Annotated in this window: 58 protein-coding genes and 1 other annotated feature (1 of these 59 running past the window's edge); of the genes, 18 read left to right on the top strand and 40 right to left on the bottom strand. The window is 31.1% G+C overall.

Annotation, left to right across the window (positions count from 1 at the left end; translation table 11 throughout):
* Together BG261_RS01815 and BG261_RS01810 are read left to right on the top strand one after the other, a co-directional pair.
* On the top strand, nt 1–411 hold the final stretch of the coding sequence (locus BG261_RS01815; RefSeq protein ID WP_070791490.1) for an ABC transporter permease. Its footprint begins 546 nt before the window's first position; only the last 411 of its 957 coding nucleotides appear in the window; the start codon falls outside the window, past its left edge; it ends in the stop codon at nt 409–411.
* 94 nt (nt 412–505) lie between these two features.
* A complete protein-coding gene (locus BG261_RS01810; RefSeq protein WP_070791489.1) occupies nt 506–1,285 on the top strand; it encodes an aminoglycoside adenylyltransferase domain-containing protein in 780 nt (259 codons plus the stop codon).
* A gap of 40 nt (nt 1,286–1,325) precedes the next feature.
* Here BG261_RS01810 and BG261_RS01805 read toward each other — a convergent pair whose 3' ends face one another.
* The 3 genes from BG261_RS01805 to BG261_RS01795 all read right to left on the bottom strand — a co-directional run bounded on the left by BG261_RS01805 (nt 1,326) and on the right by BG261_RS01795 (nt 4,551).
* Nucleotides 1,326–2,306 (bottom strand): L-lactate dehydrogenase, encoded by a 981-nt coding sequence (locus BG261_RS01805; RefSeq protein WP_070788491.1) that lies wholly within the window; start codon nt 2,304–2,306, stop codon nt 1,326–1,328.
* Nucleotides 2,307–2,548: 242 nt separating this feature from the next.
* Entirely contained in the window at nt 2,549–4,198 is a 1,650-nt protein-coding gene (locus BG261_RS01800) for an Rqc2 family fibronectin-binding protein (RefSeq protein WP_070791488.1), read from the bottom strand.
* Nucleotides 4,199–4,200: 2 nt separating this feature from the next.
* Nucleotides 4,201–4,551, bottom strand: a complete 351-nt coding sequence (locus BG261_RS01795) for an iron-sulfur cluster biosynthesis family protein (RefSeq protein ID WP_070791487.1) — start codon at nt 4,549–4,551, stop codon at nt 4,201–4,203.
* 128 nt (nt 4,552–4,679) lie between these two features.
* On the opposite strand from BG261_RS01795, the gene BG261_RS01790 reads away from it, so the two are divergent.
* The 11 genes from BG261_RS01790 to trmFO all read left to right on the top strand — a co-directional run bounded on the left by BG261_RS01790 (nt 4,680) and on the right by trmFO (nt 16,258).
* Nucleotides 4,680–5,174: a hypothetical protein gene (locus BG261_RS01790; protein ID WP_070791486.1), complete on the top strand. Its 495-nt coding sequence runs from the start codon at nt 4,680–4,682 to the stop codon at nt 5,172–5,174.
* Nucleotides 5,175–5,177: 3 nt separating this feature from the next.
* Nucleotides 5,178–6,170 (top strand): tryptophan ABC transporter substrate-binding protein, encoded by a 993-nt coding sequence (gene trpX / locus BG261_RS01785; protein ID WP_070791485.1) that lies wholly within the window; start codon nt 5,178–5,180, stop codon nt 6,168–6,170.
* A gap of 71 nt (nt 6,171–6,241) precedes the next feature.
* A complete protein-coding gene (locus tag BG261_RS01780; RefSeq protein ID WP_070791484.1) occupies nt 6,242–7,120 on the top strand; it encodes an ABC transporter permease in 879 nt (292 codons plus the stop codon).
* Complete coding sequence (locus BG261_RS01775) at nt 7,104–7,862, top strand: ABC transporter ATP-binding protein (protein WP_070791483.1); 759 nt, start codon at nt 7,104–7,106, stop codon at nt 7,860–7,862. The genes BG261_RS01780 and BG261_RS01775 overlap by 17 nt, the downstream gene beginning before the upstream one ends.
* Before the next feature lie 402 nt (nt 7,863–8,264).
* Nucleotides 8,265–9,569, top strand: a complete 1,305-nt coding sequence (locus BG261_RS01765; protein WP_070791481.1) for an ATP-binding cassette domain-containing protein — start codon at nt 8,265–8,267, stop codon at nt 9,567–9,569.
* Between the two features lie 125 nt (nt 9,570–9,694).
* A complete protein-coding gene (ylqF, locus tag BG261_RS01760; RefSeq protein ID WP_070791480.1) occupies nt 9,695–10,564 on the top strand; it encodes a ribosome biogenesis GTPase YlqF in 870 nt (289 codons plus the stop codon).
* The gene (gene rnhB, locus BG261_RS01755; protein WP_070791479.1) at nt 10,565–11,344 is read left to right on the top strand and encodes a ribonuclease HII; all 780 of its coding nucleotides are present in this window, start codon (nt 10,565–10,567) and stop codon (nt 11,342–11,344) included.
* A 118-nt stretch (nt 11,345–11,462) separates the two neighbouring features.
* Nucleotides 11,463–11,690 (top strand): CBU_0592 family membrane protein, encoded by a 228-nt coding sequence (locus BG261_RS01750; protein ID WP_070791478.1) that lies wholly within the window; start codon nt 11,463–11,465, stop codon nt 11,688–11,690.
* Between the two features lie 67 nt (nt 11,691–11,757).
* Complete coding sequence (gene dprA, locus BG261_RS01745) at nt 11,758–12,597, top strand: DNA-processing protein DprA (protein ID WP_070791506.1); 840 nt, start codon at nt 11,758–11,760, stop codon at nt 12,595–12,597.
* A gap of 105 nt (nt 12,598–12,702) precedes the next feature.
* Nucleotides 12,703–14,817 (top strand): type I DNA topoisomerase, encoded by a 2,115-nt coding sequence (gene topA, locus BG261_RS01740; RefSeq protein WP_070791477.1) that lies wholly within the window; start codon nt 12,703–12,705, stop codon nt 14,815–14,817.
* A 112-nt stretch (nt 14,818–14,929) separates the two neighbouring features.
* Nucleotides 14,930–16,258: a methylenetetrahydrofolate--tRNA-(uracil(54)-C(5))-methyltransferase (FADH(2)-oxidizing) TrmFO gene (trmFO, locus tag BG261_RS01735; protein WP_070791476.1), complete on the top strand. Its 1,329-nt coding sequence runs from the start codon at nt 14,930–14,932 to the stop codon at nt 16,256–16,258.
* Between the two features lie 75 nt (nt 16,259–16,333).
* Here the strand turns inward: trmFO and xerS are convergent, their stop codons facing one another.
* Nucleotides 16,334–17,404 carry a tyrosine recombinase XerS gene (gene xerS, locus BG261_RS01730; RefSeq protein WP_070791475.1) on the bottom strand — a complete coding sequence of 357 codons (1,071 nt, stop codon included), beginning with the start codon at nt 17,402–17,404 and terminating at the stop codon, nt 16,334–16,336.
* Nucleotides 17,405–17,914: 510 nt separating this feature from the next.
* Here xerS and BG261_RS01725 point away from each other — a divergent pair.
* A complete protein-coding gene (locus BG261_RS01725; protein WP_070791474.1) occupies nt 17,915–19,378 on the top strand; it encodes a catalase in 1,464 nt (487 codons plus the stop codon).
* 210 nt (nt 19,379–19,588) lie between these two features.
* Here BG261_RS01725 and BG261_RS01720 read toward each other — a convergent pair whose 3' ends face one another.
* The 21 genes from BG261_RS01720 to BG261_RS01615 all read right to left on the bottom strand — a co-directional run bounded on the left by BG261_RS01720 (nt 19,589) and on the right by BG261_RS01615 (nt 36,327).
* Nucleotides 19,589–19,990: a glycosyltransferase gene (locus BG261_RS01720; protein WP_070791473.1), complete on the bottom strand. Its 402-nt coding sequence runs from the start codon at nt 19,988–19,990 to the stop codon at nt 19,589–19,591.
* Nucleotides 19,991–20,380: 390 nt separating this feature from the next.
* Nucleotides 20,381–20,638, bottom strand: a complete 258-nt coding sequence (locus tag BG261_RS01715) for a DUF4176 domain-containing protein (RefSeq protein WP_099098626.1) — start codon at nt 20,636–20,638, stop codon at nt 20,381–20,383.
* Between the two features lie 919 nt (nt 20,639–21,557).
* Complete coding sequence (locus BG261_RS01705; RefSeq protein WP_070788474.1) at nt 21,558–21,896, bottom strand: DUF4176 domain-containing protein; 339 nt, start codon at nt 21,894–21,896, stop codon at nt 21,558–21,560.
* 2 nt (nt 21,897–21,898) lie between these two features.
* Nucleotides 21,899–22,585 carry a hypothetical protein gene (locus tag BG261_RS11360; protein ID WP_070791471.1) on the bottom strand — a complete coding sequence of 229 codons (687 nt, stop codon included), beginning with the start codon at nt 22,583–22,585 and terminating at the stop codon, nt 21,899–21,901.
* 34 nt (nt 22,586–22,619) lie between these two features.
* Complete coding sequence (locus BG261_RS01695) at nt 22,620–22,952, bottom strand: hypothetical protein (RefSeq protein ID WP_070791470.1); 333 nt, start codon at nt 22,950–22,952, stop codon at nt 22,620–22,622.
* Entirely contained in the window at nt 22,943–23,575 is a 633-nt protein-coding gene (locus BG261_RS01690) for a hypothetical protein (protein ID WP_070791469.1), read from the bottom strand. Before BG261_RS01690 ends, BG261_RS01695 begins: the two co-directional genes overlap by 10 nt.
* Nucleotides 23,576–23,588: 13 nt before the next feature.
* Nucleotides 23,589–24,275, bottom strand: coding sequence for a DUF443 family protein (locus BG261_RS01685; protein WP_070791468.1), 687 nt, complete (start codon nt 24,273–24,275; stop codon nt 23,589–23,591).
* A 34-nt stretch (nt 24,276–24,309) separates the two neighbouring features.
* Complete coding sequence (locus BG261_RS01680; RefSeq protein ID WP_070791467.1) at nt 24,310–25,290, bottom strand: hypothetical protein; 981 nt, start codon at nt 25,288–25,290, stop codon at nt 24,310–24,312.
* A gap of 136 nt (nt 25,291–25,426) precedes the next feature.
* Nucleotides 25,427–27,232 (bottom strand): heavy metal translocating P-type ATPase, encoded by a 1,806-nt coding sequence (locus BG261_RS01675; RefSeq protein WP_070791466.1) that lies wholly within the window; start codon nt 27,230–27,232, stop codon nt 25,427–25,429.
* Nucleotides 27,233–27,437: 205 nt separating this feature from the next.
* The gene (locus BG261_RS11225; protein WP_233278886.1) at nt 27,438–27,707 is read right to left on the bottom strand and encodes a hypothetical protein; all 270 of its coding nucleotides are present in this window, start codon (nt 27,705–27,707) and stop codon (nt 27,438–27,440) included.
* Between the two features lie 712 nt (nt 27,708–28,419).
* Nucleotides 28,420–29,259: a hypothetical protein gene (locus BG261_RS01665; RefSeq protein WP_070791465.1), complete on the bottom strand. Its 840-nt coding sequence runs from the start codon at nt 29,257–29,259 to the stop codon at nt 28,420–28,422.
* A gap of 199 nt (nt 29,260–29,458) precedes the next feature.
* The gene (locus BG261_RS01660) at nt 29,459–29,911 is read right to left on the bottom strand and encodes a GNAT family N-acetyltransferase (RefSeq protein ID WP_070791464.1); all 453 of its coding nucleotides are present in this window, start codon (nt 29,909–29,911) and stop codon (nt 29,459–29,461) included.
* Between the two features lie 112 nt (nt 29,912–30,023).
* Nucleotides 30,024–30,389 carry a 50S ribosomal protein L7/L12 gene (rplL, locus tag BG261_RS01655; RefSeq protein ID WP_070791463.1) on the bottom strand — a complete coding sequence of 122 codons (366 nt, stop codon included), beginning with the start codon at nt 30,387–30,389 and terminating at the stop codon, nt 30,024–30,026.
* A 65-nt stretch (nt 30,390–30,454) separates the two neighbouring features.
* The gene (gene rplJ, locus BG261_RS01650; protein WP_070791462.1) at nt 30,455–30,955 is read right to left on the bottom strand and encodes a 50S ribosomal protein L10; all 501 of its coding nucleotides are present in this window, start codon (nt 30,953–30,955) and stop codon (nt 30,455–30,457) included.
* 26 nt (nt 30,956–30,981) lie between these two features.
* Nucleotides 30,982–31,113: a sequence feature (ribosomal protein L10 leader region), on the bottom strand.
* A gap of 99 nt (nt 31,114–31,212) precedes the next feature.
* A complete protein-coding gene (locus BG261_RS01645; protein WP_070791461.1) occupies nt 31,213–31,905 on the bottom strand; it encodes a hypothetical protein in 693 nt (230 codons plus the stop codon).
* Nucleotides 31,902–32,639 (bottom strand): hypothetical protein, encoded by a 738-nt coding sequence (locus BG261_RS01640; protein ID WP_070791460.1) that lies wholly within the window; start codon nt 32,637–32,639, stop codon nt 31,902–31,904. The genes BG261_RS01645 and BG261_RS01640 overlap by 4 nt, the downstream gene beginning before the upstream one ends.
* Nucleotides 32,640–32,652: 13 nt before the next feature.
* Nucleotides 32,653–33,156 carry a hypothetical protein gene (locus BG261_RS01635; protein WP_070791459.1) on the bottom strand — a complete coding sequence of 168 codons (504 nt, stop codon included), beginning with the start codon at nt 33,154–33,156 and terminating at the stop codon, nt 32,653–32,655.
* Between the two features lie 164 nt (nt 33,157–33,320).
* Nucleotides 33,321–34,091, bottom strand: coding sequence for an ABC transporter permease subunit (locus tag BG261_RS01630; RefSeq protein WP_070791458.1), 771 nt, complete (start codon nt 34,089–34,091; stop codon nt 33,321–33,323).
* Nucleotides 34,078–34,992: an ABC transporter ATP-binding protein gene (locus tag BG261_RS01625; RefSeq protein ID WP_070791457.1), complete on the bottom strand. Its 915-nt coding sequence runs from the start codon at nt 34,990–34,992 to the stop codon at nt 34,078–34,080. The genes BG261_RS01630 and BG261_RS01625 overlap by 14 nt, the downstream gene beginning before the upstream one ends.
* Nucleotides 34,992–35,201: a PLD nuclease N-terminal domain-containing protein gene (locus BG261_RS01620; RefSeq protein ID WP_414653940.1), complete on the bottom strand. Its 210-nt coding sequence runs from the start codon at nt 35,199–35,201 to the stop codon at nt 34,992–34,994. The genes BG261_RS01625 and BG261_RS01620 overlap by 1 nt, the downstream gene beginning before the upstream one ends.
* Complete coding sequence (locus BG261_RS01615; protein ID WP_070791456.1) at nt 35,179–36,327, bottom strand: helix-turn-helix domain-containing protein; 1,149 nt, start codon at nt 36,325–36,327, stop codon at nt 35,179–35,181. Before BG261_RS01615 ends, BG261_RS01620 begins: the two co-directional genes overlap by 23 nt.
* Before the next feature lie 231 nt (nt 36,328–36,558).
* Between BG261_RS01615 and BG261_RS01610 the strand changes: the two genes are divergently transcribed.
* Nucleotides 36,559–37,605, top strand: coding sequence for a serine hydrolase domain-containing protein (locus BG261_RS01610; RefSeq protein WP_070791455.1), 1,047 nt, complete (start codon nt 36,559–36,561; stop codon nt 37,603–37,605).
* A gap of 31 nt (nt 37,606–37,636) precedes the next feature.
* Here BG261_RS01610 and BG261_RS01605 read toward each other — a convergent pair whose 3' ends face one another.
* The 11 genes from BG261_RS01605 to BG261_RS01550 form a co-directional block, all read right to left on the bottom strand.
* Complete coding sequence (locus BG261_RS01605; RefSeq protein WP_070791454.1) at nt 37,637–38,158, bottom strand: SMI1/KNR4 family protein; 522 nt, start codon at nt 38,156–38,158, stop codon at nt 37,637–37,639.
* A gap of 91 nt (nt 38,159–38,249) precedes the next feature.
* Nucleotides 38,250–38,903, bottom strand: a complete 654-nt coding sequence (locus tag BG261_RS01600) for a FusB/FusC family EF-G-binding protein (RefSeq protein ID WP_070791453.1) — start codon at nt 38,901–38,903, stop codon at nt 38,250–38,252.
* 155 nt (nt 38,904–39,058) lie between these two features.
* Nucleotides 39,059–40,228 (bottom strand): 3-phosphoglycerate dehydrogenase family protein, encoded by a 1,170-nt coding sequence (locus BG261_RS01595; protein ID WP_070791452.1) that lies wholly within the window; start codon nt 40,226–40,228, stop codon nt 39,059–39,061.
* Complete coding sequence (serC, locus tag BG261_RS01590) at nt 40,229–41,314, bottom strand: 3-phosphoserine/phosphohydroxythreonine transaminase (protein WP_070791451.1); 1,086 nt, start codon at nt 41,312–41,314, stop codon at nt 40,229–40,231.
* A gap of 184 nt (nt 41,315–41,498) precedes the next feature.
* Nucleotides 41,499–42,338, bottom strand: a complete 840-nt coding sequence (locus BG261_RS01585; protein ID WP_070791450.1) for an N-formylglutamate amidohydrolase — start codon at nt 42,336–42,338, stop codon at nt 41,499–41,501.
* Nucleotides 42,310–42,939, bottom strand: coding sequence for an NAD(P)-dependent oxidoreductase (locus BG261_RS01580; RefSeq protein WP_070791449.1), 630 nt, complete (start codon nt 42,937–42,939; stop codon nt 42,310–42,312). Before BG261_RS01580 ends, BG261_RS01585 begins: the two co-directional genes overlap by 29 nt.
* A gap of 191 nt (nt 42,940–43,130) precedes the next feature.
* Complete coding sequence (locus BG261_RS01575; protein WP_070791448.1) at nt 43,131–44,996, bottom strand: ABC transporter substrate-binding protein; 1,866 nt, start codon at nt 44,994–44,996, stop codon at nt 43,131–43,133.
* Between the two features lie 268 nt (nt 44,997–45,264).
* Entirely contained in the window at nt 45,265–46,365 is a 1,101-nt protein-coding gene (locus BG261_RS01570) for a lactate oxidase (protein WP_070791447.1), read from the bottom strand.
* 677 nt (nt 46,366–47,042) lie between these two features.
* Nucleotides 47,043–48,608 carry a bifunctional metallophosphatase/5'-nucleotidase gene (locus BG261_RS01565; protein WP_070791446.1) on the bottom strand — a complete coding sequence of 522 codons (1,566 nt, stop codon included), beginning with the start codon at nt 48,606–48,608 and terminating at the stop codon, nt 47,043–47,045.
* A 326-nt stretch (nt 48,609–48,934) separates the two neighbouring features.
* Nucleotides 48,935–49,552, bottom strand: coding sequence for a DUF5052 family protein (locus BG261_RS01555; protein WP_070787446.1), 618 nt, complete (start codon nt 49,550–49,552; stop codon nt 48,935–48,937).
* Nucleotides 49,553–49,583: 31 nt separating this feature from the next.
* Nucleotides 49,584–50,813, bottom strand: a complete 1,230-nt coding sequence (locus BG261_RS01550) for an SIR2 family protein (protein ID WP_070791444.1) — start codon at nt 50,811–50,813, stop codon at nt 49,584–49,586.
* A gap of 185 nt (nt 50,814–50,998) precedes the next feature.
* Between BG261_RS01550 and BG261_RS01545 the strand changes: the two genes are divergently transcribed.
* Together BG261_RS01545 and BG261_RS01540 are read left to right on the top strand one after the other, a co-directional pair.
* Complete coding sequence (locus BG261_RS01545) at nt 50,999–51,868, top strand: hypothetical protein (RefSeq protein ID WP_070791443.1); 870 nt, start codon at nt 50,999–51,001, stop codon at nt 51,866–51,868.
* Nucleotides 51,869–51,883: 15 nt separating this feature from the next.
* Nucleotides 51,884–52,564, top strand: a complete 681-nt coding sequence (locus tag BG261_RS01540; protein ID WP_070791442.1) for a PadR family transcriptional regulator — start codon at nt 51,884–51,886, stop codon at nt 52,562–52,564.
* Between the two features lie 93 nt (nt 52,565–52,657).
* Here the strand turns inward: BG261_RS01540 and BG261_RS11405 are convergent, their stop codons facing one another.
* A complete protein-coding gene (locus tag BG261_RS11405) occupies nt 52,658–52,828 on the bottom strand; it encodes a hypothetical protein (protein WP_158007166.1) in 171 nt (56 codons plus the stop codon).
* A gap of 369 nt (nt 52,829–53,197) precedes the next feature.
* On the opposite strand from BG261_RS11405, the gene BG261_RS01535 reads away from it, so the two are divergent.
* Nucleotides 53,198–54,073: a LexA family transcriptional regulator gene (locus tag BG261_RS01535; protein WP_070791441.1), complete on the top strand. Its 876-nt coding sequence runs from the start codon at nt 53,198–53,200 to the stop codon at nt 54,071–54,073.
* A gap of 107 nt (nt 54,074–54,180) precedes the next feature.
* Here BG261_RS01535 and BG261_RS01530 read toward each other — a convergent pair whose 3' ends face one another.
* The 3 genes from BG261_RS01530 to BG261_RS11400 all read right to left on the bottom strand — a co-directional run.
* Nucleotides 54,181–54,990, bottom strand: a complete 810-nt coding sequence (locus BG261_RS01530) for a hypothetical protein (protein WP_070791440.1) — start codon at nt 54,988–54,990, stop codon at nt 54,181–54,183.
* A 19-nt stretch (nt 54,991–55,009) separates the two neighbouring features.
* Complete coding sequence (locus BG261_RS11215) at nt 55,010–57,448, bottom strand: Mur ligase family protein (protein WP_083318236.1); 2,439 nt, start codon at nt 57,446–57,448, stop codon at nt 55,010–55,012.
* A 28-nt stretch (nt 57,449–57,476) separates the two neighbouring features.
* Nucleotides 57,477–57,671 (bottom strand): hypothetical protein (locus BG261_RS11400; protein ID WP_158007165.1); only part of this gene is annotated, 195 nt, incomplete at its 5' end.

Raw genomic sequence — 57,671 nt, 5'->3', positions numbered from 1 at the left:
AGTGTCGGTGAAAATCCTCAAGCAGCTGATACACTTGGTATCAACGTTTATAAAATGCGTTATGCTGGAGTCATGATTTCAGGTTTCCTTGGAGGCTTAGGTGGAGCAGTATTTGCTCAGTCAATTTCAGTAAACTTTAGTGGAACAACAATTGCAGGTCAAGGTTTCATCGCCATGGCAGCAATGATATTTGGTAAGTGGAATCCGATAGGAGCAATGCTTGCCAGTCTATTCTTTGGATTATCTCAAAGTTTATCAGTAATTGGTGGACAACTTCCATTATTCTCAAATATTCCAATTGTTTACCTACAAATTGCGCCTTATGTATTAACAATAGTAGTACTTGCGCTATTCTTAGGTCGTTCTACTGGACCAAAAGCTAATGGTATCAATTATATCAAATCAAAATAAAAAGATTTTGATAAATATTTTGGCAGTGCGAGCACGCACTGCTTTTTTTCTATCAAAATGTTATAATGGTTAAAAAATATAGAGGAAAGAATATATGAATTTTGATAAAAATACTAATAAATTACTAGAAAATATTATAATTTCATCGAAAAACATATTAAAAGAAAATCTTCTTGGCATATATCTACATGGCTCTACAGTACTTGGTTCTTTTAACCCGTCAATTAGTGATCTTGATTATATAATTGTAGTTAATAAAAAATTATCAACTTCTGTTAAAGAAAAAATAATGCAGGATGTAATTGAAAAACTTTTGCCTTTAGCACCTAGAAAGGGTTTGGAATTTCATATTTTACTTGCTGAAGATTGTAGAAAAGTAATTGAAGAAGAGATGGAATTTGATTTTCATTTTTCTGATTATCATTTAGAAAATTATTTAAGCAATCCTTTGAAATATATTGAAGAAATGCATGGAGTTGACGGTGATTTAGCAGTTCACATTGCAGTGATTAATCAAAGTGGAAAAGCATTATATGGACCGAGTCCAAAAGAAATTTTTTCAATAGTGTCTAAAGATATTTACTGGAATTCAGTTTTAAGTGATATAGCCGAAGCTGAGATTTCAATTATTTCTACACCAACATATACAATTTTAAACCTTTGTCGAAGTTTGGCTTTTAGGAATACTGAAAAAATATTTTCTAAGGTAGATGGTGGTAGATGGATTTTAAATAATATTACTGATATTAGTGAAGAGTTTAAGATATTAATTTTATCAGCCATAAATGAATATGAAGGTCAAGATGCATGCTATAGCGACGGAAGTCTTGTTTTATTTGCAAAATATATGCTAGATCAATTAAATATACAATAAAAAAACTTCCCCAATGGAGAAGTTTTTAGTTTCTTAAAAATTAGTTTTTAACTGCAGAAGCGAATTCTTCCTTGCTAAATGCTTCATCAATAATTGCTTGAAGTTGTTTAGCAGAAGCTTCCATTTTTTGTCTTTCGCTATCGTTAAGTGGGATATTAACTGGACGAACTACACCGTGAGCACCAACTACAGCTGGTTGACCAAGATAAATTCCTTCAACACCGTATTGACCATCTTGGAATACAGAAAGTGGAAGTACTGAGTTTTGGTCTTCAAGGATTGCTTGAGTAATACGAGCTAAGGCAACAGCGATACCGTAGAAAGTAGCACCTTTCTTTTCGATGATTGAATAAGCTGCATCACGAACTGAGATGAATAGATCAACTAAACCTTGTTCGTCGATTCCTTTGTTATCTTGTAACCATTGTTCTAATTTAACACCAGCAACGTTTGCATGAGACCAAACTGCAAATTCTGAATCTCCGTGTTCACCCATGATGTATGCGTGTACGCTACGTGCATCAACACCAACTTTTTCAGCAAGTGCTTGACGGAAACGAGCTGAGTCAAGTGAAGTACCTGAACCGATAACTTTTTCTTTAGGGAATCCAGAGAATTTCCAAGTAGAGTAAGTTAAGATATCAACTGGGTTAGCAGCTACTAAGAAAATACCATCAAATCCACTTTCAACGATTTTTGTAACAACATCTTTGTTGATACGTAGATTTTTTTCAACTAGGTCAAGACGAGTTTCACCTGGTTTTTGAGGAGCACCAGCAGTAAGAACTACTAAGTCAGCGTCATGTGCATCAGAATAATCAGCTGAGTAGATTTTTTTAGGTGAAGTGAAAGCTAATGCGTGGCTTAAGTCTTCAGCATCTCCTTCAGTTCTTTCTTTGAAAATATCAACAATACCAAGTTCTTGAGCAATTCCTTGATTTACAAGAGCAAATGCGTATGATGAACCTACAGCTCCATCACCAACAAGAATTACTTTTTTGTGTTGTTTACCATCAGTCATTTTATAATCTCCTCTATAAATTAATATGTATGGCCAAACGACCATCAAACATGTTAATTATAACACTTCCGACTTTTTTTGTCATTTAAAAATAGCCATATTCTGTGAATATTTTCAGTAACTTTCAATGAAAATTTCACTATTTGTGTTTTTCTGTACTAATCAAATTAAAAAGTATTGCAACAAAAGATCCAGTAATAATTACGAGACCTTTTAATATCCTTTTTATAAATTGTATCCTTTTATTTTGATACTTTCATTTCTTTAATTTTATCCTCATCTGGAGTTACACGGATGGTCTTTTGTCCAGTATAGGTAACAAATCCGGGAGGAGTACCTGTAGGTTTATTTAGTTTTTTGGTTTCAATCATATCAACTTGAACTAAATTAGACATTCGGGCTTTTGAAAAATAAGCTGCAAGCATTGCTGCTTCAGTTATAACATCATCACTTGGGTTATGATTATCTTTTAAGATAACGTGACTACCAGGAATATCTTTAGCATGGAACCATAGATCATCTTTTCGAGCAATTTTAAAGGTCAACTGTTCATTTTGTAGATTATTTTTCCCAACTAAAATAACACTGCCATCACTTGCAATATATTTTTCTGGTTCTTTTAATTTTTGGCGTTTATTATCACGGCGTTTAATTTTAATATAACCAGTTTGGATTAATTCTTCTTTGATTTCCGCTATTTCAGATAAATCTGCTTGTGCAAGTGAATTTTCAACTGACTCTAAATATTGAATTGTCTGTTTGGTCTGTTCAATCAATCCATTTAAATGTTTAACAGCCTGTTTTAATTTTTGATAGCGGTGGAAGTAACGTTGAGCATTTTGATTTGGTGTCAAAGCCTTATTAAGGGGGATAGTTATTTTTTCGTTTGTGTAATAATTATCAAGTTCTACGCTATCTTGATTATTTGGAACATCATGTAAAAACGTAGTTAGCAATTCACCTTTTTGCCTAAAGTCTTCAGCATTATCAGTTGCCGCTAATTCCTTTTCTTGCTTTTTGAGTTTTTGGCGATTCTTTTTAAGTTCGTTATCTACTTTTCGAATTACTTCACTTGCTACTTGTCTAACACGATCACGTTCAGCTTTATCAGAATAGTAACTATCCAGAAGTTCCGAAAGATCATTAAACTCAATATAGTCATCAGATAATTTAACAGCAGAGAAAGTATCAATTTCTGAATAAATAGAAGGAACCTCAGTGCCTAAAAAATTTCTGAAGGATTTGATTTTATTGTTTGATTCAATATTTTCACCCAAAGCTTTAGCAGTGTCTCTAGACAATCCTTGAAAAACTTTTTGTAGATTACTCTCAGTATGGAGAATATCAAATAATTTTTCATCACTTACAGTGAATGGATTAATTTTATTGTCACTTGGTGGCGCAATATAAGTACTACCAGGTAAAATTGTACGATAAGCATTTTGAGAAAAACCGACGTGCTTTATTGATTCTAAAATCTTATTCGAAGTTCTGTCTACTAATAAAATATTAGAATGTTTTCCCATTATTTCACAGATTAATGCAATCTGCATAGCATCCCCAATTTCATTCTTACTTGCAATTTCGAAAATAATTTGGCGATCATTTTCGACTTGCTTAATATCATTAATCAATGCACCACTAAGATATTTACGCAGAATCATGACAAATGTTGTTGGAGTCTGAGGATTCTCAAATATAGTATTTGTTAACTGAACACGTCCAAAAGTCGGATGTGCTGAAAGTAAAAGTTTATGAGATTTTCCGTTATTTCTAACAGAAAGTACAAGTTCCTTATCAAAGGGTTGATTTATTTTTTGAATTCTTCCACCTACAAGATTATCTACAAGTTCAGTAGTCATGTAGTGAAGAAATACTCCATCAAAAGCCATTTTTATTTATTCCTAAAATCTTTTATTTCAAAACTAAGATCAATATTCTCATAATCTGATTTGAGAACAGCCTTACCATTTTCGAGTGATAGTTTCATTTTATCAGAAAGATAAGTCCTTGAGTAGTCTTTAAAAGGTAATTGACCAATATTACTATCCATGATTCCATTATATATGTCAGATTCAAAACCTGGATCAACAATCAGAAGTCTAAAATGTGTACCTAAGCTACAAGTCCCTGCAATTGAAAATGGACCAGCACCGTCATCTGTATCAAAGATTAGCTTTCCATCTTTGTTACCTTTTAAATTATTTATCTTATTTTGTACATTTTCATCAATTTCTAAATACATAATATGCCTCCATTCCTATATATTTTAACACTTTATAACTATTTCTTCTTGTGAAAGATCTTATTTTTAGGTATAATTAAGAAATCAAAATACTTTCTGAAAATTTTTACAGCTAGGAGAAAAGGAAATTGGATTTTGTAGAAAAAATTAAGGGAATTTCCAGAGAAACATGGATTGCTCTGGTAGCGTTGGTTATTATTTTCGCATCTATTGCACCTATTATTCACAAAAGTGTTCGTGCTGAGCAGACAGACTTAGTTAAATATGTGGCAACAAATGATAAGATTAAAGATATTTCTGATAAGGATGTAGGTAAATATTTATCAGAAAATTTAGCTACAACGATTATCTTTGTTGATCCAAGAAACAGCGATCTAAATAAAGATCTATTTAAATATATATTAGAAAGTAATGGTAATACAAAGTTAAACCGTGAGATTTTCATTTATGAAGAGATTTATCCGACTACTTTTCTAAATAATTTAAAATTGGATATGAATGATAAAATACCAGTTGTCTTCTTTGAAGGAAATAAGAAAACAAAAGTAGTTAATCTTGATAAGAAAACAAATCTAAAAAAGGATTTTGCTAATATAATTAACAAAATTTCAATGGGAGAATAGTTTATGAAAAATAAAAAATTACTTATTACTATTGTTGCTCTTGTAGTTATCATAGCAGGTGCGATAGTTGCGCCTAAACTTTCTGGTGATAAAAAAGATAAGCCAGTTGATTCTAAAAATTTACAAGTTGGTGTGCTACAATTTGTAACTCATCCAGCACTTGATGAAATTTATAAAGGTGTACAAGATGGTCTTTCTGATGAAGGTTTTAAAGATGTCAAAATTAACTTTTTAAACGGCGAAGCAGATCAAAGTAAACTTCAAACTATGAGTAAGGAACTAGTTTCTCAAAAGAATGATGTTTTAGTTGGTATTGCTACCCCATCAGCTCAAAGTTTAGCAAATGCGACTGATTCAATTCCAATTGTTATGGGAGCTGTGAGTGATCCTGTTGGAGCAAAATTGGTTTCTGATCTTAAGAAACCTGATAAAAACGTTACAGGTGTATCTGATAAATTCCCAATTGATAAACAATTAGATTTAATGCGTCAAATTTTACCTGAACTTAAAACTGTTGGCGTGCTATATTCAAGCAGCGAAGATAACTCTAAATCACAAGTGGCCGAATTTAAAAAAGCAGCAGAAGCTGCTGGAATTCAAGTTGTCGAGTATGCTGTACCTTCAACTAATGAGATTACTTCGACAGTTGAAGTAGCAGTTGGTAAAGTTGATGCAATTTATACTCCAATGGATAATACTATTGCAAGTGCATTTCCTACTGTGATCAGCGTTGCCAATAAAGCTAAAAAACCTGTTTTTCCAAGTGTTGATACAATGGTTGAACAAGGCGGGCTTGCTGCTGTTGCAATTAATCAACACGACTTAGGAGTTGCTACTGGAAAAATGGCAGCTAAGATTCTTAGAGGTGAAAAAGTTGTTGATATTCCAGTTGAAGAGTTCAGTCAAGTAAAACCAATCATCAACGAAAATGCAGCTAAAGAATTAGGAATTACTATTCCTGATAGTGTTGCAAAGGATGCTGACAAGGTTAAATAATAAACTTACGACTCGTGACTTTAAATCACGAGTTTTTCAAAACAATAATTTATATAAAGGAAAATGTTTTTATGATTTTATCTACTATTAATCAGGGTCTTTTATGGGCTATATTAGGTCTAGGTGTATATCTAACCTTCCGTGTGCTTAACTTCCCTGATATGACTACTGAAGGCTCGTTTCCACTTGGTGGAGCAGTAGCTGTAACTTTAATTACTAATGGTTTTAGTCCTATAATTGCAACTATTGCAGCATTTGGTGTTGGTTGTCTTGCTGGGCTAGTTACAGGACTTTTATATACCAAGGGTAAAATTCCTACTTTACTTGCTGGAATTCTTGTCATGACAAGTTGTAATTCGATTATGTTAATGATAATGGGACGAGCAAACATGGGACTTCTTAATAATAAGCGACTACAAGACTATTTTTCTTTTTTACCGAGTGATATTGCTCCAATCGCATTAGGTGTCCTTGCAGTAGCTATTGTAATTGCAGCAATGATGTACTTTCTCAATACAAACTTGGGACAAGCATTTGTTGCTACTGGTGATAATGATGATATGGCTCGCTCATTTGGGATTAATACTGATAATATGGAACTTCTAGGACTTGTAATTTCAAATGGAATTATTGGCCTTGCTGGTGGACTTATTAGTCAGAGTGACGGTTATGCTGATGTTAATAAAGGTGTAGGAGTAATAGTAATTGGTTTGGCAAGTATTATCATAGGGGAAGTATTCTTTGCAAATGTGACTTTCCTAGAGCGTTTAATCGCAATTGTTATTGGTAGTATTTTTTATCAAGGATTAATAATGCTAATAATTCGTCTTGGATTTAATACTAACTATTTAAAACTTTTCAGTGCAATTATTTTAGCAATTTGCTTGATGATTCCGACACTAAAAGAAAAGTTCTTTAAGGGGGTAAAATTAAATGCAAGCAATCGTTGAATTAAAAGATGCAGTTAAAATCGTTGATAATGGTAGTGATGAACAAAAAGTTATTCTAAATAATGTAAGTCTTGATATATTTGAAGGTGATTTTGTTACAGTTCTTGGGGGAAATGGAGCTGGAAAATCAACATTGTTTAATGCAATTGCTGGTAATCTAGTTCTAACAAGTGGACAAGTCTTCATAATGGGTGAAAATGTTACAAAGAAAACTCCAGAAGAACGTGCTAAATATATTTCTCGCGTGTTTCAAGATCCAAAAATGGGAACAGCGCCTAGAATGACAGTGGCTGAAAATTTAGCAGTTTCTAGACTTCGTGGGGAGAAACGTGGCTTGCAACTCAGAAATCTATCTAAATATAAAGATGAATTTTTAAAATTGACTTCAAGAATTGGTAATGGTCTTGAAAATCATCTTGATACACCAACTGGAAATCTCTCAGGTGGTCAAAGACAAGCATTAAGCCTATTAATGGCAACTAGTAAACGTCCTAATTTATTACTTTTAGACGAGCATACAGCAGCTTTAGATCCAAAAACTAGTAATTCTTTAATGGAATTAACAGATGAAATAATTAAAAATGATAAATTAACATCCTTAATGATTACACATCATATGGATGATGCTCTAAAATATGGAAACAGACTTCTAGTAATGAAGGATGGTCAAATAATACAAGATTTAGATAGTAATCAAAAATCGAAATTGAGTATTCAAGATTTCTATGAGATATTCGAGTAATTTTTAACATAAATATAATTATGTTAAAAATTTAAAACAAATCATACCTAAGTTTATACTTTACATAAAAAAAGTTATGTAAAGTATAGATAAAGTGGGGACTTATGTTAAGATACTTCAAAAAAATTAAAAAAACTACAATAGAAAGCTTTATCGTTTATGCTATTTATTCTTTAACCCTTTCTCTATTTCCATTAGTTTCTCAAAAATTTTTGGATAACTATAATAAAGGTTTTTCATATCTAATAAATTTATTTTTTATTTTTCTAATAATTGTATTGCTAAATCTTATTTCCGAGTATTTCAATAGGGTGTGGGAATGGAAATTAGCAAAAGAAATACAGTTAATTATTGAAGGTAAACTTTTTGACTCCTTTATCTCGCAAGATAAAAAAAACTTTAATGATCAAAAATCTATTGATTATGTCTCTATTATTAATAATAATGTATATTAATAATAATGTATCAGTTGTTTATGATGACTATTTTTCTGCCATAATTGATTTAATAAAAAATATTTCTAAATTGTTGATTTTTTGTATAAGTATGGCCTATGTATTAAATTTACAAGTGATGTTTGTCATTTTGCTGTTTTCTATGCTTACTTCGATATTACCAAATCTAACTCAATCTCGTCTATCAACCCTTAGAAAACAGGATCTCAAAACTCAAAAAACATATAATAAAACTTTATTAGATTTATTTGAGGGCCATAAATATGTTACACCACGCACATTCAGTGTATTTCAAAGGCAGCATTTACAAATATTAAATTTACGAGAAAATGAACACTATAAATTTGGTAAATTCAGAGTATTAAGTGACATGATTTTTAGCATTGGTACTAACAGCATGTATTTAATTATCTTCCTCCTAACTGGTTACTTATTAATTAATGGTAATATGAGTCTTGGTGCTGTTAGTGCATCCCTTTTATATACAAATGATTTGACTGGTTCTATCAGTGATGTATTATCGTGTATCAATGTCTTAAATTCATCTAAGCAAGTTGTTAGTGAGATAGATGAATACCTTAATAAACCTATTTTATCTGATGATTTAAGTCTACCTGGTGATGTCGATTCTTTTAAAATTGAAAAATTAAAGTTTAATAGAAATGACCTAGAGTTATTACTTGATAGTTTCAAAATTTCTAATAAAGAAGCAGTAGCAATTATTGGCAGTAGTGGATCTGGAAAGTCAACTTTTATTGAAATTATTTCTGGAAATTTAAATATAGAAAATGGTGATTTTTTCAATTCTAGTAAATTACTAAATAGTGAAGATTTAAAAAAATTAACATTTACTTTGCACCAAAGAGAGCATTTATTTGATACTGATTTTATTAATAACGCGACTATCTTTAATCAATTTCCCATGTCTCAAATATCTCTTAATTTAATGGAATTATTACCTAGAGAGATGACAAACAGACTATTAAATTATCAAAAGGTTGATGATCTAAGCGGTGGTGAAAAGCAAGTCGTCAGCATAATAAGGCTATTAAATATGGACTATCCAATATTACTGATGGACGAACCCTTTGCTAGTATCGATAAAAACACTAAAGAAATTATACTTGATTATATATTATCAACTAATAACAAAATCATTTTTGAAGTTACTCATGATCAAAGAACAGAAACTTTAAGTAAATATGACAAGATATTAAAAATTGAAAATGGGAATATACAAAATATAAAATAAGTCACAGAATTGTGGCTTTTTATAATTCAGAAGACAAGCACGTTGCCATAAATTTTGGTATAATTGTAAAGCTTAGTATATTTGAATACAGTAATTAATTAAAATATTTATAGGAGGACAATAATATGGCAACAATTCAATGGTTCCCGGGTCATATGTCTAAGGCTAGACGTCAGGTACAAGAAAATTTAAAATATGTTGATATTGTTTTTGAACTTGTTGATGCAAGGTTACCCATTTCATCAAGAAATCCAATGTTGGGTAAGATTATTGGCGACAAACCACGTTTAATGATATTAAATAAGAAAGATTTAGCTGATGAAAAGCTTTCAATTGAATGGCAAAATTATTTCCGTCAGGAAGGACTAAATAGCCTTTTGATCGATTCTAAAGAACAAGCCACAGTTAAAAAAGTTACCGCAGCAGCCAAAAACGTTCTAGCTGATAAAATTGCTCGCGATAAAGAACGCGGTATTCAGGAAAGAGCTATTCGAGTTATGGTTATCGGAATTCCAAACGTTGGAAAATCTACTCTTTTAAACCGTTTGGCAGGGAAAAAGGCAGCGCAAGTTGGAAACCGACCAGGTGTAACAAAGGGACAACAATGGATCAGATCAAATAAGGATCTTGAAATCTTAGATACGCCAGGTATTCTTTGGCCAAAATTTGAAGATCAATTAGTTGGTCTTAAGCTTGCACTTACTGGTGCGATAAAAGATGATTTGATTCCAAAAGATGAAATTACGATTTATGGTTTGGAATATTTCATGACCAATTATCCTAATGAAGTTGTTAAGCGATATAAATTGATGGATGCTGATATGGAACTTAGTGCTGTTGACTTAATCATCTACCTAACTAAAAAGCTTGGCTTTAAGGATGATTATGATCGTTTCTATGATCTCTTCATTAAGGATGTAAGGGATGGGAAACTTGGAAAGTTCACTTTGGACCGCGTTATTGATTTTGAAAGTGAAGATGAAGAAGTAAAGTAAATGACTAAGAAGAAAACAATTAAGGAAATTAGTCAAGAATTAGCTTTAATTGAAACACTAGATGATTTATCATTTGATCAATATGACTTAGATGAACGTTCTGGTGTAAAAAAAGCTGTTTTAAAGCGTAAAAAAGAGATTCAAGCAGTGATTGATGAAGATGCGCGACTTGAAAAGATGTTGGAATTTGAAAAAGATCTTTTTAATCAAGGAATTAAATTGGTTGCAGGTATTGATGAGGTTGGACGTGGTCCACTCGCAGGACCAGTAGTAGCTGCAGCAGTTGTATTGCCTAGTGGTATAAAGATTGCAGGTCTTAATGATAGTAAGCAAATACCTAAATCAAAGCATGAGCAAGTCTATCAAAATGTTAAAGATGTGGCTCTAGCTATCGGAGTTGGAGTAGTAGACAACAATATGATAGACAAGGTAAACATCTACGAAGCAACAAAGATTGCCATGCTAGAAGCAATTAAAAACTTAAACATAATACCTGAACATCTATTAATCGATGCTATGAAACTTGACATACCTATTAAACAGACAAGCATTATCAAAGGTGATGCCCGTTCAATGTCGATAGCAGCAGCAAGTATTATTGCAAAAGTTACACGCGACAAAATGATGAAGGAATTCGACTTAGAGTATCCTGGGTATGATTTTGTACACAATGCCGGATATGGTACAAAAAATCATTTAAATGGTCTTGATAGCATTGGTATTACTCCAATTCATCGAAAATCTTTTGAACCAATCAAAAGTATGATAGAAAATAATTGAGCTTTTAGCTTGCCATAGATGGCTAGTGTGCTAAAATACTAATTAGGTTAAACCTCCTGACGAGAAACACCGTACCAGGTTACGCACGACGGTGAAAATTAAAAAGAGGTTTTTTATTATGTTTATTCAAATTTTTGGTTCTATGTTAGTACTTGTAAGTTTTCTTTTAGTTCAAGCTAAAAAACTTACACCTGATTCTCAGATTTATCTTTTATTGAACTCTATTGGTTCAGGACTTCTTGCTTTTGATGCATTAAGAGATTCACAATGGGGGTTCCTTCTTTTAGAAGGATGTTGGGCTATCGTATCAATAGTAGGTCTTGTACGAAGTTTAAGAAGATCATAGTATGGAAATTAATGAATCTCTGACTAAATCAGGGATTTTTTTCGTATATAAAATAAAAGGGGAAAATATGCGAATTTCCAATGGTTTTGATATATATAAATTAAAAAGAGCAGGCATGACAAATTTATCTATTTTAAGGGTTCTTGAAAATAATGAAAATCAGTCATTAAGTCAAATTGCTCAATTAGCAGGTATAAAGAACCAAGAGATTTTTATTGAGAAATATAAATCTTTAGATATAAAGAATGAAAAGAAAATTTATAGGCAGTTTTCTTCTATTTCAATACTTGATTCTGAATACCCTACGCGCTTAAAAGAAATATATAATCCACCTGCACTTTTATTTTACTCTGGAAATATTGATTTACTTCAAAAACCTATTTTATCATTTGTAGGAAGTAGGAATGCTAGTAAGATTGGTATTAAAACAGTACATAAATTAATTACTGAATTAGGGAACAAATTTGTCATTGCTTCTGGTCTTGCGACTGGTATAGATACAGCGAGTCATATTTCTACAATGAAAAATAAAGGAAAAACAATCGCAGTAATTGGAACAGGACTCGATAGATATTATCCAAAAGAAAATAGAGAAATTCAAAGTTTTATAGGTAGAAATCATCTTCTTTTAACTGAATATTTGCCTGGAGAAAGTCCGAAACGATTTCACTTTCCAGAAAGAAATAGAATATTAGCGGGTATTGCCCTAGGTGTTGTGGTTATAGAAGCAAGAATTAAGAGTGGTAGTTTGATTACATGTGAAAGAGCTTTAGATGAAGGAAGAGATGTTTTTGCAGTTCCAGGTAATATAATAGAAGGAAATTCTTCGGGTTGTAACTTTTTGATTCAAGACGGTGCAAAGCTTATAAATAGTGGTTTAGACATCATACTTGAGTATGATTTTTAATCAAGTTTTCCTATAAGAAAACAATTATTGTTGACAAGCACTAAAAAAGCTATTATTATTAGTTGAGTTTTTAGAAAATATATTTTTACTAAAGAAAGAAGCGTAATGGTTACAAAAACAACTGATAATACAAAAAAGAAAACAACTAGAAAAAGAAGTAAAGTTAAAAAAAATCTTGTAATCGTGGAATCACCTGCCAAGGCTAAGACAATTGAAAAATATCTTGGTAGAAACTATAAAGTAGTGGCTAGTGTCGGACATATTAGGGATTTGAAAAAATCATCAATGTCTGTAGATATCGAGAATGACTATACTCCTGAATATATTAATATTCGTGGAAAAGGCCCTCTAATTAAAGATCTTAAAAAAGAAGCAAAAAACGCTAAAAAAGTTTATCTCGCAAGTGACCCGGATAGAGAGGGAGAAGCTATAGCTTGGCATTTAGCACATATTCTTGATTTAGATCTTAATGATGAAAATCGAGTAGTCTTTAATGAGATTACTAAGGATGCTGTCAAAGATGCCTTTAATCAACCACGAAAAATAAATATCGATTTAGTAGATGCACAGCAAGCTCGTAGAATTTTAGATAGACTTGTTGGTTACTCAATCAGTCCTATCCTTTGGAAAAAGGTTAAAAAGGGATTATCTGCTGGACGTGTGCAATCAATAGCATTAAAATTGATTATTGATCGCGAAAATGAAATTAATGCCTTTGTACCTGAAGAATATTGGACGATTGATGGTAACTTCAAAAAAGGTGCCAAAAAATTCCAAGCTGCTTTCTATGGTATAGATGGTAAAAAGAAAAAGTTAGACAACAATGAAGATGTTATGGAAGTTATGGCACGCATAAAAGATAAAGACTTCAATGTTGATAAAGTAGAGAAAAAAGAGCGTAGAAGAAATGCTCCTCTCCCATATACAACTAGTAGTCTGCAACAAGATGCAGCTAATAAAATAAATTTCCGTACACGTAAGACAATGATGGTTGCTCAACAACTTTATGAAGGTATTACATTAGGTACACAAGGTCAACAAGGTTTAATTACCTATATGCGTACTGACTCAACTCGTATAAGTCCAGTCGCTCAGGCTGCTGCTGATAATTATATCACTGATACTTTTGGTAAAGAGTATAGCAAGCATGGAAGCAAAGTAAAAAATGCATCTGGTGCTCAGGATGCCCATGAGGCAATACGACCATCAAATGTCTTTAATACACCGGAATCAATTGCTAAATATCTTAATAAAGATCAATTGAAGCTTTATACTTTGATTTGGAATCGATTTGTTGCTAGCCAAATGTCAGCAGCAATATTTGATACAGTTAAAGTTAATCTATCCCAAAATGGTGTAATGTTCATCGCCAATGGTAGCCAAGTTAAATTCAATGGTTACATGGCAGTATATAACGATTCAGATAAAAACAAGATGCTACCTGAAATGGCTGAAGGTGATATTGTTGTTAAAGATACATTGAAACCTGAACAACATTTTACACAACCACCTGCAAGGTATAGTGAAGCAACACTTATTAAAACATTGGAAGAAAATGGAATTGGACGTCCATCAACGTATGCACCAACACTTGAAACAATCCAAAGACGTTACTACGTTAAATTAAATGCTAAACGTTTTGAACCAACTGAATTAGGTGAAATAGTTAATACATTAATTGTTGAATTCTTCCCTAATATTGTAAATACAAAATTTACGGCTGAAATGGAAAATCAATTAGACCAAGTGGAAGCTGGAAAACGTGAATGGGTTCATGTAGTTGATCAATTTTATAAACCATTCTCACTTGAGCTTGATAATGCTGAAGAAAAAATGGAAAAAATCCAAATTAAAGATGAACCTGCTGGTTTTGACTGTGATGTCTGTGGTCATCCAATGGTTATTAAACTTGGTAAATTTGGTAAATTTTATGCATGTAGTAATTTCCCAGATTGTCATAATACAAAAGCAATTGTAAAAGAAATCGGAGTTACGTGTCCTATATGTAAAGAAGGACAAGTAATTGAGAGAAAAACAAAGAAAAATCGTATTTTCTATGGGTGTGATCGTTATCCAGAATGTGAATTCACTAGCTGGGATAAACCAGTAGGACGTGACTGTCCTAAATGTGGTAAATATCTAGTAGAGAAAAAAGTTCGTGGTGGAGGCAAACAAGTAGTTTGTAGTGAAGGCGATTACCAAGAAAATGTGGTAAAATAGACTTTAGTTAAAAACATGATTATTCATGTTTTTTCTATGAAAAATATATAGAAAAGGAATTAAATTTATATTTACATACATTAAATTATGTAAATATTTATATAAATGACAAATGAAAGAATACATTAACGTTATTGGTGCAGGACTTGCTGGATCAGAAGCAGCATATCAAATCGCTAAAAGAGGAATACCTGTAAAATTATATGAAATGCGTGGTGTAAAACCAACACCTCAACATAAAACGGATAATTTTGCCGAATTAGTATGTTCAAATTCCCTTCGTGGTGATGCTATTACAAACGCTGTCGGTTTACTTAAAGAAGAAATGCGTCAAATGGATAGTATTATTATTAATTCAGCTGAAGAAACTCGTGTACCTGCTGGTGGAGCTCTCGCAGTTGACCGTGAAGGCTTCTCTCAATTAGTAACTGATAAAATTTATAATAATCCACTTATTGAAGTAATAAGAGAAGAAATTACTGAAATACCTGATGATGTAATAACTATTATTGCAACTGGTCCTTTAACTAGTGATACTTTAGCTAATAAAATTCATGAGCTTAATGATGGTGATGGGTTCTACTTTTATGATGCTGCTGCACCAATTGTAGATATATCTACAGTTGATATGGATAAAGTTTATCTAAAGAGTCGTTATGATAAGGGTGAAGCAGCATACCTTAATTGTCCAATGACAAAAGAAGAATTCACCAATTTCCAGCAAGCTTTAATAGATGCTGAAGTTGCTAAACTTAGTGAATTTGAAAAAGAAAAATATTTTGAAGCATGTATGCCTATTGAAGTTATGGCAGCACGTGGTTATAAAACAATGCTTTATGGCCCTATGAAACCTGTTGGTCTAGAATATCCTGATGATTATACTGGTCCACGTGATGGTGAATTTAAAACACCATATGCAGTCGTTCAACTTAGACAGGATGACGCAGCAGCAAGCTTATACAATATTGTTGGTTTCCAAACTCATCTTAAGTGGGGTGAGCAAAAACGCGTATTCCAAATGATTCCAGGGCTTGAAAATGCTGAATTTGTTAGATATGGTGTAATGCACAGAAACTCATACATGGACTCTCCAAATCTTCTTACTCAAACATATCGTTCAAAGAAAAAAGATAATTTATTCTTTGCTGGACAAATGACAGGTGTTGAAGGTTATGTTGAGTCAGCAGCAAGTGGATTAGTAGCTGGTATTAATGCAGTAAAACTATTCAATTCAGAAGAAGAAGTAGTATTCCCAAGAACTACTGCTCTAGGAGCACTTCCGTACTACATTACTCATGCTAACTCTAAAAACTTCCAACCAATGAATGTTAACTTTGGTATTATAGAAGAATGGCCAGAAAGAATTCGTGATAAAAAAGAACGATATACAAATGTTGCTAATAGAGCATTAGAAGACTTAAAAGAATATACAAATATTTAAAATAAAAAAAATAGAATCTCGAATTGAGGTTCTATTTCTATATATATCGTATTTACATAAATATATTTATGTAAATCATAATTTATCTAAGGCATTTTTTTGCTCTTCATCGACAATATGGGTATATAAGTCAGTAACTTGAGTACTAGAATGTCCGAGTTGATGACTTACTAATACTTGAGAGTTAGTTTCAGCATACAATCTTGTAGCAAGTGTATGTCTTAGTTTATGGGGGGTAACACGTACTTTAAATGCTTCTGAATATTTAGCAACCATTTTTTCAATAGAAGAAGCATCCATACGATTTGCTACACCTTTATAAAGTGTAAGGAAGAAGGCAACATCTTTTTTCTCAGCCTTATATCTCTTATCTCTGATAGTTAAATATTCCTCAATATAAGGTCGAGCGAAGCTTGCAATATTTACTGAATCTCGTTTGCCACCTTTCCGAGTAACTTCAACAATCATCGTTTTAAGGTTTAAATCACGCAAATCTATATTTACAACCTCAGATAAACGGATACCACTAGCAAGGATAAGGGCAATTATTGCAATATCACGTTCCATATTTTTCTTGAAAGATGCAAGTGCCCTTGGACTTAATAATTCTTCATAATCATTATTGATAAAATCAATGAAGTCTTGACTTTCATCACCTAAAAATAACTTACTTTTTATATTTTCAGCTCGTGCAGCAAGTGTTTCTCTTTTCTTCTTAGTAGCTACTTTCTTCATAACATTTCGGTAGAAGTAGGGCTCACCATCAGCATTCTCAACCTCTTCTGTGAGATATTTATATAAAGAAGATAAGGCTGATAGCGTACGGTTAATGGTCGTCTGAGAAACACCATTTTGCTTAGAATATGTATTTAGACGAGGACGTTCACGTAAATAGTTAATATAGGCTTCTAAATCTTTTTTTGCCAAATGTTCCAAGTCATTAAGCGAAATTTCCGAAATTTTATCAGCATTTGAAATTCCAGCGTCAATTAACCAGTTAAAAAATCGATTATATTCTTTAAGATATTCATATAAAGTTGTCAAAGAATACGGTACAGTAAGTTTTGATTGATAATATTCCAGGACGAAAGGAGGCATTTCCTTTTTTAATTGTTCAATATTTTCTATAAGACGTTCACGTTTCATGTTTTTTTCCTTTGTAATTAGAGAGTTATCTATGATAGTAGTCTATCACACACCTAGACTTTTTTCAAGAAAATTATAGTTTTTCGGAAAGATGTTATAGGAGAAAATGATAGTCCTTTTAAATACCCTCATTTAACTAATCCAGGACTTTTTTCCACTTTCTAATAATTATAGAAAAAAATTTTTCTTACAACCACTGACCATCAAATTTCATCTGCAACTTCTTGTCCTTTCTATTAAAATTTTAATAACCAGAAAGCATTCAAATCTTTTTCTGATTATGTTGATTAACTTAATTCAAAATACGTCTTAATCTTTCTTGCTCAATTTTACATAAATTTAACTAACTTTATCATATTCAGTTTTCTTAATCTTAATCAACTATCATTTATCCTATTTTATCCATTTTCACTACAAATATTGTACTTTTATATTCTGAGTACTTTTTATTGACTATTATTTATATTAGAACTACTATTAAGTCATAAATAAAGAAATGGAGAAAAATAGATGGCTACATATGATGAAAATAACTTTCTAACAAGTGCTGAGGGTGCTCCGATTGGTGATAATCAACATTCATTAACAGCAGGTGAAAATGGTCCAGTATTACTGCAAGACTATCATCTATTGGAAAAACTAGCTCATTTTTCTCGCGAAAGAATCCCTGAAAGGGTTGTACATGCTAAAGGTGCAGGTGCATTTGGTACATTTACCCTAACTCATGATATGTCGGAATATACTAAGGCAGATATTTTTAATCGTCAAGGTAAAGAAACTGAGATGTTTGCTCGCTTCTCAACTGTTGCTGGGGAATCAGGTTCATCAGATACAGCTCGTGATCCACGAGGATTTGCCTTGAAATTTTATACTAATGAAGGTAATTACGATATTGTTGGTTTAAGCTTCCCAGTATTCTTTATCAGAGATGCTAAAAAATTCCCAGACTTCATTCACACGCAAAAACGAAATCCTCAAACGCACCTTCATTCAGACAGAGCAAAATGGGATTTTTGGTCACTATCACCCGAATCTCTTCATATGATTACTATGCTTTTTGGAGACCGTGGAATACCTGCAACATACCGCAATATGAACGGTTTTGGGACACATACCTTCATGTGGGTTAACGCTGACGGTAAACGTTCATGGATAAAGTATCACTTTAAACCTAAAGATGGCGTTAAAAGCTTGATGTCAGACCTTGCTCAAAAATTAGATGGTGAAAATCCTGATTCAGCAACACAAGATTTGTTTAATTCAATCGAATCTGGTAATTATCCTGAATGGACAATGTATGTTCAAATAATTCCTTTCGAGGAAGGTTGGAACTATAAACAAAATATCTTTGATGTAACCCGTACAGTTTCGCATAAAGATTATCCTCTTATTGAGGTTGGTAAGTTCACTTTGAATCAAAATCCGAGAAATTATTTTGCTGATGTTGAGGAAGCAACTTTTTCTCCAGCAAATCTAGTACCAGGAATTGAAGCTTCGCCTGATAAAATGCTTCAAGGACGATTATTCTCATATGCTGATGCACATAGATACCGTGTAGGAGCAAACTCAGCTCATATTCCAGTCAATGCACCTAAAACACCAGTTCATAACTATCAAGTAGATGGTGTGATGGGTGTTAACGAGCATCAAAGTCAGATAAATTATGAACCAAATAGTTTTGATGGTCAAAAAGAAAAGCCCGCAGCAAAGGAAAGAGGATACGAAGTTGAAGGAGAAATTGGTCATTATGTTACTTATGATGATGACTTCTACTCTCAACCACGCGCTTTGTATAATTTGATTTCAGATGATGAAAGAGAACGATTGATTAAAAACATTGCTGACAGCCTTGGAAATGTTAAAGAAGATGAAATAAAACGTAGACAAGTAATAAATTTCTATAAAGTTGACCCAGATTACGGACAACGAGTCGCTAAAGCTATAGGTTTAGAAATTGATTTTGATAAGATTTAATAATTAGATAAATAAAAAGACAGATATCTTTCTGTCTTTTTATTTGGTCTATAAAGATTTATCTTTTTCTATAGTAATATCGAAGATTGGATAAACACAATCTTCGATATTCATTATTGAAAAAATTATTTTCCAAAAACCATTAAGATACTCAGATAAAAATGATACAACTATAAATAATGCTCCTAAAACACATGTAAATTTCATTTTTTATTTAATATATCTATCTGCATAATCCTTATAACTTGGATAATCGTTCTTATTCATGGCAAAGATTAATGTGCCATATAAATAATCATCACTCGATTCAGGTTTCATCATATAAGCGATATTTTTATCTTTCTCTGGAAAGACAATTACATATTGGATATCATCAACCATTATTCCTTTATATTTTAACCCATTCTTATTTCCAACTGCATTTTGTTTATACTCAAGCTTATTACCATCAACAGTTATATCTTTATCACTTATTTGAATTGTAACATTCTTTCCATCATTATTCTGTGCTTTCCAATTTCCTTGGATATCTTTTGATCCTTTACATCCTGTTAGGATAATCACAAAAATAATCAATAATAAACATGAGGTGCTTTTTTTTATAATTTTCATATGTTTCTCACTTTCTTTAATTGAACTTATTTGCGCTTTTTTCTTGTAATATCTTCCTATTTGACTTATATAGCTTTAAAGATTAATTTTATACACATCATTTATTTCACAACTGTTCATATCCCTCTTCATCAAGAGGTAAAAGAAGACTTATGAAATAATTATTAATATTTTATCTTAAAGCTGTCTACTATTCAAGTTAAAATACAAAATTATGTAGTAACTCTGTTTAACCTATATAAAATCTTTCCTGATTTATTTAGATTTGATTCCATACCTGTTACTAGAGATTGTGAGTCTGTTGCCACATATAATAATCCCATAACTATTTATCCTCAATTAATTGTGATTGAATTTGACATATATTCCATTTGATAATATGAGAATTTTCTATTCTCCAATTTTCGTATATTTTACGAAATTCCTCTCCTCTTCATCAAAGTACCCTTCAAATATCACTTCATCGATATTTTCTTCATTAGAACAAAGAATATTCTTGGGATTAAGACCAAAAGGATATACTGTCCCACTGTAATCAAACAAAATCGGATTTTTTTCGAATTTAATTTCAGTTACAACTCCTCTGTTAAGAATCATAATTTTCTTAGTACCTTCTTTTAAAGTTACAATACTACCAATTGATATCATATTTTTTCCTCATTTTTTTCTATGTATATCTTTGAATCGTTGAGTTTGTATAAAGCTTGTAAAAAAAATCTATATAAATTACTAATTACTGAACAAATAATGATTTCTAATATCAATAAAGAAGCAACATCATTCATATCATTTGATGAATAAACAACTAAACTCATACTAGAAGCAATTAGTAGATTTACTCCATCATATTTTAGCTTTTTAAAAATAATTTGATTTTGTACAGTATTTAAAGATTCGAACACAAAATTATAAGTATTAAAGTCTAAATCGAATTGATTTTTTTTAACAAACATGAACAAATATATGAATTTATAAAAATAAATACTTTTATAGCTAACAAACTAATAAAAAATATACTAATTTTATAAAAAATATTCTGGTGATCTAGAAATAAATTAATATATTTTGCCATTTGTCTTGAAAAGATTAATGCAAACGGCATGATAGTGTAAATTGAAATATCTCTATAAGTTTTGTTTGTTTGTTTTATTTCTTTAAATTGTTTTTTATCAAGTTTAGCTACATAAAAAAGCGATTTCTTTTTTAAAATATTTTATAAGTTTTGTTTAGTGTATATTTTGTCAGTATCAATTAACCAATCTTAATTCTGATTATCCGTAAAAATTTTGTATCTACCCCATTTTGACTATCTTATATCCATTGCATACCTTACTTTCCAACATTAATTTTTTTATAACTCTTTTTGCTACAATACCTTTAATAAAATAGAAATTATATTTACTAAATACGGTGTTTTATAATTTCCGATAGCATGATTATGCCTTATTGAATATTCATAAACTTCTTCAAAATAGATAATTTGATTATCTAAAGTTAGCAGAAATATTTGTCCCAATCATCTGTTCGTTTTTAGTGTTAACATGAAAAATGAATTTCTTGAATGGTATTACCACTCAAATCCCCATCCTTTTTTTCGAGGAATAGAATTGTTAAATTCTTCAACATTTCCTTTTTCAATTTTTTTGTTTTTATTATTTTTCCAATTTGTAAATAATTCAATAAGGCGTTTCCCGTCGTCATCTAGGTAGCCATCAAAAATAACCTCATCAATGTCTTCATTATTAAAATAGTACACTTGCTCTGGATTAACTCCTTCTGGATATATACAACCTGTATAATCAAAATAGTATTCTTTACCATCTTTTTCTACAACTGGTCCAACATTTATAATCATGATTTTTTGATTTCCGTCTGCTAAGTAAACAATACTTCCGATTGATTTCATTTTTATTTCTCCTTTTTTTCTATGTGATATTTAGTATTATTTATATCTACAAAATTTAAAAATCTTGAAAAAGGTATAGGGAAAACTGGAATTATTCCAAAAAATAATAACTGACTATAGCTGGAACTTCCTATGCCTATAAACAATAATAATATTAAAAAAATTATCATTACTATATATAACAACAAACGTTTAAATTTAGATAATTTTTTAGGTATATTTGTAGATGGAACAAGTAAATATTCTTTCTTCCCTTCCAAATCTATGTATGTTTTTTTTAAGTATAAGTAGACAATTATAAATAATGAGCCAATACCCATTAACAATATTATTGTTTTCCAACTTTCTACTATTCTTGGATCATATGTTAACATGGCTAAATTCAACTTAGCGGGAAAAACAACTATATTTACAAGATATGTGACTGCTATAAGATAGATTAATTTTTCATTTCCAGATTTTTCATACCACTTTAATGGTTTTGCATTGTATTCCTTCTCATGACCTGTAACATCATAAATTGTCGTATAATCTTGTAACTCTTGAAACATTCCAGGGATGTATTGTCTTAAATCCTTAGGATTAGAATAATCAGCTATATAGTATCTTCCGTGCAATTCAAATAGATAATATCGAGTATTTATTCGTTTCACACTTTGAATTACAAATTTATCTACTTCACTTTCCACTACTTATGATTTCCTTTCAAATATAAATTTCCATTTATTTATTATTTAATTTATTTTTTATACTTCTAATTACCCATAACACAAACATAATCAACCATGATATCAAAATAACTAATGTAATCAAAATAATTAATAAATTGAGTTGGTTACTAACATTATCAATGTAATCACTAAGTATTATGAAGATAATCACTGATAATAATAAATAAATTATTTTTATCCAATGTATCTTTCTAAATTTTTTATCTTCTGGACTGATATATTTCTTATAGTCAAGATCATAATCTTCCCAATATTTTTTATCTTGAAAACGAAGGTAAGCTATATATAAGGCCTCAATTGTAAGTCTAGAAAAAACTACTGCCAATAATATGCTAATGAACCAATAGCTATACTTGCCAATGAAATTCCACCAATTATAGAAAGAGATTTAGGAGAGTACACAATCGATTTTGTAGAGTAATTCTTTAATACCCTATTTTCAGAAAAGCCTTCTTTCAATTGATTTTTTAACCAAAAATAATTGTATACTAACGATATAACATATATTAGTAATATGCATATTAGATAGATTTTAGAAATCATATCACCAAAATTTAAACCATTTATATAATCATCACTATCTCTTAAAATTATATAAATAGTTGTTTGTATAGAGATTGGAAGAAGTAGCGTGAAAATTACAAACATGAATGAGGAGAACATTTGGTATTTATATAATATCCGAGGGATATAAGAAAGTATAACGCATATGGTCATAAATACAAAATTTATTATTATAATATACATCCAAATGCTCGTCCATGGTCTTATATTTGAATCTATTAATGTCCACCATATCATTAGACAATCCATGCCAGCAAAAAACATGCCAGCCCAAGCTACTCGAAGCATCCCTAACGAACCACGAGTACTAGCAAAAGACATCAAATACTCATTGTTTAATTGCTGGGCGGTTTTTTTAATGTTACTATTCTTTTTCTTACCCATTATTAACTCCTGTTTATTTCTCCTTTTTTTCTATGTGATATTTAGTATTATTTATATCTACAAAATTTAAAAATCTAGTAAATATTGTAGTATATATAGGAATTAACCCAAAAAGTATTAACTGCGTATAACTGGAACTCCCAATTCCAATAAACAGCATTGCGCTTATACAAATAAGAAAAATAATATAAAAAAATAAACGTTTAAATTTAGATGCTTTTATAGGTATGTTTGTAGATGGAACTAGTAGATATTCATCCTTCCCTTCCAAATCTACATATGTTTTTTTAAAGTATAAGTATACAATTATAAATAATGAACTAATAACTATCAACAATATTATTAATTTCCAATTTGCAACTATTCTTGGATCATATGTTAACATGGCTAAATTCAACTTATCGGGAAAAGCAACTGCATTAAAAGTGTATGCCACTGCTATTAGATAGATTAATTTTTGATTTCTAGATTTTTGATACCACCTTAGCGGTTTTGCATTGTATTCCTCCTCATGACCTGTAACATCATAAACTGTCGTATGATCTTGTAACTCTTGAAACATTCCAGGAATGTATTGTCTTAAATCTTTAGGATTAGAATAATCAGCTATATAATATCTTCCGTGCAATTCAAATAGATAATATCGAGTATTTATTCGTTTCACACTTTGAATTACAAATTTATCTACTTCACTTCCCACTACTTATGATTTCCTTTCAAATATAAATTTCCATTTATTTATTATTTAATTTATTTTTTATACTTTTAATAACCCAGATTACAAACATAACCAACCATGATATTAAAATTGCTAACATAGTTAAGATAATTAATAAATTGAGTTGTTTACTAACATTATTAATGTAATCACTAAGTATTATAAAGATAATTAGTGACAATGATAGATAAATTATTTTTATCCAGTGTATCTTTCCAGATTTTTTTTCCTCTGGACTGATATGTTCTTTATAATCAAAATCATAATCTTCCCAATACTTTTTATCTTGGAGACGTAGATAAGCTATATAGCTAGTTTCAATGGTAAGTCTGGAAAAAGCTACTGCAAATAATATACCTATAGATAACATAAGAATCTTTTCAAAATCACCAGTTATAAATGAACCGAGAGCTATACTCGCCAATGAAATTCCCCCAATTATGGAAAGTGATTTTGAAGAATATATACTAGATTTTGCCAAATAGTTTCCTAGTATTCTATTTTCAGAAAAACCTTCTTTCAATTGATTTTTTAACCAAAAATAATTGTATATTAATGACAAAATATATATTATAGGAATACAAATAGGAAATACTTTAGCTACTATACCTGTATACATAAAACTACTTCCTATAATAAGAGCATAGACTGCTACCTCCATAGAAATCAGCAGCAACACTGTAAAAACTGCATACATAACTGAAGAAAATTTCTGGTATTTATATAAAATATTAGGAAAGTATGAAACTGTTACGCATACAATCATAAAAATAAAATCAGCAAATGTTAAATACATCCAAATATTTGCCCAAGGATTTATACTGAATTCCTTCAGTGTTGACCATACAATTATACAGTCCATGATGGCAAAAAACATACCTGCCCAAGCCGCTCGAAGCATTCCTACTGAACCACGAGTATTAGCAAAAGATGTCAAATACTCATCGTTTAACTGCTGGGCGGTTTTTTCAATATTACTATTCTTTTTCTTACCCATTATTAACTCCTTATTTTTATAATTACTAAATAAAGTATATCACAATGTAAAATATCTAACATAAAAAAGTTAAAATAATACAAAAAAGAACCCTTATCAAGAGTTCTCTATTCATAATCAATCACTTTTTATAAAACTATTTATCCCTAAGTGCTTTTAAGGCATATAGAATTGATACTGTATCAACAACTTCTTGTAGAAGTGCTCCTACGATAGCTGGAATGACTCCTGTACTTGCAATTAACATAAGTATTACACAGATGAAGATACCAATCCAAACACTCTCACGGGCTGTTTTAAGTGTATCACGACTTATCTTGATTGATGTAACTAAGCTTGATAAATCATTTTTCAGAATAACAACATCAGCACTTTCGCTTGCTACTGTCGAAACTCCCTCACTACCTATTGAAACACCTACATCAGCATATGCTAAAGCTAGTGCATCGTTTATACCATCTCCAACCATTAGAGTAGGCTTATCATCTTTAGAAACTGATTTGATCTTATCAAGTTTTTCTTCTGGTAATAAGTTACTATAATATTGCTTAATTCCTAGTTCGTTTGCTACATTACCTGCTACTGATTTATCATCACCTGTAAGCATGATAACATTTTTAATTTGGAGGTCATTTTCAAGTTCATTAATAACTTCCTTAGCATCGGGTCTTAATTGATCTGAGAGAGAAATCTTACCAATATATTTACCGTCTTCAGAAATATAAACATTTGTAGTTCCTGTTTGATTGTCTTCAGTATGAGCAAATGTATCTCGGCCTAAATTATATGACTTGCCATTTAACTGAGCAACTATACCTTGACCAGGTACTTCTTTGATTTCTTGAACTTGCCCAAAAGAAATTTTTTCTTCTTTTGCCTTTGATACAATTGCTTTGGCAAGAATGTGATTACTAGACTGTTCGATACTTGCTGCTAGGCTTAGGAGCTCATTTTGATTATAGTTTGAATCACTAGCTGGGATAATTTCTTCCACACGCATATTTCCTTGAGTAAGGGTTCCGGTCTTGTCAAAGAATGATGTTTTAACATCCGCCAGCTTTTCAATGATAGAACCATTTTTTACCAGGATATTGTTCTTTGATAGACGGCTCATCCCTGCAACAAAGGCAATTGGGGCAGCTAGTATCAATGGACATGGACTTGCTACTACAAGAACTTCCGCAAATCGATGAGCATCTTTTGAAATAAACCAGGCAGTACCTGCTATCAGATAGGCAATAATTGTAAAGGGAACTGCATATCTATCTGCCAAACGCACGAATTGAGCAGGTGTACTTTTTATTTCTTCAACTAAAGATACTATTTGTTGAAATTTTGAGTCCTTAGCTAAACGTATTGCTTCAATTGTAATCGGAAAATCTCCATTAATTGAACCTGATAGTATTTCAGTACCTTCAGTCATCTCAACTGGTTTACTTTCCCCCGTAAGAGAGGATTGGTCAATGGTTGCAGTCTGAGAAATAAGCTTAGCGTCGACTGGTACTAGTTCTAGTGGGCGAACTACCAACTTATCACCAATCTGTACGTCGATTACCTTAATATCTTTAAGGCTACCATCCTTTCTTTCGAGGTGAGCTTCAACTGGTGTTTTAGAGATTAGTAGGTCAAGTTCCTTACTTGCTCTATTTGCTGCGAAGTCTTCTAGTGATTCACCACCGACTAGCATCAAAATGATGATTAGGCTTGCCCAATACTCGCCAATTGCAAGTGTTGAGATAATAGCTGTGATTGCCAAAATATCGACTCCGTATGATCCAGAACGAAGTGTTTTAATCATTTCTATAAACATTGATAAGGCCAAAAGTGAACCAGCGACTGTGACTATTAGTCGTGCAAGGTTATCATTATTTAAAACAAATCTGCAAAATAAAGCACTTATGGCGATAATAAATACTAATACAAGTTTTTGCCAATTTTTCATATTTCTTCCTCCTATACATATGATATATACTTCATATATTCATATTAACATTATGAAAAACATTGTCAAACCCTTATATACCAGGGTGTCAAAGCTTTTAGACAAGACATGTCCAACCCTTTTTACAAAGACAAAAAAAGAACACATAAATACAAATGTGTTCTTTAAATTTCTGTAGTTATCTATCTTGGTTCTCTATACTAGTCTACTTCTCCTCTAATTTGGTTCCTTTAATATATTTATCAAAATATTTTTCTCCGTACCACTCAAGTTGAGTTTTACCTTCATATAATCTGTACTCTTCAGAATATTTTTCTTTATAATAACCATACAATAAATATGGATAAAACATATATACATTTAACATTATTAAGCCTATATTTATTATAATCCACATTCCTACTAAACATATAAATCCAAAAATATCTGTATGTCCTGATAAACTTGGGAATACAAATTTCCCAACAATTACCAATTGCTACAACCATTCCACCGTATTTTAGGGTAGATGTGATTATTTTTTCAATAATACTCTTAGTTTTAGTGTCATTCGTAGCACTGAATAACAATTGTATCATCGCTTGATTCTTATAAGGAATTCAAACTAATTGTTATAAATAATAAATTTATTTCTAAAGATAACCAATTTAAAAAGTTTATTGTATTAATATATCCATAAACAAATTTTGTACTGTTATTTCTTCTATGAAGAGTTATTAGCCATACCAATAAATATATAAATAGACAAAACAAAAATAATGATGTAGGTAGAAAATTTTTAGTAACAGGTGGAATTACACTGTTCGGATCTGGATTATTTATAATATATTTTACTATTAAACATAAGCCATATAATATAGAAATAGAACTTATTGCTAGAATTTTTAATAGTATGGGTTTTTCTTTTACACCTGGTCTCTCAACATCTTTTTTAATATAAATAATTGAAGGATCGTCTTGTAAATTCAGACTCTGCTCAAATGTAGCTTTAAAAATATTTATTTTAATTTTATTTTCTAATCTGATCTTCCTTTTCAATTACAAAACCTTCGCTACTACCCTTTTGTCTTAAGTTTATTATTTTTGCACACATAAAATTTTTTTATACTCCTTAAATTAAAGTAACAACAAATAAAAACGGAATTTATATCCGTTTTTATTATATAGTTGTAAATATGAAAGGAAAATTAAATATTTTTATTATCTTCTGAGCTTGCTTCAGTACTGCTTGATTGATTATTTGAATCATCGCCTTCTGTTTTACCATATACTTCAGCTCTTGAGTTCTTAACTAATCCTTTATATGTTTCATAATCAGCAACATAGTGATTTCCAGATTTTTTAAGTCGGAAATTAATTTCTGTTTCTTCATCAGCGTATGGTGGTTTTTTACCCATGTCTCCATAATAAACACCGTATAGTTTCAAAGTAATCAAGCGATTAATTTGCTTAACATCTTTATTTTGTGATTGTCTAACAATTGTATCATTATCTAAACCACCAAATATTTTTGTTCTTGCACCACCGATAGGGTTTGCTTCTGAAAGTCCAGCAATAGGACGGATTTTAGCTGTGACAGTCGCTTCGTCACCATTCATTTCTACTTTTTCAACAGCAATATCAGGTAATGTAGCTGTAATTTTCATATATGCTTTAGCATAATCATTGATAACTTCCTTAGCAGTATATTCAGAACCATCTACGATAAGTGTATAGTCATCTAACTTTCCATTTTCTTCAAAATATTTAACTTGTTTGTCTGCAACTCCATCTTGCAATTTTTGTTTCATTGAATCAAAAGATTCACTTGATACGTCATTAGCCATAGTTGTATCATTTTGATAGATCGCTTTCAGTACTGTCTGAGCATCTGTTTTAGCGATTTCTTCATCTGTTAATTTCTTTGTTTCACTCGTTTTACTTTCTTTACTTTCTCCTGCTTTTGAACTATTTCCACAAGCGACAAGCGGCCCTGTAGCCAATAAAAGTAAAAATGATGTGGCGATAAGCTTGTTGTTAAGTTTCATATTTTCTCCCTTATAAAAATATAATATTAAAAACCATTTGATTTATTAATAAATTTATATTTTCAAATTATTTATATCTAAATTATAGCATAAATAGGTGAAACTATACTAAATTTATTATGATAGACAAAAAATATTTCATGATATTTTTAAGAAAATTGTCTATGATAGAATAATTTACACAAAAATCTAAAATAGATTAATCTACTTTAGATTTTTTAAGTTCCATTCGGACATGAGGTATATCATCTTCAAGAAATTCTTCTGACACCACTTCAAATCCAAACTTCTTATAAAAGTCTATAGCATAAACTTGAGCTTCAATATAAATCTTCTCAGCATCTAGTTCATCAAGTGCTACTTTAATTGCTTGATCAAAAATCTTATATCCTAAGTTTTCTCCACGTACGGTAGTTAAAACACGACCAATTTGACTTATCTTTTTGTCCAAAAGACGATTAAAAACTCTAGAGTATGCGACTACTTCTCCTGATTCATTCTTCATAAATACATGTAGGCAAGTTTTATCAATTTCATCTATATCTTGGTAGGGACAATTCTGTTCAACGATAAAAACCTGAGTTCTGACACGAAAGATCTCAAAAATTTCTAAGTTTGTAAGTTCTGAAAATGATTTAAAATAAATTTTCATTTTATACTCCTTAAGTTTATATTTTAGATATTATATCATTAAATGAATTCTAATAAATATATAAACAAAAAAAGAACCCTCAATGAGAGTTCCTTCTAATAATCTAAAGTGATTATTTAACTTCAACTGATCCGCCAGCTGCTTCGATTTTTTCTTTGATTTCTTCAGCTTCGTCTTTAGAAACACCTGATTTAAGAACTGCAGGAGCTCCGTCAACAAGTTCTTTAGCTTCTTTAAGTCCAAGACCAGTGATTTCACGTGCAGCTTTGATAACTGCAACTTTCTTGTCTCCAGCAGAAACAAGTTCAACGTCAAATTCAGTTTTTTCTTCAGCAGCAGGTCCAGCAGCTCCAGCAGCAGCTACAGGCGCAGCAGCAGATACACCAAATTCTTCTTCGATTGCTTTTACAAGATCGTTAAGTTCTAAAATAGTTGCTTCTTTGATTTCAGCAATAATGTTTTCAATGTTTAATGCCATTGTTTTTCTCCTATGAATTTTTATTTTTTATTATGCGTAGTTTATTTTAAACGTATTGTTTAAAATTATGCCACGTCTTCTTTTGATTCTGCCACAGCGTTGATAGCGTATGCCACGTTGCGAACAGGTGCTTGAAGTACTGAAAGTAGCATAGATAGTAATCCTTCGCGTCCTGGTAGAGATGCGATTGCTGCGATTTCTTCTTTAGAAGAAACAACACCGTCGATTACACCAGCTTTAACTTCTAGTGCGTCAGCAGTTTTTGCAAATTCGCTAAGAATTTTAGCAGGTGCGATTACATCTTCGTTAGAAAATGCTACTGCACTTGGTCCTACAAAAGTTTCAGCAAGATCGTTAAGACCTGCTTTTTCAGCTGCACGACGTAAGATTGAGTTTTTAACAACTTTAAACTCAACACCAGCTTCACGTAATTGTTTACGTAAAATAGTATCTTGTTCAACAGTTAAACCACGAGAATCTGCTACTACAACACTTGCAGCGTCAGCAAATTTTTGTGCATAAACGTCAACCAATTCAGCTTTTTTAGCAATTGATGCTTCACTCATTTATTTTTACCTCCATATTTATTCTTTCGGGCAAAAAGAAAACTCTTTGCCCAAGACATAGAGAGTACAAAAATATCATATTTAATCGATAATCTTCGTCCTCGGTAGGAATTACGGATTGCTCCACCTACTGTCTTTGGTACGGTTATTTTTAAACCTTAGTTATAATAACATTAATTAAATAAGAATGCAAGTGCTTTTTCCGGAAAAAATCAAAAGATTATAAGAAATATAAATACCCTATAATCTTTTTGATGCTAAATTTTACTTTTAGTAACTTTTGAGCTTTCTTCCATTCTATCTGCTACTTCTTGTGCTTGCAGCATATTCAATACTTTTCGGTATTCAAAATAATCATCTTTACTAAATGAGTCTGCTATAGATTCATATTGTTCAGGGAAAATAACTTCCATTATCCTCTTATAAGCGTCTACAAATCCATTATTATAAGAATCAGTAATGACTGAATCTTGAATTTCTATCCTTGGAATATTATCGTAAATTCCTTCAACTCTTTTATTACCTTCGTCTATTGTTTCCCATACTTCATTAATATTTTTAAATTTACCGTTTGTTTTAGCGTTGACTTCTCTTACAATTTTTTGATAGTAATCTTGTTCAATAATCATTTGATTTAAATAATTGTGAATATCATCTCCATAGACATATAGAATTTTTGTAAGTTTAACTTTATCGCTTGCGCTTAATTCTGGATAAATTTTCTTATTAAAATATGCGATTGTATCTAGCGGTGTTGCTGTGTCATTTATCGCCATACCATCAACAAAGGTATCATAGTATTTATTTAAGTCGGAAATTACAGAAGCAATTTCTCCATCTTCAGTAAATGAGTGATTTATCACACTTTTATTCTTTTGTTTATTTGAGAAATAGTAGTAAAGCATAACTACTAATAGAATTACTACCACTATAATAATTAGTTTCATCATTTGATTTCTACTTCCTTATTTACAAATTTGATATCATCTCCAACATTAATTTTATCATATTGTTCCTTAGTTAGTAAGATTGAATAATCTTTTTGGCTTTTACTATCTTTTATTGTAACCCAGTATGTGGTTTCTTTTGGATTTATAATTTTTTCTGGATCAATTCCGACAGCTTCCATTGCCTTTTTATCATTTTCATTTGGATTAAGGTACCTTGGACTTATGTAATAATTATAAAATCTTAAATTACCTCTTCGATATGGACTATAAAGGTAATCACTTGGTCGATAATTATTACCTCCTTTAAATCCATTATACATTTTCCCGGCGCTATAGGTATTATTTGAATTTATATGACTTCTACTTGATGGATTTGATTCACCCACCTTATGCGAACTGCTACCTCTACTACGAGTTGATGGATTTGAACTTCCAATCCTATGATTAGAGCCACCATTTCTTGTTGAAGGGTTAGAGTGACCAGCTCTATTCCCAGTATTAGAACGACTTCTTACTGACGGATTAGAGTGATGTGATTTTGATCCGCCTGATTTGCTACTACCATGATGGCTTCCATGACCTCCACCGTGATGCCCACCTCCATGGCCTCCATGAGCACCTTTAGCATATACAATATTACTATTTGGACCATCCGTACTTATAAAAAAATCAGTAATAGGTAAAGTAATTGATAAAGTAATTATTAAAAATAGAAATATTTTGTTTTTTTTCATCTATGTACCTCAATTACTTACTAGATTCTGGTGTAATTTCTTTTTTATCTTGGACTACTCCCTCAATAGGCTGTTGATTATAAACTTGATATGGTTGGCGATATACATTTAGAATAATTTTACCATCAGAATCCTTTTTTATTTCAACATAAGGATCTATGGTAGGATCTTCAAGAATATTTTCATTGTATGTACTTACAGGAGATGATGATTGCAATGCATATGCATCAGAACTTGCTGTTGATGTTGTAGGTAATTTTAGCACCTTCTGTATATCACCATCTTGATAGCTTATAATCAGCCAAGTAATGCTATCATTCTTTGAAATAGATGTTTGACTATCCATATAATTTAAAGGGTATTTTTGAGTTTCTCCAGCTGATAATTGGTTACTCATATCACTTGTTGCAGTTTTTGTTGCGTCATCTATTGAAACTTTAGTTTGATCATCACAGGCAGTTAAGAACATTAAAGATAGGATTGTTAAACTAGTATAAATTATTTTTTTCTTTCCCATTTGTTTTGTTTCCTCCATTATGGAATATATATTACACCCACGGTATTAAAAAAACAATAGCAATAAAAGAATTTTACACATAGTTGTTAAATATAAGTTTTATAAATCTTTTATAATTCGCTATATACTTAAATAAAAAGCACTTCAATTCCTTGAAGCACTCTTTATATCCTCTTCTTATCAAACACAAGTATTGAAATTACTAGATTGAAAATTAAAAGTACACATATTATCAATAGTAAATTTCTATAATCGGAAGTCCCGCTATTAGTTTTAATCAACTCAGAAGCTGACAGTAAGTAGGTTGGTACATACATTTTTAATTTACTAATCATACCCAGCAAGTATGAAGCTACAAATATGATAAAAATAAGCATGAGACTACTGTAGTTACAAGAGGTAAATACCGAAGTAAGGATGATGAGTGAAATTATCCAAAGGCCAAACATATATATGAGAAAGACTGAAAACATCAGATTATGAACTATGCTGTTATCCCAGTAATAAGCATTATATAGGTAAGTAATGGCAAAACAAAGCCAGTATACAATAGTCCAAATAATAGCCAAAATAGAAAACTTAGCTAGTATCACATTTCTTCTCTTAAGTCCTTTGGTCAATATTATTAGTAGGCTTTCCTTTTGCAGTTCCTGAGTCAAAATACCTGAAAACATAATCACAAAAACCAAAATTAACATAGGAGCGTTTTTGAAAAATTGAGCCCAAGACATAAGTGCATCTACCTTTATATCAGATAAGGTAACTCCCATATTATCAAAATCGTCCGAAACCAATTTCATAAGTTGAGGAGTGAGTTTGGTAATCAAAGGGTTCATGATACCAAAGATAATAGCAATTAACGTAACTATCAATAGCTTCCCAGTTCGAAATGCCTCTACTCCTTCTTTATTTAGGAAAGCATTAAATTGCGCCATCGTCAATAACCTCCATAAACAAAGAATCAAGACTTGGCTCAAGCATTTCGATTTTCTCAACCATTATCTTTCTCTCTGCTAGATTTCCCATGGCAAATAACATGTCCTCTTGGCTTCCATTCTTAAGAACAAGAGTCTTATCACCACGCGCCTCGAACTCCATATAATCTTGATTGAACTTAACACAGTCTTCATGATTAACAAATACTATTTCAAAGCCATCAGCCTTTCGAATTTTCTTAAGGTCTACGAGTTTCTCATTGAGTACTATCTTCCCACCGTTAAGAAACGCAACATGGTCACAAATTGATTCCACATCTGACAAAATATGAGTTGAAAAGATAACAGTTGTTTCATCCTTAATTTTCTCAAGAATCTCAAGCACATCATTTCGACCAAGAGGGTCAAGCGCACTAGTAGGTTCATCACATAATAAAAGTTTTGGTTTATTTAGAAGTGCTTGTGCTATTCCTAACCTCTGCTTCATACCACGGGAATACGACTTTATTTTCTTCTTATCGTCACCAAGACCAACTAAGTTTAGTAGCTCATCCGAACGCTTTTTAATCTGAATTTTAGACATCCCCGTAATTTTTCCACATAGAATAAGATACTCTTTTGCTGTCATATAGCCATAAAACTCAGGAACATCAGGTAAATATCCCATATACTTATTTGTTTCACTTTGGCCAAACTTAACTTTTTCTCCATTGACTAGAACTTCCCCCTCATCTGCTTGAAGAAGTCCTAAAATTATTTTCATAGTGGTTGTTTTCCCAGCACCATTCTTCCCGATAAATCCATAGATTGTGCCACTAGGTATTTGCAGATTAATTCCGTCTAAAATCTTGTTTGAACCAAAACTTTTGGTCAGGTTGTTAATCTCAAGTATGTTAGCCATTAGTTTTCTTCCCTTCCGAGTAGAAAGTAAAGAATTGGACCGACGAAATTCATACCAACGATTGTAATGATAAGCCACATAGCGCGTGTGCCGTGTTTATAGTGGTCGTGTTTGAAAATGTCGACCAGTGTATATATAAGTAGTGCTAACTCCACGATAACTAGTGGTATTAAAAATGGTAGTAAATCATGAATTTGTTGCATTGTCATAGCTATTTTCCTTTCTTGTAATCCTATCCTGAATTTCTATAAAGTCTGGGTCATCACTCATTGAAGCAAATGCTGGTTGTGCGAGAGTTGCGGCCATACTTTTAACTATCGTTTTCTTTCCCCTAACAAGCTTAGAACCCATATCCTGCTCCTCAATTATCGAATCCATTAAATCAAAATATTCATCTCCATGAAGATATCTATCACCCAAATCAAGAAGCTCAAAAGCAAGGTCTAAATAAAGATTAAGTCGCTCTATCGCTTCATTTTGCTCACCAAGACTCGCATAGGCTAGCGCACAAAAGTAATTGTAAGAAGCTACTGAGTTTTGATTCAGTCTATCCAATTTATATGTCTCAATTAATGAATCAGTCCTTTTAATTGTTTCTTCCACTACTGGTACATTATCTAGATTCATTGATAAATACTGTGCAGAATTGCTTACAATATTAGACAAATCCTTAAATAAACTAAACTGATTAAAGGATTTTGCCTTATTAATTTCACCAATCATCAGATAAGCTCTAATTAAGAGGATATCTGATTGATTTGATAAATTACTTGGATTTAAAATGTCTTCAAGAATGTTTTTTGTTTCCTCCGCATGACCAGCCATTAAGTCACAAGATGCTTTGAGCATTATTGCATTATTAACCAAAGAATTATCATCTGAATTCTCAATAATTCTTTCGCAAAGCTCAGATGAGCGAGATAAAATTTTATTAACATCCTCTATACTAGAAGCAAGTTCAGAATGGTTCATATAAAGCAGAGCCATATGGAATAAGAATGGGTAGCAAGAATAATATCTGGATATTTCTCTCTCGACATTCTCTTTTACTTCTTCAAAAGAAAGATTTACAAAATCATCAGAGAACTTCTCATAATATTCTCTTATTTCTTCCTTAGTTAAATTCGGCTCATAACCAAGCAAATCATCAATTGACACATCAAAATATGATGCTAGACGTGGTAAAAGTGTAATATCAGGATATGATTGCCTATTCTCCCATTTAGAAACTGAAGCTTTCGTTATACCCATTGCATTTGCTAAATCTTCCTGAGTTAACTTTTTATCAGTGCGTAGTTTAATTATCTTTTTTGAAAAATGTATATCTTTATTCATACTTTTTTTATCTCCGAATTATTTCATAAACAAATTATAACCCATAAATATATTTAAACAATGGACTTATAAGATATTTAGGTAAATTAAATCAACTAATACGATACTTTTAATGTGTTAGCGTTTTCAAACAAAATAAGATATACTGTTCTTATAATATACAAAGGAGAAAGTTATGCCATACTTATTTAACTAAATGACGCCTGCACTTTTTATAATAGAAAGTTTAAGATGAAAAAAGAATTAAAAAATCATTTAGAAAAATTACACCAGTTAGAAGAAAAATACAATTTCAATGGGGCAGTATCAATCACAGACGACAAAAATCTTTTAGATGTTTTCTCGCTTGGTTACTCAGATATTGAAAATCAAATACCGTTCACAAGCAACACAAAATCATGCATTGGTTCCCTCACTAAACAATTCACTGCTCTTGCCATTATGCTTTTAGTAGAGGAAGATAAAATAAAGTTAGACCAACTGATAAGTGACTTCTTCCCTAGCTATCCATATTCAAATCAGATAACAATCAGGATGCTTCTTAATATGACATCTGGAATTCCTGATTACGTTATAATTTGCATGGAAGAAAGAAAATTAGAAGCTAATACAAAAAATTTTTCAGAAGAAGAACAATATTTTTTTGACCTAGAAAATGATGAAAAAGATTATCAATATGATACAAAACGTGTGTTAGATATTATTGGTAAGCATCAATTAAATTTCTCGCCAGAAAGTAAGTTTGAATACTCAAATAGCAACTACTTTCTACTTGGGGATATTATCGAGCAAGTAAGCAATACTACTTATTCAGATTATATTTCTGAAAATATTTTTAATAAACTTGCTATGAAAGATTCTTCATGTTACGCTTTGGATGCTGAGGCTGAAAGCTATCTATTTGTAGATAATAAGTTGAGAAAATTTAGTCGACAAAATCATTCAGGTGCTGATGGTTCTATTGTCTCAACGATTGCAGACTTATCAATATGGGCACAAGCTATATTAAATCATGAGATACTATCAGAAGAGTCTTGGAAGGAAATATTCAATCTAAAATTTGATGCATATGGTTTTGGGTGGTTTAAACTCGGTGATTGGTTTTACCACGGTGGTCTTATAAAAGGTTATCAAGCAGAAATATTCATATCATTTGAAGCTAGAATTGCCATGCTCATGCTCTATAATCTAGAAAGAAAACCTGAAATTGGACAAGTAGCAATGGATAAAGAGGGTATCTGGAGAAGCAAATTACTTGAAATACTGAAAATTAAGTAAAAAAATAGAGGAAATTATCCTCTATTTTTTCTTACTTATAAATTTCACCAAAGCTAAAAGTGTATAAATTTAACCAATCAATGATTGTTCCATTATAATAATAATTTTCGCCTTCAACATCTACGATTAATATATATTGATTATTATTAAATTTTTCAGTATTTATGTATAGAGTGGCTGTATCTTGTAAGGTTGCAACAGGATACGTAAACTCATAATTCGGAAAAAAACCACTTTCGTCATTAAATTTCTTTTCAAATAACATTTCACTTATAGAGTAAAATGATAACTTACATCCAATATATAACCCATCATATTTAGCATGAAACAATTTAAATCCATTGCTATATGTAAATAAATCAATGTACTCAGTTGGAAAGTCTAAATTTTTTAATATTTTTATATCATCATCACTTGCTGGTTTATAAAATTCATTGCTTAACTCGATCACAGTTCCATCTACTACGGATTGTATGAAATAGTCATCACTATTCTTACTTAATTTTTTCATTTTATTAAATAGTATATCTAACTTATTATTTTTATTTTCCATAATACATACTCCCAAAAAATTAACAAATCTAATGATATCAATCTATATAATCTAACTCTACAAAATAAGCTAAGAATGAATTTGTTTCCTATTATTTTTGAAATTTAACTTCTTGTGTAAAGTTCTCAAAATGATTAATATCTATAATCTGTCTGTTACAATTTTGACTATCAGTACAAATATAGTTTCCTTTTTTAGTGTATGTTCCTTCACTACCTGTTTTAGTGGTTGCAAGGAACAAGGCTACTTGAGAAGTTTTATGGCAGATAGAGCATACATTTTTTATTGAATCATTGGATTGATTTCCATAAATTCCTTCAAGTTTACCATCTGCATAGTAAATAATAAATTTCTTTTGATTTCCTGAATCATTCCATCCAATAAATGAAGATTCTTTCAAATCAAAACTCTCAAAGTTTGGGACTTTAAGTTTCTTAACTTTTTTAAATGTTTTTTCTAACTGTTTGTTTGTTGGAATTTTAAAAGGAATTACCACCTCTTTTATATTTAAAAGTAGTCGATCAGCCTTTTCATTTGTCAATGAACGATCTAAAATGACTTCTTTAAATTCAGCAAAAATTTGTTCCTCAGATAAATCATCAAGAATTTGATTGATTTCTTCTACTGCTTGTGCCTGAACGGCTTCAATTGTTTTAGGGTCGTTTACAGATTGATATGATGATATCAGAAATTTCACTTGGTTTTGAATAGCAAAATACTGATATGGATAAATTATCTCTTCCATTTTCTCTTCTTTCTTTGATACAAAGAGTATATTGCATTTGTATAGAAAATAATTTTAATTTAGAAATGGGACAATGTCAAATATCTTAAATTTCAGGTAAAAATAGTAAACTAAAACAATCCAAGAGTGATTCTTAGATTGTTTTATATGATGTATTAGTCTTTTATAGCACGTACTTTGATAATATTTTCATTTTCAGTCAGAACATCAATAATACGATTGATTTTTTCATCTGATGTTTCATTGACGTCAACAATTGTATATGCAAAATCACCTCGTCCACGATTAATCATATTATCAATATTGATATCTTCTGCAGCAATCAGTGATGAGATAACTCCTAACATGTTTGGTACGTTTTTATTTATGACTGTAAGTCTATATGGAGATGAAAAGCGCATTTCTACTGTTGGGAAATTGACTGAATTCTTGATATTTCCATTTTCTAGGAAGTCTTTAAGAGTTGCGGCTGCCATCTTGGCACAGTTGACTTCTGCTTCTTCTGTTGAAGCACCTAAATGAGGAAGAACAAGAATTTTATCATTATGAAGTAATCTTGAATCAGCAAAATCACTAATATATCCTGCGATGTTTCCATCATTAACAGCTGAAACTACTGCATCTACATCTACGATTTCTCCACGTGAGAAATTGAGTAGGGTAGCATCTTCTTTCATCATTGCAAGTTCCTTATTGCTAATTAGTCCTTTAGTAGAGTCTAATAAAGGAACATGGATTGTAATGAAGTCACATTCTTTTAGAACTTCAGACATATCCTTAGCACGCTTAACACGACGTGAAATTGACCAGGCTGTATCAACAGACACATGGGGATCATAGCCCATAACATCCATTCCAAGACGGTATGCATCATTAGCCACCATAGCACCAATTGAACCAAGACCAATAACACCTAGCTTCTTGCCATATAGCTCATGACCTGCAAATTGCTTCTTATTAGCTTCAACTTGCTTTTCAGTATCATCACCTTCAAGCGTTTGAACCCAGTTAGCTCCTTGAATCATAGGGCGTACACTTAACAAAAGACTTGCTATGACAAGTTCTTTAACTGCATTAGCATTTGCTCCTGGTGTATTGAAGACAACAATTCCATTTTCAGCACACTGTGTAACTGGAACGTTATTAGTACCAGCTCCAGCACGCGCAACTGCTAAAACTGATTTTGGAAAATCATAGTCATTTAGATTTTGACTTCTTAAAATGATACCGTCAGGATTATCACTTTCATTAATAGAATAATTTGCCTTATCAAAGCGTTCAAGACCTTCTGAAGCAATAGCATTGAATGTTTTTAAATGGTACATCTATTTCTCCTTATTTTCTTCTTCAAAATTCTTCATGAATTTAACCAACTCTTCAACACCTTCTTTCGGAAAGGCATTATATAAACTTGCTCTCATTCCACCTACTGAACGGTGTCCTTTTAAATTTTCGAAGCCATAATTTTTTGCTTCAGAGTTGAATTTTTTATCTAGTTCATCATCACCTGTGATGAAAGGTACATTAGTTATTGATCTATCTTCTTTAGCAACTGGGCTGATATAAAAGTCAGTTGAATCGATATAGTCATAAAGTAATTGTGCTTTTTCTTGATCTTGTTTAAGAACCTCATCAAGTCCACCAAGGTCCTTTAACCATTCAAAGACAAGTCCTGCAATATAAATAGCATATGTTGGTGGTGTATTGTACATTGAATCATTGGCAGCAAGAACTGAATAATCAAGCATTGGAGGAATATTTTGTCCCTCTTTAATCAAATCTTCTCGTATGATGACAACTGTAAGACCAGCAGGGCCGATATTTTTTTGAGCACCAGCATAGATTATACCGAAATCACTCACATTATAATCATTTGCTAAAATATTTGAAGACATATCAGCGATTAAAGGAACATCCCCAGTATCAGGAATATCTGTATAGCGAATACCACCAATTGTTTCGTTGGTTGTAATGTGAAGATAGGCGGCATCTTGATCCACCATGTCTTTAGTAATTTTAGGGATGTAAGTGAAGTTTTTGTCTTCACTTGACGCAATAACTTCTACTTCTACGTCTTCAATTTGCTTAGCAGCAGATATTGCTTTTTTAGCCCAAGCTCCAGTATTTACATACAGAGCTTTCTTACCTTGTGCCAAGTTTAATGGAATCATCGTAAATTGCAGGCTTGCTCCGCCTTGTAAGAATAAAACCTTGTAATTTTCAGGAATATCCATTAATTCTCTAAGTAACTTTTCAGCATTTTTAATAATTTCATCAAAAAGTACGGAGCGATGACTCAATTCCATTACGGACATTTGGCTAGATTTGTAGTTAACAAGCTCTTCTTGGGCTTTTTCCAAGACAGGCTTTGGCAAAACAGCTGGACCAGCAGAAAAATTGTAAATAGTCATAATCTCTTCCTCTTCTTGTTCTTTGCTTGAATAAATTATCCAAACATATGATATGAAAATATTTTTTTAGTAAATGCTGATAAAAGTCTTTACTATGTGATTAGTATAACATATTTTTTGAATTGTGCAACAAAATATGTATTTTCTGAAAATAATAAAAAAGGAGCTTATTCACTCCTTTTTATTATTTTAAATTATTTATAAAATTAATTATTTTTGCAAAAATAATTTTCAGTTTATCCCTTGTTTCTTCAAAAGTATCTTTATCAATTATTGAAGAATCAAGTTCCTCATCACCAAATTCTCTATTACCTATATAAGTTGAATAACGAATTTCTATCTGTAAACTTTCAACATTATGATCTAAGCCATAGTGTTTTGTAATATAACCACCAGAAAATGGAAAATTATCTGAAACTGAAAAACTTGAATCTTCAAGTATACTTGTTATCATTAGACGAAAATCTTTACTGCTAGTTTTATCTGAATCATTACCTAGAACAAAATCACAGGTATCTAATTCTTCATACTTTGGATATAAGGCAAAACTATGTAAATCAATTAGAAAAACCTTACCAAATTTATCAATTTTATCTTTTAGTAGTTTTTCTAGTGCTTGGTGATATGGATAATAATAATCATTGATTCTGCTATTAATCTCATCTTTTGATAATTTATCTCTATATAATGGATTACCAAAAGTATTTTCCTTATAGATTACATTATCTACATATGAATTTTCATCTCCAATAGCCTGAGGAGAGCGATTTGGATCGACTAAGTATCTATTCAGATTATTTTCAATCAGGGTTTGGTCCATTTCATCATGAAGAAAGCTATAAAGTTCTCGTAAAAACCAATCAGTATTGGATAGAATTGCATCTTCACGAAGGTTTTTTCGCATGTTTTCTGAAATATCAACTCCACTATGAGGAAGACTGAAAACTATAGGATAATCATCATTTTCAGCATTATATATTGTATAATTCATTGAATTAGGCAGTATAAACTGAAACTCTTTCATGAATATGATTTGCTTTTTCAGCAAGATCATTCATGGCAATTGCATAGTCAGCATAGCTGATGTAGCTTTTACCCTTACTGTTAAATTCCCTAACTTCTCCAGCAAGTACATAACTTCCTGTACGAGGTCCTTCAGCATCAAAATCTTCTGCAGGGCTTAGATATGTCCATTTAACATCTGTACGTTTGCGTAATAGGTCAAGTGCGTCAGACATTGCTTGAGCAAGAGGTCTAAATATATCTGGGAATGCTGCTTCATCTTTTACTTGTAACTCTTCAGACTTATCAGTATAGAGGCTTCCAGCTCCACCGACGACTAAAAGTCTTGCTTGCGCGTGAGAAAGTTGATCTGCTAGGTGAATAAGTGAAGTTGAATGTTGGTCTAACTGATCCATATTGAAATTACCAAATGCATCAACAACGACATCAAAACCTTTAAGATCATCACTAGTTATTTCATATAAATCTTTAACAACTACATTTTGTGCCTTAGATTTATTTTCACTTCTAACAAAAGCTGTAACTTCATGCCCACGATTAACTGCTTCTTCTACTATATGTTGACCAGCGGCACCATTTGCTGCTACGACTGCTATTTTCATATTCTTACCTGCTTTCCTTTTAATACTTATAGATTAGCACAAAAAAGATAAAAATACTGGTAATAAGTTTTATAAATTTAATAGTAAAAAACTCATTTTTTATTTCAAATTTTATATATTATTTGTCAAAAAAACAACGAAATCATAAAGATCCGCTGTTTTTATAATATACTTTTCCTGTTATAAAGTATTTATTTACCTTGTTCTGGTTTATCCTTTGATACACCAAGTTTTGCCCATAGATCAGTAGCATCATAGGCTTGTGTCCAACCAACAACACGTTTATTAACTGGCGTCCAATCAATTGAAAAATCAAGTGGAGTTACAAATGCTGTATCTTGAATATATGCTTGATATTTTTGGAATGCTTTCGCTCTGTATCCTTTATCAAGTGATTTTTCCGAATCAATATCATCAAGAAGTGCTGTTAATTCAGGTGATGTAAAGTGACCTAAGTTAAATGGTGCTTTTGCTGAAAATAAATCTTGCTGGCTTGGCTCAGATGATAGTGACCACCCTCCTGTTGAAATATCCCATGCTTGATTGTCTTCAGTTTTTCCTGATGATTTAACAAGGTCAGCCCATGTGTTAAAATCAGTAAGTTTATTTTTAAATAGACTTACATCCACACCGACTGCTTTCCAGTGGTTAATATAGTCCATAGCAACTACTTCAGAATATGACTGGCCTGAGCGAGCTAGGAAAACTAGAGAAAGAGTTTTACCATTTTTATCTACTAGATAACCTTTTTCGTTTACCTCATTTGTCTTACCATCTTTACCTTTGGCATCCTTTTTGTAAGTGTATCCTGCTTCTTCCAATAATTTCTCAGCTTTTTCTGGCTCATATGGGAATCCCTTATTATCTTTATTTACATAATCAGAAAATACTGGAGGGATTGTGCCATTAGCTCTATATTTAAGATTATGGTAGATTTCCTTGGCAACTGAATCTTCATCTAAGGCATAAGATAATGCTTTACGAACTTTAACATCCTGAACAGGAGTTTCACGATCAGAAATATTTAATGATTTCTGAGCATCGTAATGACCAACATTATAATACATAACTGAAACTGCAAGCTCATCTTGACCTGTAATTGCATATCCTTTATCTTTAAGCTTTTCAACTTCTGGATATAAGTCAGGTGTAGTACCTCTTACAATATCAAACTCTGCATTTTTAAGTGAAGCAACAACTTTTGAAGGATTAACAGTCTTAACAATTACTGAATCAAGTTTTGGCTTCTCTCCGTAATAGTATTCATTTACTTCATAGCTGATTGATTCACCTGGAACAATATTTTTAGGTTTAAATGGACCAACTACAAGTGGTTTAGTAGTTGTTTTCTCATCTGATTGAAGTTTATCAAAGGGAATGTCCTTTAAATAATGGTATGGAACATACTGTTCAAGATAATATCCATTCCCAGACTGAGTAAATCCAGGCTTAACTTCCTTAAATTGAATCAAAAGTTTTTTTCCATCTTCTCCATCAGGGAAAGTTAATCCAGATATTTTATCGGTTTTATTATTGTGATAATCTTCAAGACCAACAATATTGGCTAAAGATTCAGTCCAACGAGAAGAGCCTGCCTTATCATTAGCAATAATTTCATACGGGAAGTATAAATCACGCGCAGTAACATCTTTTCCATCTGACCATTTAACTCCATCATGAAGAGTAATTAATGCTGTTTTTTTGCCATTGTCAAATTCAATATCAGCCATTCCACCTTTGTCTTTACCATTTACAATGGAAAATGAATTATCTGTTGCAAAGAGTGCAGAACGTGCAGGTGCTTGCATCTCATAATCAATTGCTGCCGTTGATAGAGATCGAATCCACTGTCCAATAAATGGAGTCTCAGTTATAAAACCGTAGTTTAATGTTCCACCTTTTATTGCTTTATCCGGATTTTGATAAGAAAGTTCGAAGTCTCCTGCCTTCATATCTTTTTTTTCTGTGCTACTGCTCGAACCGGAACATGCTGCTAAGCTTAGTCCCAAAGAAACTACAGCTGCTGTTCCTAGAATACGTTTTGTTAATGTACTCAAAATTTTTCCCCCTAAATAAATATTCTCTAGATTTTTAATTTCATTTTATTACAAATGTTTTACTAGACGAGGTACAGTATAACAAATTAATTGGTCTATTCCAATCTCTCTGACATTAAAATAATTTATGCCCATATATTAATAAAAAATAGACGTAAAATTTAGAATTTTAGGATATAATCTGAAAAAAATATACAAAAAAACCGAGAGGCAATTTGGCTTCTCAGTTTTTCGTTATTTCGAATATTTGGAAATAGAAAGGTACTTCTTACATATACTCGTTTTTTCTTAGTTTTGTATTTTTAATTTCTTCAATATTATGAGTTCCTGCTAATTGCATAACCATTTTAAGTTCATTCTTAAAGTAGTCAAATACTTCTTTTACCCCTTCTGAACCACCAAGTGCTAAACCGTAGATTACTGGACGACCAATCGCAACAACGTCTGCACCTGATGCAAGTGCTTTAAATACGTGTTGAGCACGTCTAATTCCACTATCAAATACAATTGGTACACGTTTGTTAACTGCTTCAGCAACTTCTTGTAAAGAATCAAATGAAGCGCGTCCGCCATCTAGTTGACGTCCACCATGATTACTTACCCATACACCATCTGCTCCAGCTTCAATAACTGCTTCAGCATCTTCTGCAGTTTGAACACCTTTAACAAATACAGGTAAATTAGTATGTTTTTGAATAAATTCAATATCCTTGTAGCTTAAGTTTTGTCTTGAAGATTTATAAACGGCATCCATTGTTTGTCCAACACCTGATTGATATGAAGCAACAATTGGCATTGCAATTGGGAATGTAAAGCCATTTCTCAAGTCAATTTCACGGTTACCACCAACAGTAGCATCAGCAGTAAGAACAATTGCTTTAGCACCGTTTTTTACAGCAAGATCTAAAATTTTAATATTATCATCATCATTTTTACTCATATAGAATTGGAACCATTGTGGAGCATCTCCGCTTGCGGCACGCATTTCTTCGTAAGTTTGCCCTGCGTATGATGAAACAGTGTATATAGTATCAGATTCAGCAACACCTTTACATGTAGCTGCCTCACCTTGGACATTAGCAAGTGCATGAGCAGCAACTGGTGCCATAATAATTGGTGTGCTAATTTTTTGTCCGAGAATAGTAGTTGATTGATCTGGATTTTCGATATTTCTAAGTACACCTGGTGCAATTACTTTATGATTGAAAGACTTAGTATTTTGTTCCAAAGTCCACATATCACCAGCTCCACTAGAAATATAACCAAAAGCTCCAGTAGGTATTACGAGTGATGCTGCTTTTTCTAAATCATAAACATTTACAAAGTTAACTTTCCCTTCGGCAGTACTTGTTCTAAAATCTGTTGTCATTTTTAAATCTCCAATTTCCTTTTACTAATAGTTATCAACAAAATGTCTTTGAAACTTCATAAATTTATCTTTGCGAAACTTCAAAGTCGAGTTGATAGTAATAAAATCACAAATTAGTTAATTTGTAAGCTTATCACTTAGGAACTCTTTTCTTCTACTCCTCCTTGACTTCAAATAAAGTATAGCACTTTTTGAAAGCGTTTACCATGTATTGTTGTGTATTTTTCACAAAAGTTTAAATAAAAAAACATACGCAATTCACGTATGTTAAATTTTCTTTATATTTTTTCTTCATTTATAATTTTTGAACATTTTCTTATTATATTATAAGAAGAAATAACTCACATGATAGACCACAGTATATTTACATAGCCCATAGTACCTAAGATAATGCTATAAATTAATAAATGAATTATTGTCCAAATAATTTGTAAATAATATGCAATTGATGATGGTATGATATGATTTTTTCGTTTCGATGAATTTTTAATAAACAATACAAGAAATACAATAAATATTATGATTGGTATAATATTTATTGTATTTCTATGGCTCATAAAGAATATGGAAAATAGCCATCTGACAAAAAAGTAATCACAAAGACTAAAACTACTGCAAAAATCGACAAAAATCAAAAGAAAATTCCAATTTCTTATACTGTTTATATTAATCTAAACTTATTTTAAAATTTCAAAATTATCATCAACACTCGCTTCAATCAATGGATTCTTTTGTAAATAGTCAGCGATAAGTTCCATCATGTCGATTTGCACTTCTTTAACAATCTTGTCAGCAGAAAACATTTCATAGTTTCCTCCACCCACAGCACGGTATTGATTTACCGCAATCTCTAATTCATCAGTATCTTCAATATCTTTGCCTTCAAATTTCAAACGAGTAACACGTTCGCCGACTGGTTTAGATAAATCTAGTGTATAATCAATACCTTGATACATATCATAATTGTAGTATTGAGGTTTAGGGTCGACGAATTCAGGATTAAAGATAATTTCACCACATTCATCAAGAGCCAAATAGTTTGCAGTTCTTTCTAACGCATCACGCAAGTCCCTACCACTAACTTTTAATACCGCAAGGGTATTAGGGTAAATATAATTTGTAATGATGTCACGCATTGTGATTGTGCTTCCAAATCCCTTACCATCATTATTAAATAATGAAGTTCCTGAAATCTTAGCACCTGTCGCATCCATTTGAACCTTATTTACAAATTCAATATAAGAATGTTCTTTTAGTCTTGCGGCCATTGGATTAGTAATTGTCATATCACCTTCAACCTTACCCATTGGATTATCCAACCATGCTTCAAGTTCAATATTTAAATCATTAAGCTGACTTTGAATTTCTTCATCAGGAGCAGCATCTCCGACTGAAACCAACTCAGCATTTGATGAAGTTACTTGGTATTTACCATCAACTTGAGCTAACTCCAATTGTATTTTCCCAATATTAGCTGCACGATATCCTGGTTGAATAACTGGCACGCCGTTAATTTTTGTGGCAATTTCACGATGTTGGTGCCCTGTTACGAACGCGTCAATTCCTTCTACTTCTTCAAGAATTTGATAGCCTTCATTTTCTCCAGTCAAAAGTTCTGTCGGTTCACCTGTCACCAAATCACGCTCGAATCCACCATGATAAGAGACTACTACCACATCAGCTTCTTGACGAATAATTGGAACGTATTTTTTGGCAGTTTCAAGACATGATGCAAAGACCATCCCTTTAATGTGTTCAGGGTTTTCCCAGTGTGGGATATATTGAGTTGTAAGTCCTAAAACTCCAACTTTCAAACCATCTTTTTCAAAAATCTCATAGGCTTTTCCATAATAAAGATTTCCATCTTCATCCAAAATATTAGCCGCAAGAATTGGATGATTGTAAGCAGCAATTGCTGAATCTAGATATTTACTACCATAATTAAACTCGTGATTTCCAAGAATCCCTAAGTCGTAATTCATAGAATTTACAACATCAGTTAGATTACGAACTCCTTTTCCATCAACCTGCTTTGCAGCATAATATGCTAAAGGAGAGCCTTGAATAAAGTCACCATTTTCAATCTGTAGAATCGGCCCATATTTAGCAGCGTCTTCTCTTTCAGCAATGAGTTTAGTCGCAAGTTTAGCGGTACCAAAATCCTCGTTCATATCACGCTCAGTATAGTTTGTCGGCATAATATAGCCGTGCATGTCACTTGTTTCAAGAATTGTTAAACGCATAATAATTTTCATCTCCCATAAATTAATAATTCATCTACTATTATAGCATTAAGCTCTTTATTTCCCTATATGAATTCACTTCTTTTGCTTTTTATAAAGAAAATAAGTGTAAATTAAATAGATAACGGGACAAAATACAAATGTAATAAGTAAAAATAAAGGTAAATTATTCCTCAAAATTCCTGCTAGTACGGAAAGTAGTAAAAGAAAAATAAGAATTTTGTTGTAAGAAGTAAAATCACTTTTTACCCTAGGAACTAAAAAATTAAAATAGCTTTTCATAAAATACTCCTAAAATTAAAACCACTGAAACCAGTGGCTTATACTTATTTAAATAAACTCATGTCATACACAGTGTAGTCACAACGATAAACAAATAAACGTTTGCCATCGATTAAAAAAGATGTTGAGCTTGGTACATCACTTGCTTCTACATTTACTCTATTTCCGATATATGTTGCAAGAGGGTACCCTTGCTGACTACGGATTAGAAGAACCTTACTTGATGGGCTCCATTCATTTTTAACAGAGTTGATGACATTATTTACGATTGGTGTAGATCGGTCGTAATTTTCAAGATTTACTGTTTTTGAATAGTCATCAAAATAGTTGACCATTCCTTTTTCTTGGGCAATCAAACTACTTCCAACGTGGATCATTTCCTTACCACCAACTGAAACCTTAAGAACTTTAGAATCTTTATTTGAAGTACCGTCATTACTTTGGCTATCAAAACGAGTATCGCGTGATACAGAAACAGATTTACCTTCAATTTGGTCAATTATTTGTGCCTGTTCATCGTAAGTCCTAATAGACATAGTTAATCCTACAAAACTCTCAGTCGCATCCTTAAAGAAGTTTCGTACTGTTGAACAGCCAGTAAGGCCTACCATAGCCAATATAATCAGGCCACTCACAGCAATTTTTTTCCAATTTTTCTTCATTAATATTTTCCTCCACTAGTTATTAATAATATTATAACTGGTTTTTCGAATTCTTGCTCATTTCTAAATTTTCAATAGACTCAAAATACATATCATCATAAATATAAGGTGGAATCAAAGACTTATTCTTATTTTCCAAAAGTGTCTTAAGATTTAAAAGCCCATCTAAGATTCCAAGTTGATAATATCTATCGTAACTATTATTTTCCTGCATTTCTTCATATCTAGCACCGGCATGTTTTATCTTATAATCAAGATCAGAAGACCTTACTTCATAATTTTCATAAACTGAAATCATCCCTTCAATATGAGCACATGAAGTAATATCATTTAAATCAATATTCTTAAGAGAGAGCAATTGATTTGAAATCTCCTCTACCAAAGTCTGCTTCTCCTCTGCTATATATCCCCTTGACTCCATAATCTTCCTTAGAGAGTGGATGAAAAAATATCCATCAGTTATTATTGATTCAATATTTTTCGATTGATATTTAAGCATTGACTGGTCAATATTAACGATATAATACTTGCTATCTGTTCCTTCATTATGCTCCATTTTTAAACCAAAAACTTCAAGTAATTTATCTAAATCTTCATCACCAAAAGAAAATCCGATAAAAACAACGCAATTTTCTTTAAAGAGCTTTTGAATTTCCTTGCCGTAGTTTTCAGTTGAAAGTCGCTTGTAGCAATTTTTATAATCATCTTGACTTGCAATAATACTATCTGGTATGTTTACTGAGCCATGAATCTTATAGACTTTTTTTGAAGAATCTTGATTTTCAATTTCTATATTTTCAAACCCGTCAAGAATAGGCTTCATATGACATTCCGTTTCAAAATAATCATCCCAGTTACTAGTAATTACAGTAGCAAGATTATCAATTTTCGCAACTTCTCGATGAAAAATTGTTGCTGAATCATAAAGTTCCTGAAAAAGTGATATACGTTCAAAACGATCTTCAATAATTCGTATGAGTTCTTCACGACCACTAGGAACTGTCTTACAAAATTCACTCATTAAAATTGAAAAAGATGGATTGTTAGCTTTATAAGCGTAATCTTTTTGAAGATATTCTAGTACTTCATCATAAAGAGTTGACGGGAATACTTTATGTGATTCAGTGCTTATTCCTGCCCCACAAAAGAGGACTAACTGTTTCTCCTGAGCTTTGAAGATAATTTCTTCAGGCATTATAAAAGATGGATAAGTACTACATTCTTGGCAGCTACAATTCAAATCATTTTTTCTGACTTCCACAAGATTCTGCTCCTTTTCTTTAAGATAATTATACCAAATATGAGGTTAATATAGAAAAAATAATTATTTATAAAAATTTATATCCAAAATGAATATAATTACTTGACATATATCCAAAATGGTTATACTATAATCATGTAAAGAAAAACATAAAAAAATTCACTCATAACAGGAAGGTGATTATCATGAAAAGAACTAAACTAAGGTTACATAATCCAGGAAGTGATAAGGAAAAAGATTTTTTACTTACAATGATGGATGAGGGCTATCTATTAACTGGAAAACACTTTGTTTTCTATAATTTTACAAAAGCTGAAGATAATCAGCACCACGACTTGATTCTTGAATACTCAGATCAAAAGACACCAGATATTGATAGTGGTAATTTATCTGACTACGGAATCATATCCTCTTTTCAAAAAAAATTGTGGCTAACTAAATACTTTATTTCTTATTCCTATGCAAAAAATAAGAAGGATATAAATGAAATAAAAATTAGTGATGATTCAATTCAGATGGAACTTAAATATGTAAAAAGATACATAAAAAATTTTATTACGCTTATAAACTGGGTTTTAGTCATTACTGTAATAATTTGGGGACTGCTAGCTGCTAGACAGTATATAAGTGATATGAAAATTTCTCCAGAAAAAGCATCTGAAACCGCAGTAAATACGTGTGCAATTTATTTATATCCTGTTTTAGCCATTTTCTTGTTTTCATGGAAATATATATGGTCTAAATTCTTCAAAAGAAAACATGCTCTTCAAGATATAACAGGAGACTACTCTGGAAATTGGCAACCAACTTTACTTGTTACAATAAAAAATCCAAGTACTGTTCCAGATATGCATGACTTCGCTTATTTAGGTACCTGGACTAGACTTACCCACAAAGAAAATGAAAATACATACTACTATAATTTAAAATCAAACTATTCAATTACTGATATTATCGAAGATTTATCAACTATGCTTAACACTGATAAGGATAATATTAAAATTATTGACAACTTTGGCTTAGCACCAATAGGTTGGCTTGGTTCATTTTTCTAGAATTGGAGATTAATAATGGCTAAAAAAGATAATATAAACGTTCCACTTAACTATTCAAGCTACTTGATAATGCTCTGTCTTCGTCACCAATCACACGGATATGAAATTATGAAATATGTAGAAGAAGCAACAAATGGATTAATTACAATCGGTCCTGCTACAATGTACCGTACAATTTCAGATCTTGAAAAAAATGATTATATATATCTAGCATCTGAAGTTGGAACTCGTAAGGAATATGCTCTAACTGATAAAGGCTGGGAACTGGTACAAGAGCAAGCAAATTTTATGGAGATGTTACACAATATTGCGAAGAATAATGCAGAAACTGTAGATGATACTACTTCTGTTGCTAATGAAAATAAAAATATCGAAGAAAAGAAGGATGTAGAAATGAAAAATTTTAATAAAAAATTATTTAATGTTAATCTTAAAGTTTCTAACCAAGAATCTGAACCGGATTTTTCTAAATTAGATGATCTTGGCCAATGGGTATTGGTTACAACAGGTAATAAAGGAAGAACTTACTACTATCAATTTAAAACGCCTCTCGATGCAGATACACTAAAGGAAGAAATATCTGAGCGACTTAATATTGATCCTGATGATCTTTCAACAGGAGTATGGAGTAATCTATATCGCTCCCGCGAACTATGGAGCGGTGATCCTAAGACACCTTGGATTGATGAACAATAAAATACGAAAAAATACTTGAGCTGACTTCGAAGGCTCAAGTATTTTTAATATATATGATTTCTTTTATAGGCCAATAAAAGTTTAATCCATTAATTAATAGTATACATGTTCTGTATTTTCAAAAGCATCATTTGTATATGTTTCTAAGTATGCTTTTCTTTTTGCTTTTTTTTCTTCTTCACGACTCACTTCTAACCATGAGAAGAAAACTGCAAATAAGAAGAATGATAGTAATACAATTAAAGTTCCAAATAAATCTGCCATGATATAATACCTCTTTCAATAAATAAATTAAGAATGTACAGTTAAGTTTGAATAATCGTATATACGTTTTAAATCGTATCATGATTTAAAAAATAAAAACTCCATGAGATAGTTTTATTACGTATTATGCATATATTTTTTATCTTTTGAGAGATAAAAACTTACAGACATTCTAGACTTCAGGTAGCTATGTGTTATGCACATTTCACTAACTTCCTTACTTGATATATACATTATAATACGAATTAATATGAATTTCAAGTTATTTGTACTAAAAAAATCGAACTTTTTTCGTATCAACCCTTTAAAAATATCTGAAAATACTATATAATATAGTAAAGATACGAATTAAAATGAATGGAGAGCGTTATGGCTAGAGGTGAATTAACACCCCAGGATGTGAAGAATCGACAAATAATCTCTGATAATATAAATAAATTGATTGATAAGGGTGGCCTTCGTCAAATTGATATCCACCGTGCTACAGGTATTCCAAAAAGCACTCTCACTGGATATGTGAAAGGTACTTCTTCTCCTACTACTGCAAATATGGAGAAACTTGCTGAATTTTTTAATGTTGATATGGGTGAGATTGATCCACGTTTTGCTAATGAGGCAAATTCTGATACTTATAAAGTTAAAGAGAATAAATTTAAATCAATCTTGGATGATATCCAAAATATTTCAGAAAAATTGACTGAAGATTATCAAAAACGTGTTTTAGAATATGCGCGTGATCAATTTGAGCTTCAAACTTCTAAGAATAACAATATTAGAAAACTTACAGCTACAGAGCGAGTAGCAATATCTACTGATATAAAAAATGATAAAATTGTTAATCTCTCAGATTCACTTACTGAGGTCCATGCAGTAGCTAAGTCTGCGGCTGGTTTTGGATATAACTACGATGATAATGAATTTTATACCGTATATACTGATCGTAATGACTTACCAGATTATGATTTTGCTACTTATGTATCAGGTGATTCAATGGAACCAAATTATCATGATGGTGATATCGTATTAGTAAGGCAAAACTACTCTGCACCAGACGGAGGGATCTATATTGTCGATTATGATGGAAAGAGTTTCATTAAACAGACATTCATTGAAAACGATCAATTAATATTAAGCTCGCTTAATAAAAAATATAATGACAAGATATTACCAATACCACCCGATGAATATACGTATTGGAATATTGCTGGGGAAGTCGTTGATAGCTTTACACCAATCGAAAAATAATAAAAAGAATATAATAAAGACAGTGCGATATTTAATCACGCTGTCTTTATTATATAAAATACTATTTTATTTTAATAATAATTAAAATAATAATATAAAGTCTAATATTATACCAAAGGTCTATCTATTGTCTTACTTTCATCAATAGGGCTATCACAATGTAATATCTGGAATTTTTTTCCATCATCTGATAAGTTATAAGTTAAATTTAATGTATAATCTTTTCCATCTTTTTTAAATTTAGCAACACCTGTTGTTAAATATTTGAACTCTGTGCCACTTTCTTTATCAGTCTTGACTGGAAGTCTTTTTACTTCAAGTGTCTTATAATCAATTTCAGGTTTTTCAATTGAATAGATATTATTAAGTACAGAATTAGCTATAGAATAAAATCTTTCATTTACTTCCTCATCTGCTGTAGTTTCTTGATCAACAGTCTGTAGATTTGGATCAGGTGTCCCATCTAATCGAATATTAAAGACTTTATCAGGATTATAAGTCGTATCAGAATGAATGAGTTGATAATCTTTTCCATTTTCCAATATATTATAGGTTAAATTAATTGTATAAGTTTTTCCAGCAAAAATATAGTTCCCAGTACCACTCGTAATCCTATCAAATTTTTCTTTCTTATTAGCACTTTCCTTGGGAGGAAGTCTCTTTGTATTTATACTATCAATGTCAACCTGAACATTTGATAATCCATAATCCTTTGTTAATACTCGTTTAGCTACCTGCATAAATTTAGTATTTGTTTGTGAATCACCATCTGTTTCTTTTTTTACAACTTCAACTGAAATATCTTTTTTATCTGATGTATCCTTTTCATTAGTTGCGGTCTTGCACGCTGTTAGAGATAAAAAACAAGTAGTAATAAGAAGTGCATCCCTTATAAATTTACCATTTATTGATTTCATTGAAATCTCCTTTATTACATTATCTATATGAATCTTTTTTTATTTTTGCACTTAAATTTTTAAAATCACTACCAGACATAGATCCTTTTAACATTACAAATGAATCATCCGTTATGGAATTTAATATTGCTTTAGAAATTGATTCTAAATTATCAAACCATTTAATATTATCAGAATTAATTTGTTCAAATAATTCTTTGAACAAATCACCATAACCAAAGATAAAATCAGCGTTACTTGAAAGTAATTCATTCATAAATTTTATATGAGATTCTCTGGATAAAACACCTAAGTCCATAACTTGACCGACAACAAAAATTTTTTTCCCTTTAAATTTATCTGATATTGAATTTGAGTATCTAATTGCATTCAGCATAGACGGCACGGCAGCATTATGTGTATCATCTAGTAATAAAAATTTATTTCCTTCAAATACCAATTCTGTTTTTTCTAATATTTTAGGTAAAGAATGAAAATCGTTAAATTTTTCTAAATAATCGGAAACTTCTTTTCCATTTGACCAAATTGTTAGTATTGCAGCTAAACTGTTCAAAATCATACCGTCAGAAGCAGTACCTAATCTATAGGTATAAATCTTTTCAAAAAATTGAATAGTAACTTGATCATAATATTTATCATTGATGATGCTTAATACGAACACATCAGCAGTCTTATCATTAATTGAATAAGTATAAATATTATCAGTTTTTCGTTTAGCTGCACGATATACAATTTCGAAAGCATTTTTATCAATATCTTTATTGATAATTGCACATCCATCGTCAACTAAACCATGAAATATTTTAGATTTTATATGAGCAACATCCTCAATATTTGGAAATGATCCAGTATGAGCTTCTCCTACCGAAGTAACAATTCCTATTGTTGGTCTAACAAGCTGAGACATATCACCGGTATCAAAATCATTTAATGCATTTAATGAGATTTCAAGTGCAATAGCATCAGGTTCTTTAACAAGATTGTTCATATACAAAGGTATAGCAAATCTAACATTATGATTTCCATTATTCTCAACAACATTTTCATCCGAAAGAAGATGGCTAATCATCATTCTAGTTGACGTTTTACCTACTGATCCTGTGACACCAATTACTTCTTTTTTATATAAGCTTCTTAAAAGTTCTGAAAACTCAAGCATAAATTTCCATGAATCTTTTACAATGAATTGCGGAGTTCTACCACTTAATCTATAAATAGGTCTCTCAGTAATTACGAGCCCTAATTCATGAGAAAACTCTTTTACTTGAACATTTCCGTCAGTCCAATTAACCTCTCTCCTATTTACATAGCTTCTTCTCTCTTTTGTAAAACTTACGTACATAATATTTTTTTTATTTTTTAATGGACTTATACTTGGACCAAAATAATCAACAGATTTAATTTCGTTAAATGGGCGTAAGTCTCTTTCAAAGTAGCCATCTATATATAAATCTAAGTTTTTTATTATATTTTGAATTTTATTTTTCTTTAATTTTGTTGACTCTTCGTAAGAAATTTTATATAAATTTGAACATAAATCTTCATAGAATTTTATCAGTTCTGATGAGGCGTTCTCATTATTAGCAATAATTCCTAGATCTTTTTTCATTTCTTCAAACATTCTGTTAGGTACAACTTTACCATTAGCAATATTTTTTATGTAAATATTAAGATAATATGTTAAACAATCATACTTATTTACTTTTAAACTTAATACATTATTATAAATATATTCATAAATATTATGGTAATTATAATATGCATTTCTAGGTGACATATTTTTAAAATCATTATTTGAAGAGATAAATGGTAAAGTATCGCTATTTTTTAATAAATATATACCCTCTATCAAAGAAAGAGCTTTCATAATGAAACATTCTTCTCGTCCTTCACTTATTGTTAAATCAAAATCCAAATTATTATTTTTTATAATTGATGTTCTTATTGCTTTTCCATTTAATGAAAATTGAATTGGCTCACTAATTGATAAAAAGTTTTCAAATATATTTTTTGTATTATCAGTTATGCTGTCAGTTACGTTTACTAAATCAACTTTATATTCATCATCTCTATATAATATTGATATAATTTGTTCAAGATTTTCATGAGATAATGGGTTTTCACAAGAGAAAAATAATATCCATTTACCGGTAGATAATCTGATTCCTTCGTTATACAAAATAGAAATATTATCAGTTTTATTAATTCTTTTTACAAATTTATAATTTTCAAATTTTTCTGCATATGAGTATAATTTTTCAATTGTATCATCTTCTGAATTATTATCAATGACTATAACCTCTAATATTGATTTATCAATTAACAGTGATGAAAGTTTTAATAAACTTTTTCCGATAGTTTCATCTTGGTTTTCACTTGTTAATATAACTGAAAGCAGTGGGTGTTTTTGACTACTTCCTTTATCTAAATAGTCGCTATATAAACTCTTATTTATCATATTATTACTCTTTTCTTTTTATAAAAATTTATTTCCAAAATTTCAACGTTTTTTGTGAATACTTTATATTTTTGGGAGATCCAATAAGTTCATACATAGGAATCAAGTTCTCAATCCCATCTTCTGTCATAGATATTTCAGCAGCTATTTCTAAGGCTCGAAGAGATTTAACTTTCAATCCTTTATCTAAATATTCAACTGATAAATCATTTAAAAATTTTAT

The sequence above is a fragment of the Floricoccus tropicus genome, assembly GCF_001832905.1.
Taxonomy (GTDB): domain Bacteria; phylum Bacillota; class Bacilli; order Lactobacillales; family Streptococcaceae; genus Floricoccus; species Floricoccus tropicus.
Note: the sequence above shows the minus strand (reverse complement) of the source record. Positions and strands in the feature narration are given on the sequence as shown.

Excerpts from the sequence above, each read along its gene's own strand:
- BG261_RS01580 (WP_070791449.1), bottom strand. The coding sequence starts at position 42,939 with ATGAAAATAGCAGTCGTAGCAGCAAATGGTGCCGCTGGTCAACATATA.
- BG261_RS01555 (WP_070787446.1), bottom strand. The coding sequence starts at position 49,552 with ATGAAGAAAAATTGGAAAAAAATTGCTGTGAGTGGCCTGATTATATTG.
- BG261_RS01565 (WP_070791446.1), bottom strand. The coding sequence starts at position 48,608 with ATGCGTTTAACAATTCTTGAAACAAGTGACATGCACGGCTATATTATG.
- BG261_RS01595 (WP_070791452.1), bottom strand. The coding sequence starts at position 40,228 with ATGTACCATTTAAAAACATTCAATGCTATTGCTTCAGAAGGTCTTGAA.
- rnhB (WP_070791479.1), top strand. The coding sequence starts at position 10,565 with ATGACTAAGAAGAAAACAATTAAGGAAATTAGTCAAGAATTAGCTTTA.
- trpX (WP_070791485.1), top strand. The coding sequence starts at position 5,178 with ATGAAAAATAAAAAATTACTTATTACTATTGTTGCTCTTGTAGTTATC.
- BG261_RS01570 (WP_070791447.1), bottom strand. The coding sequence starts at position 46,365 with ATGACAACAGATTTTAGAACAAGTACTGCCGAAGGGAAAGTTAACTTT.
- serC (WP_070791451.1), bottom strand. The coding sequence starts at position 41,314 with ATGACTATTTACAATTTTTCTGCTGGTCCAGCTGTTTTGCCAAAGCCT.
- BG261_RS01635 (WP_070791459.1), bottom strand. The coding sequence starts at position 33,156 with ATGGGAAAGAAAAAAATAATTTATACTAGTTTAACAATCCTATCTTTA.
- BG261_RS01715 (WP_099098626.1), bottom strand. The coding sequence starts at position 20,638 with ATGATATCAATTGGTAGTATTGTAACTTTAAAAGAAGGTACTAAGAAA.
- BG261_RS01720 (WP_070791473.1), bottom strand. The coding sequence starts at position 19,990 with ATGAAAATTATAAAAAAAAGCACCTCATGTTTATTATTGATTATTTTT.
- topA (WP_070791477.1), top strand. The coding sequence starts at position 12,703 with ATGGTTACAAAAACAACTGATAATACAAAAAAGAAAACAACTAGAAAA.
- BG261_RS01795 (WP_070791487.1), bottom strand. The coding sequence starts at position 4,551 with ATGTATTTAGAAATTGATGAAAATGTACAAAATAAGATAAATAATTTA.
- BG261_RS01605 (WP_070791454.1), bottom strand. The coding sequence starts at position 38,158 with ATGGAAAATAAAAATAATAAGTTAGATATACTATTTAATAAAATGAAA.
- BG261_RS01665 (WP_070791465.1), bottom strand. The coding sequence starts at position 29,259 with ATGAAACTTAACAACAAGCTTATCGCCACATCATTTTTACTTTTATTG.
- BG261_RS01660 (WP_070791464.1), bottom strand. The coding sequence starts at position 29,911 with ATGAAAATTTATTTTAAATCATTTTCAGAACTTACAAACTTAGAAATT.
- BG261_RS01725 (WP_070791474.1), top strand. The coding sequence starts at position 17,915 with ATGGCTACATATGATGAAAATAACTTTCTAACAAGTGCTGAGGGTGCT.
- BG261_RS11405 (WP_158007166.1), bottom strand. The coding sequence starts at position 52,828 with ATGGCAGATTTATTTGGAACTTTAATTGTATTACTATCATTCTTCTTA.
- BG261_RS01535 (WP_070791441.1), top strand. The coding sequence starts at position 53,198 with ATGGCTAGAGGTGAATTAACACCCCAGGATGTGAAGAATCGACAAATA.
- BG261_RS01585 (WP_070791450.1), bottom strand. The coding sequence starts at position 42,338 with ATGAAAGAGTTTCAGTTTATACTGCCTAATTCAATGAATTATACAATA.
- xerS (WP_070791475.1), bottom strand. The coding sequence starts at position 17,404 with ATGAAACGTGAACGTCTTATAGAAAATATTGAACAATTAAAAAAGGAA.
- dprA (WP_070791506.1), top strand. The coding sequence starts at position 11,758 with ATGCGAATTTCCAATGGTTTTGATATATATAAATTAAAAAGAGCAGGC.
- BG261_RS01620 (WP_414653940.1), bottom strand. The coding sequence starts at position 35,201 with ATGACAATGCAACAAATTCATGATTTACTACCATTTTTAATACCACTA.
- BG261_RS01780 (WP_070791484.1), top strand. The coding sequence starts at position 6,242 with ATGATTTTATCTACTATTAATCAGGGTCTTTTATGGGCTATATTAGGT.
- trmFO (WP_070791476.1), top strand. The coding sequence starts at position 14,930 with ATGAAAGAATACATTAACGTTATTGGTGCAGGACTTGCTGGATCAGAA.
- BG261_RS01545 (WP_070791443.1), top strand. The coding sequence starts at position 50,999 with ATGAAAAGAACTAAACTAAGGTTACATAATCCAGGAAGTGATAAGGAA.
- BG261_RS01810 (WP_070791489.1), top strand. The coding sequence starts at position 506 with ATGAATTTTGATAAAAATACTAATAAATTACTAGAAAATATTATAATT.
- BG261_RS01675 (WP_070791466.1), bottom strand. The coding sequence starts at position 27,232 with ATGAAAAATTGGCAAAAACTTGTATTAGTATTTATTATCGCCATAAGT.
- BG261_RS01775 (WP_070791483.1), top strand. The coding sequence starts at position 7,104 with ATGCAAGCAATCGTTGAATTAAAAGATGCAGTTAAAATCGTTGATAAT.
- BG261_RS01600 (WP_070791453.1), bottom strand. The coding sequence starts at position 38,903 with ATGGAAGAGATAATTTATCCATATCAGTATTTTGCTATTCAAAACCAA.
- BG261_RS01680 (WP_070791467.1), bottom strand. The coding sequence starts at position 25,290 with ATGGGTAAGAAAAAGAATAGTAATATTGAAAAAACCGCCCAGCAGTTA.
- ylqF (WP_070791480.1), top strand. The coding sequence starts at position 9,695 with ATGGCAACAATTCAATGGTTCCCGGGTCATATGTCTAAGGCTAGACGT.
- BG261_RS01530 (WP_070791440.1), bottom strand. The coding sequence starts at position 54,990 with ATGAAATCAATAAATGGTAAATTTATAAGGGATGCACTTCTTATTACT.
- BG261_RS01615 (WP_070791456.1), bottom strand. The coding sequence starts at position 36,327 with ATGAATAAAGATATACATTTTTCAAAAAAGATAATTAAACTACGCACT.
- BG261_RS01630 (WP_070791458.1), bottom strand. The coding sequence starts at position 34,091 with ATGGCGCAATTTAATGCTTTCCTAAATAAAGAAGGAGTAGAGGCATTT.
- BG261_RS01805 (WP_070788491.1), bottom strand. The coding sequence starts at position 2,306 with ATGACTGATGGTAAACAACACAAAAAAGTAATTCTTGTTGGTGATGGA.
- BG261_RS01705 (WP_070788474.1), bottom strand. The coding sequence starts at position 21,896 with ATGAAATCAATCGGAAGTATTGTTTACTTAGCAGACGGAAATCAAAAA.
- BG261_RS01640 (WP_070791460.1), bottom strand. The coding sequence starts at position 32,639 with ATGAAAAAAAACAAAATATTTCTATTTTTAATAATTACTTTATCAATT.
- BG261_RS01800 (WP_070791488.1), bottom strand. The coding sequence starts at position 4,198 with ATGGCTTTTGATGGAGTATTTCTTCACTACATGACTACTGAACTTGTA.
- rplJ (WP_070791462.1), bottom strand. The coding sequence starts at position 30,955 with ATGAGTGAAGCATCAATTGCTAAAAAAGCTGAATTGGTTGACGTTTAT.
- BG261_RS11215 (WP_083318236.1), bottom strand. The coding sequence starts at position 57,448 with ATGATAAATAAGAGTTTATATAGCGACTATTTAGATAAAGGAAGTAGT.
- rplL (WP_070791463.1), bottom strand. The coding sequence starts at position 30,389 with ATGGCATTAAACATTGAAAACATTATTGCTGAAATCAAAGAAGCAACT.
- BG261_RS01625 (WP_070791457.1), bottom strand. The coding sequence starts at position 34,992 with ATGGCTAACATACTTGAGATTAACAACCTGACCAAAAGTTTTGGTTCA.
- BG261_RS01765 (WP_070791481.1), top strand. The coding sequence starts at position 8,265 with ATGATCAAAAATCTATTGATTATGTCTCTATTATTAATAATAATGTAT.
- BG261_RS01690 (WP_070791469.1), bottom strand. The coding sequence starts at position 23,575 with ATGGGTAAGAAAAAGAATAGTAACATTAAAAAAACCGCCCAGCAATTA.
- BG261_RS01610 (WP_070791455.1), top strand. The coding sequence starts at position 36,559 with ATGAAAAAAGAATTAAAAAATCATTTAGAAAAATTACACCAGTTAGAA.
- BG261_RS01645 (WP_070791461.1), bottom strand. The coding sequence starts at position 31,905 with ATGATGAAACTAATTATTATAGTGGTAGTAATTCTATTAGTAGTTATG.
- BG261_RS01540 (WP_070791442.1), top strand. The coding sequence starts at position 51,884 with ATGGCTAAAAAAGATAATATAAACGTTCCACTTAACTATTCAAGCTAC.
- BG261_RS01750 (WP_070791478.1), top strand. The coding sequence starts at position 11,463 with ATGTTTATTCAAATTTTTGGTTCTATGTTAGTACTTGTAAGTTTTCTT.